Here is a 57,671-nt window from a genome sequence, read left to right on the forward strand (position 1 = left end):
CGGGATTGTTAAGGGGCGGGCGTCCGCCCCTTGACGCGTCCGCCCGCACGGGCAACCTGAAACTCCCGCTCGCCTGGCGGGCGAAACCTGCTCAGCGTAAACCACTGCCCCTTTCGCGCAGCGAATTCCCCTCACCCGGCGGGCAAAACCCACTCAGGTCAGCCCACCACCATCATATTGGCCACCAGATATTTGCGTCCCTGTTCATCCTCTTCGGTATAAACCCCCTGCAGCTCCGGTGAGAAGCCAGGCAGCAGATTCAGCCCCTCTTCCAGCGCCAGGAAATAGCGCTGCACCGCGCCGCCCCAGCTCTCTCCCGGCACCACGCAGAGCACGCCCGGAGGATAAGGCAGCGCCCCTTCCGCTGCAATCCGCCCTTCCGCCTCAGCTATCGGTACCAGCTCTACGTCGCCGCGAATATACGCCTGATGCGCATCCTGCGGGTTCACCCTGACCGCCGGGAACTCCGCGGCACGGAACATCAGGCGCTGCAGATCCTTCACGTTGTGGCTGACGTAGAGATCGTGCATCTCCTGACAGAGACGCCGCAGGGTGTAACCTGCGTAGCGTCCGGCATTTTTGCGGTAGAGGGTCGGCAGCACTTCGGCCAGTGGTGCATCCTCTTTAACGTGCTGCTCAAACTGCGCCAGCATCGCCACCAGATTGGCCATCTTCTCCGGACTCTCTGCAGGCGTCAGCAGGAACAGGATGGAATTAAGATCGCACTTCTCCGGCACGATGCCGTTCTCACGCAGGTAGTTCGCCAGGATCGTTGCCGGAATACCAAAATCGCGATACTCACCGCTGGCCGCGTCGATGCCCGGCGTGGTCAGCAGCAGCTTACAGGGATCGACGCGATACTGATCGCGTGCATAACCGGCAAAACCGTGCCACTTTTCCTGCGGTTCGAAGCTGAAGTAGCGCAGATCGCGGGCGATTGTCTCCGTCGGCGCGTCCTGCCAGCGCTGTCCCGCCACCGTCTCCGGCACAAACGGCAGGATCATGTCGCAGCGTTCCAGGATCGCTTTGCGTGCCTCAATTCCCAGCCTGACGCACTCATCCCACATCCGGCGCCCCGCTTCGCCCTGATGCATTCTGGCGTTGATATCCAGCGCGGCAAACAGCGGATAAAAGGGGCTGGTGGACGCATGCAGCATAAAAGCGTTGTTCAGGCGTTTGTGCGGGCAGAAGCGCCGCTGGCCGCGAATGTGATTATCCTTCTTATGAATTTGCGAAGTCTGCGAAAAACCGGCCAGCTGCTTGTGCACGGACTGTGTCACAAAGATGCCGGGATCATTTTCATTCAGCTCCAGCGTTAGCGGTGAACAGCCTTCCATAAGTGGAATGAACTGCTCATAGCCGAGCCATGCGGAGTCAAACAGAATGTAGTCGCACAGGTGGCCGATGCGATCCACCACCTGACGCGCGTTGTAGACCGTGCCGTCATAGGTGCCCAGCTGAATAATCGCCAGACGGAAAGGCCGCGCTTCCCCGGCACGCGCGGGCGCTACCGCCGCAATCTGCTCACGCAGATAGGCTTCATCAAAACAGTGCGCGTCGATACCGCCAATGAAGCCAAAGGGATTGCGCGCCGCCTCCAGATAAACCGGCGTCGCGCCTGCCTGAATCAGGGCACCATGATGGTTCGACTTGTGATTGTTGCGGTCGAACAGCACCAGATCGCCCCGGGTCAGCAGCGCATTGGTGACGACCTTATTGGCGCTGGAGGTGCCGTTGAGCACGAAGTAGGTTTTGTCGGCGTTAAATACCTTTGCGGCATACTTCTGCGCATCTTTGGCGGAGCCTTCATGGATCAGCAGGTCGCCCAGCTTGACGTCAGCATTGCACATGTCCGAACGGAAAACGTTCTCTCCATAAAAGTCGAAGAACTGTTTGCCTGCCGGGTGCTTTTTAAAGAACGCACCGCCCTGATGGCCGGGACAGGCAAAGGTGCTGTTCTGCATATCGACATAGCGGCTCAGTGTCTCAAAGAACGGCGGCAGCAGCGCCGCTTCATAGGCCTGCGCAGCCGCCTCCAGTGCCTGCCACGCTTCTGGCTCACCGTTCAGCTCACCGCTGACGCCGGGCAGGTGCATCACCTTCTCTTCGAAAGCATTTGCGACAAAGACCGGCAGATTGAAGCCGGTGTGGCGCAGCAGCGCCAGCACACCGCTGCGGGTATCCGCCAGCGAGACGACAACCGCCGCCACATCGGTAAAGTCGGTGTTATCCAGCGTCACCACATCACGCGCGGTATTCAGGGTCAGACTGGGCGCCACGGCGGCGCTGGCAGCAATTTTCAGTGGAGTCATAGCGAATCCCCAACGTCAGGGAGAAGTGCCTGCGGCACAATTATGGGGACGGTGCCCCGGCGAATAATGGACGATCAGCAGGCATTACGCAGCAGGTGAAAAAGGGCTTCACCGCCACCGCCTGACGGACTTACCGCATGAGCAGTAATGAAGATATCGGGAAAAATGAATGCCCGCTGCGCGCCGGAAAACGCGAACGGTAAGACGGGCGGATGCGCGGTAAACCGGACATGGCGACGTCCTCAGAAATGAAGAAGCAGGGCTAAAAAAGTGGCGCTCATCATGTCATCTTTTTCAGGCACCGACAAGCCGAAACAGGTAATGACGCGTTCATCACGGAAAATCATAACCTTATGATTTATAATAAATAACCTGTTTACCAGCCCTTCGGAATTAGATTAATTATATGAAAAACATGCAGATTTATGCACTTTCTGTTGGGCTACTCTTAACGCCTATTACGCATGCTGACGCAGACGCGCGCCCCGCCCTACCGTAAACCGGTTGCCTGACGTAGACTTAGCCTCTCTTTTCCACTCTGCCGGAGGCTGCATGTTCAAGGCGCTGGTTATTGAAAATGACGAACAGGGTTACCGTTCTCTGCTCAAAGATCTTCACGAATCTCAACTGCCCGACCACGATGTCACGCTCGACGTCAGCTACTCATCACTGAACTACAAAGATGCCCTGGCGATCTGTAACAAAGGCCCGATCGTGCGCCAGTTTCCGATGGTGCCGGGTATCGATTTTGTGGGCCGGGTGACGGCCAGCCGCCACCCGGACTGGAAAGAGGATGATGTGGCGCTGCTGACAGGCTGGGGCGTCGGTGAAAAACAGTGGGGCGGCCTGGCGCAGAAAGCCAGCGTCAGTGGTGACTGGCTGGTGAAGGTGCCTGCCACGCTGAGTCCGTTGCAGACAATGGCTATCGGCACGGCGGGCCTGACCGCAATGCTTTGCGTGATGGCGCTGGAAAAACAGGGCGTCACGCCGGAACACGGGCCGGTGCTGGTGACCGGAGCCAGCGGCGGCGTCGGCAGCTATAGCGTCAGCCTGCTCACGCGTCTGGGTTATGAGGTCACGGCGTCAAGCGGACGCGCCAGTGACCACGCCTGGTTAATCGACACCCTGGGCGCAACATCCGTGATTGACCGTGAAGAACTTTCACAGCCCGGCAAGCCGCTGGCTAAAGAGGGCTGGGCTGCCGCCATCGACAGCGTCGGCAGTCATACGCTGGCAAACGTGCTGGCCGCCACCCGGCGGGACGGCGTAGTCGCCGCCTGTGGCATGGCGCAGGGACTCGATCTGCCAGCCAGCGTCGCGCCCTTTATCCTGCGTGGCGTGACGCTGGCCGGTGTCGACAGCGTGATGTGCCCGAAGCCGCTGCGCCAGCAGGCGTGGCAACGGCTCGGTGAACTGCTGGATAGCGAACGACTCAGCAGGCTGAGCCGGGTGATCCCGCTGACTGAAGCGCGTGCGTGCGCGCAGGATCTGCTGGAGGGCCGCGTGCAGGGTCGGCTGATTGTCGACTGTCGCTGAGCGCGGCGACAGCGCGGCTCCTGCCCTTAGCGGGCGATCTGCCGTAACCGTTTGATCAGCCCCTGCAGCGCAAAGTGCGTGCCCTGCTCCATCACGGATTTTGGATCGCCGCTGAACTGATGGCATTCCGCCTCATCCCTGCCATCCGGCAACATCCAGCCGAACCAGATGGTGCCCGCCGGGGTACCATCTTCACCGCCATCCGGACCGGCATAGCCGGTAATCGATAACCCCACCGGTTCACCCGAACGGGCGCAGGCCCCCTGCACCATCTCTCTGGCCGTCTGTTCGCTTACCGCTGTGTGCTGCTTCAGCGTGTCGGGATGGACCCCCAGCAGACGGATTTTGGCGTTTTCGCTGTAGGTCACAAAGCCGCTGGTGTAGAAATCGCCGCTGCTCTCTACTGCCGCCAGCGTCATACTGATCAGCCCGGCGGTGCAGGACTCGGCGGTGGTCAGATGCCATCCGGAAGCGAGTAAAATTTTACCCAGTTGTTCAGCGGTCTGATCAAGTGATGTTGCCATAGTGCTCTCCTCATTCTGTCAGGCACTCCAGGTATAGCGCAAAATCGGTGATTAAACGCTCGCAAGGCAATGTTTTTAAAAGCGAAACGGCCAGGATCAGGGTTGAATATCCGGCGGGTTACGCTTAGCATGCCCTTGAGGATCAGGCTGAACGGCCGTGGCAGAGGCTATCTGGCACAGCATACGTGCAGCCTCGCCGTCAGCAGGCTGCCTGCTGCATTAATCGCTGAAGAACGGGTCGCCGGGGCGCGCAGCTACGGATTAATGGTTACTATTCGCCTCCCTGCCCGCTGGCAGCATAAAAAAGCACGCGATAAGCGCGGCACCCGGCATGAACACCATGCCGACGATTCAGGCTTTACCCGCTTCATGCCATCAGGCAGGTTTAACGGGACAACTCACCACAGCGCACAGATTTTTAACCCGAATGCATCAGCATTTATCAATACGTAAAGGACGAGAGTTATGGCGCAAAAACCGGTGGTTGTGATTCATTACTGTATGCAGTGTAACTGGCTGATGCGGTCAGCCTGGATGGCACAGGAACTTCTGCATACCTTCGCGGAGGATCTGGCCGAGGTGACGCTGAAGCCGGGTACAGGTGGTGTTTTTGAGATTATGCTGGATGAGCATCTGCTGTGGGAACGTAAGCGCGATGGCGGCTTCCCGGACGCGACCACGCTGAAGCAGCGCGTGCGCGACATCTGCTTCCCGGACCGCACGCTGGGCCATATCGACAAGCAGAAAACGGAAATCAGCTAAGGCTATTCGCTGCGGGTGATTTTCTCAGCCGCGTCATGCAGCGCCTGAATCAGCGTCTGCAGCGCGGCGTCTGAGATATCTTCCTGCGCCAGCCGCCGGTTTAGCGCGACCTTCAGCCCATGAATCGCCTGCTCAACCGCAGGAATGCGGCGGTTGTTGACCAGCACCGCCAGCGAAGAGAGCCGCACGATCAGGCCGGAGACCGTTTCACGCTGATCGGCCAGCTGCGCCTTGCCTGCGGGCGTCAGCCGATAGGCTTTGCGTGTGGCCTGCGCGTCCACCACCTGAATCGCCTCCATCTCCTCCAGCAGCGTCAGATTCGGGTAGATAATACCGGGACTCGGCGAATACTCCCCCTTCGACAGCTCCTCAACCGACTTAATCAGCTCATAGCCGTGCGCCGCACGCAGTTCAAGGAAGTGAAGCATCAGCAGGCGGATCTCACTCGCTTCCAGCATTTTTTCACGTCGTTTGCGACGCCCGCCGCAGCCAGACTGTGCGTCAGAGGGAGTGGAGGTCGGATACGGTTTCATGGCCTGCCCTGCGGAGAAAAGGAGGTTGATGGTAGTTCGCTGCCTGACAAAACTCAATTGCCGTCACCGCTTACTTCGCGTGCCAGTAGGCCACCGCCCGCACGAAGCGGCTGTCGAGGCCGCGCTGCACCGTGAAGTAGTCAGAGAGGGCTTTCACCGCCTCACCTTCTCCGGTCAGCCAGATAAAGTAATCTTCTGCCGGCAGCACAATCTGATCCAGCCGGGCCATCAGTTCGCCGATCTGCGCCTTCTGCATCTGACCGCTGCCGAGCCAGTGTGCTGTCAGGTTAGCCGTCTCTGATACATAGTCGCGGCCCGTCGCTTCATCGGTAAAGGCAAACAGATGCAGCGCCTGTGCCTGCACGTCACGCTGACGGCGCGCAAAGGCGGGCAGACCGGTTTCATCGCAGACGCAGAGCTGGAAAGCATAATCGGTCGGCACCACCAGCGAACCGCGCGGCCCGCCGATAACCAGCCGATCGCCAGGCTGCGCCCGCGTTGCCCAGTCACTGGCGACCCCCTGCTGGTGAATATAGAAGTCGAGGGTCAGTGAAGACTCACCATCAAATTCCAGCGGCGTGTAGTCCCGCGCCTGCGGCCGCAGGCCGTCGGGCCAGACGATGCCCTCTTCCGTGATCTGCGGCAGAGCGAGCGCCGCACCGTCAGCAGGGAAAAAGAGCTTGATGTGATCGTCAAAACCTGGCGAGCTAAAGCCCGCCAGATCGCTGCCGCTGAAGCGGATACGCCAGAAGTGTCCGGCGATCTGCGTTTTACTGACAACCTCAATATGACGAAAACGTAATTCATTGCGGACGCGCTGCGGCGTACGTGGATTCGCTGATAAAGGCAATTTGTCTCTCCCGGAAGCCGGTATGCCCGCAGATCAGGGCATGCCGAAATTTTTAAATAAAAATCATTCGCATCTGAAGCCTGAAGATTAGCTATGATATATCTTCAGCACAAGAACGAAAAATGCGATCGACAGCGATAAGATATATTTTATACCACCGACGAAACGCATCATCCGGCACAGGAACGGTGGAGATAAAGTCAGAAGCCGGAATGGCAGGCAGCGGCAAAACAGCCGCGCAACAGCCAGATTAAAACAGGGACGAACCGGGGAAAGAGTCAGCAGGTTAGAGAGCAGAGCAGGGAGTGGAAGACAGGCGCGAACCCGGCTCCTGATGAGCCAGGTTCGCTTGCGCGCGGCGGCTACCGGCAGCGCCACCCGGACTTACAGCGTATCGTTAAATCCGGAAAGAGATGTGTCTGAACTGGTGTGCTCCGGCAGCTTCCCATCCCCCAGAATTTCATGCTGAGAGTGTTGAGAATGCGGATGCAGTCCGGCAGGAGGTGAGAAAGGCTCAGCCTGCTGCGCCATTGCCATAACAGGCAATGCCAGAATGAGTGAAATCAATAAGCGTTGCATAGTGGTCTTCGGTTGTCGTTCTGGCCAGAAGCGGCCTGAAATGCAGATGAATATTCCAGCCCTATCAAAAATTCACGTTGATTAACGTAAGATAGGGTTTCGGAGGAGGATTTTACGCCAGTCAGGCGCGTTATTTTATAAAATCGTGCGGTTTGTCACGGTTTACCGCACGAAAGATGAATAAGTCACGCCCCTGCTCTGTTGCTTAAGCCTGCGTCACCGGAATGGAAAACACGCCGCTGATCCAGTCGGACCTGCAGTGGGCAAAATCGAGTCGCAGCAGATCTTTGCCCGGGCGACGCGATACGCCCAGCACGGGCAGATGCTGATAGTAGATGTCCTCGATAAAGCGCGTCAGCTGCTCCGGTTTGCCGCTCCAGCGGATCGACGCATAGAGGCCGCACTCCTCGTGCCAGCGGGTGATGTTATCCCCCAGTAGCCCGGCATGCTGCGGCTCCAGCGCCTGAAACAGGCTGATGTTCTGCTGGTCGGCAGAGCTGTCGCCGGGTCCATACTGAAAGCCCAGCCAGCCCTGCGCCACCTGACTGCCTGCCAGCGCCACCAGCTGCCGTGCCTGATCGGCTACCCGGTGATCGCGGTCGGCAATGTAATCTCCGAACTTACACTCCCACTCCAGCGTCTCACCATACAGGTGGAGCGCTTCTTCGCGCTCCACCAGCGTCGCGCGCTCAGCCAGGGTGCGCGGCAGAATGCGGCCATGAAAGTTTTTCACTGGCAGATGAGGAATGCGGCGAAACGCGCCAGGCGTCAGCGAAAAGTGACCTTTAAAAACGCGGGTAAAGTTTTGCTGATTGTCAAAGCCAAAGCGAACAGCGATATCGATCAGCGTCATGCGCGTCAGGCGCAACGCCATCGCTGCCATTGTCAGACGCCGTTTGCGGGTATAAGCCGCCAGCGTCTGCCCCGTCATCTCTTTGAACATGCGCTGCATGTGCCACTTGGAATACCCTGACTTGAGCGTGATTTGGTCGATGTTCAGGTCGTCGGTGAGATTGGCTTCTATCCACTCAACCAGATCGTTGATGTGCTGTTTTTTAATGGCCTGACTGAGCATGATGGCAAGTTACGACGCAGATTAGGACTGGAATTTTCGGCACATGAGAATAGCAAAAATCGTCCATAGCCATAAGAAAAGGGACGCGATAAACCGCGATTTTAGCAGCACACCGCATTAATTGCTTAGGTTACTAACTAAAAAAGGCTGACACGCGTCAGCCTTTTAGATAATACACCCCGACGTGATGAGCGCCTGCGCCTGGCGTTATGCCGGGCAGTTCACGAACAAACCTGGCTGAACAACGCAAAGCGCTGACCGGGTGACGATGCACCGTACAGAGACGGTGCATCGTCGTCCGCGTCGGGCAGACGTTAAGCCCTTGCTGCCTGCGGCTAGTGGCTGCGCATGCCTGCTGCTGTCATCATCATGCGGAAGAGCGAGGCAACCACGCCCAGCGCCAGAACGCTGGCGGCATAGATAACGACCAGCCACATCACACGTTTCCACCAGGGCGCTTTCGTTTCATCCTTGTGGTCTTTCATGCTGCTGAGGCTTTTCATATCAATGGTATCCTGCGTCTGCTTTGATTTTTCCACGGAACACGTAATAGCTCCAGAAGGTGTAGCCCAGAATCATCGGGATAATCAGCAGGCTGCCAACCAGCATAAAGGCCTGGCTCTGCGGTGGTGAGGCAGCATCCCAGATCGTGATCGATGGCGGAATGATGTTTGGCCAGACGCTGATACCCAGTCCTGAGAAGCCAAGGAAGATTAACGCCAGCGTCAGCAGGAATGGCGAGTAGTGCGCCTCGCGCTTGATGGCGCGCACAATTCCCCACGAGCAAAGCAGCACCAGCACCGGAACCGGCAGGAACAGGAACAGGTTTGGCCTGCTGAACCAGCGATGCGCGATGTCCGCGTGTGAGAACGGTGTCCACAGGCTGACGATACCGATAATCACTAACAGCGCGATGACCAGCGGCGTCGCCAGCGCAGACATTTTACGGTGCAGCTCATTTTCGGTCTTCATAATCAGCCAGGTGCAGCCCAGCAGCGCGTAGGCCACGACCAGACCCAGGCCGCAGAACAGCGGGAACGGTGCCAGCCAGTCCATTGCTGAACCGGCGAAGCGACGCCCCTCAACCGGGATGCCATCCAGGAAAGCGCCAACCGCCACCCCCTGACTGAACGTCGCGATGACCGAACCGGCGATAAAGGATTTGTCCCAGAATGCCCGGTGACCTTCAACCGCCTTGAAGCGGAACTCAAAGGCAACACCGCGGAAAATCAGGCCAATCAGCATGGCGGTCAGCGGAATCGACAGCGCGTCGGTGATCACCGCATAGGCCAGCGGAAACGCACCAAACAGGCCCGCGCCGCCCAGCACCAGCCAGGTTTCGTTGCCATCCCAGACCGGCGCGACGGTGTTCACCATCATGTCGCGCTCACCGACATCTTTATTGAATGGGAACAGCAGACCAATCCCCAGGTCGAAGCCGTCCATCACGATATACATCAGGGTGGCAAAGACGATAATCACAAACCAGATTACAGAAAAATCGATCATCTTAGTGCTCTCCATCCTTAAAGGTGGCAGCGGAAAGCGGACGCGCCGGGGTTTTCTTCTGACCGGGTCCACCCTCTTCGGTAACGTGACCTTCGCCGACAACCGGTCCCTGCTTGATCAGGCGCATCATGTAGTGATACCCCACGCCAAACACCGAGCTGTAAACCAGAATAAAGGCCAGCAGGCTGATGCTCATGTGCATGTCGCCATGCGCGGAAACCGCATCAATCGTTCTCTGTACGCCATAGACGACCCACGGCTGACGGCCAATCTCGGTCGTGAACCAGCCCGCCAGAATCGCAATCAGACCGGATGGCCCCATCAGCAGCGCAAACCACAGGAAAGGACGCGACTCATAGAGGCGGCCTTTCAAGCGCAGCCACAGGCTGACCACACCCAGCGTAATCATCAGCAGGCCCAGCGCCACCATCACGCGGAAGGACCAGAAGATGACCGTTGAGTTAGGCCGATCCTCTTTGGGGAAAGATTTCAGCGCCGGCACCTGTTTGTCCAGACTGTGCGTCAGGATCAGGCTGCCGAGATAAGGCACTTCCAGCGCATATTTGGTCCGCTCCTGCTCCATATCAGGGATGCCGAACAGGATCAGCGGCGTCGCTTCGCCCGGCGGGTTTTCCCAGTGGCCTTCAATGGCCGCAATTTTGGCCGGCTGATGCTCCAGGGTATTCAGACCGTGCGCATCACCAATCATCGCCTGAATCGGCGCGACAATCAGGGCCATCCACAGCGCCATTGAGAACATTTTGCGGATAGCCGGATTGTTATTGCCCTTCAGCAGATGCCAGGCCGCGGACGATCCCACAAAGAAGGCGCTTGCCAGGAAAGCCGCCACAGACATGTGGAACAGGCGGTAAGGGAATGAAGGGTTAAAGACAATTTTCAGCCAGTCCTGTGGAACCACCACTCCGTTCTCGATCAGGTAACCCTGCGGCGTGTGCATCCAGCTGTTAGACGCCAGGATCCAGAAGGTAGAGATTAGGGTTCCCAGGGCGACCATGCAGGTGGCAAAGAAGTGCAGACCCGGACCGACGCGATTCCAGCCGAACAGCATAACACCCAGGAAGCCCGCCTCCAGGAAGAACGCCGTCAGTACCTCATAGGTCAGCAGCGGACCGGTGATGCTGCCCGCAAATTCCGAGAAGCCGCTCCAGTTGGTGCCGAACTGATAAGCCATGACCAGCCCGGAAACCACGCCCATGCCGAAGTTAACGGCAAAGATTTTCGACCAGAAGTGGTAGAGATCGCGATAGGTTTGATCGCGGGTTTTGAGCCACATACCTTCGAGGACGGCCAGGAAGCTGGCGAGACCGATGGTGATGGCGGGAAAGATAATATGGAAGGAAACAGTAAATGCGAACTGTATCCTGGCCAGATGAAAGGCATCTAATCCGAACATTGCTTACCTCTTTGCCACATAGATTTGCCACATAGAACACCATGTATTTACTTATAATTAACAACTTAAGCCTGATACGCGACTTCTCTGCGCTTATTGAAATTCCCGCCGCAAATTTAGAACTATTCGCCGCGAGGAAACAGAAACAGTGGGATTAATGAAAACTATAACAGTCTTTGTTGATTTTGATCATTGTTTTTAGCAGGAATTATTTATTTAAAAATAAGGCTTAAAGGTTAACTGAAGGGTGTTTTTGTGTCATTAATGTTACGGTACTTACCGCATCAAAAAAGCGGCCCGGCGAACGAAAACTCCGCCTGAAAATCTCCTCAACGGTCTGTTTTCAGACACTATTTTACTGAGAATACGGGCAGAGCACGGCGAAAAGTGAAGCAGAACAAATTAAATAATCTTATTTCTTAACAGGTTAAACCTGAAAACCGCAGGCTCTGCCGCTTTGTTTTATTTTTTCTTTTACTCCGGCCAATCCTGTCAGCGATTCTGACAAAATAAACGGCAGGAGGGAGGGATCAACAGGCGGCAGGAATGTTAATAAAATGAGTCAGAACTTACGCATATTAACAATGAAAACCAGACCGCAGATTATTGCCGGCCTGGGCCGGATAAATCGATTTAATCAGAGGCAATAGGGTGAATAACCGCCTGGGTTATTTATGCTCCCCTGCCGGTGGCGCCGTTACAGCGGAAAAATGCGTGGTGCCGAAAAGCATAAATGCGCATAGAAGAATGCCGATGTCGTCACATTATGAGGGTCGTGATGAAAATTTACGCTGTCGGAGCGTTACCGCGCTGAGCCAGAATCCTGCCCAGATTCGCTTCCAGCCAGTCCGCCAGCCCCACGACCTGTTCGCCGACCTCGCGACCCAGCGGCGTCAGGCGGTACTCTACGTGGGGCGGCACCACATCGAAAGCGATGCGCTGCACAAAACCATCCTCCTCCAGATAACGCAGATTCTGCGCCAGCATCCGTTCACTGACGCCGCCGACGGCACAGCGCAGCGCGCTGAAGCGCAGCGTCTGGTTTTGCAGCGCCAGCAGAATCAGCACGCTCCAGCGGCTGGTCACCCGCTTCAGGATGTCACGCGAGGGACAGTTAACGTTAAGCAGTTCGCCCCGGATAAATTTTTCACTCAGTTTTTCAGCCATTTAATCTGCGCTTCCCACACTAACAATTCTGTAAGTACTTACTAAAAGTTAGTTTATCCCCTAGTCTGAGTTTCACCAACAGCCACAGGAGAAAGATCATGATTGCAGTGACAGGCGCAACCGGCCAGCTCGGCCGTAAAGTGATCGCGGCACTACTGAAGAAAGTCCCGGCACAGACTATCGTCGCCGCGGTGCGTACGCCCGCCAGAGCCGCCGATCTGGCGGCACAGGGCGTCATCGTTCGCCAGGCCGACTATGGTCAGCCAGAGACGCTGGAAGCCGCTTTTGCCGGTGTGGAAAAGCTGCTGCTGATCTCCGGCAGTGAAGTCGGCCAGCGTGAAGCGCAGCACAGGGCCGTAATCAGGGCCGCCCGCGCCGCTGGTGTGCGCTTTATCGCCTACACCAGCCTGCTGCATGCGGATACTTCGCCGCTGGGGCTGGCGCTGGAGCACCGTGCCACAGAAGCACTGCTGAAAGCGTCAGGCATCCCGTTTGCTCTGCTGCGCAATGGCTGGTACACCGAAAACTATGCCGCCAGCATTTCTCCGGCACTGGCACACCATGCGTTTATCGGTGCAGCAGGCGCAGGCCGCATCGCTTCAGCTGCGCGTCAGGATTACGCGGATGCCGCGGCAGAAGTGATGACCCGGGCGGATCAGGCCGGAAAAGTCTATGAGCTGGCCGGGGATGACAGCTACACGCTGGCGGAATTTGCGGCCGAAATTGCCGCGCAGAGCGGTGAAAAGGTCGATTACGTGAATCTTTCTCAGGCTGAGTTTGCGGCCGCGCTGAAAAGCGCCGGGTTGCCGGAAGGCCTGGCAGAGATGCTGGCGGACTCTGATGCGGGTGCGGAGCAAGGCGCTTTATTCAGTGATTCCCGCCAGCTCAGCAGCCTGATCGCCCGTCCGACGACGCCCTGGCAGGCGGTGATCCGCGCCGCGCTGACACAGGCGTAGCACGGCAATAGCTGAGCGGCAGCCTCTTCCGCTCAGCTTCCCCGCCTGCTCCGTTTTCCCGTTGCGTATGCCATTTCTTGCCCCTTTCAAAGCAAAAATCCTGTGTCAAAATGTTAACAGACGTCATTTTTCTTCAGGTTAAATTTTTTAATTCAGGCGGCTAAGAGATTCATCCGAAATATCTTTTTTGTGAACGGCGCTATATTTGGTTGAATAACCTAAGATTTATCAAAAAACCTCGATTAATAGACAATTTTTATTACGTTCATAGATAATCTGCATTGTTGTTCCGCAGGTCGGGGGGGCTATAATTTGTCCTTTGTGCAACCACGACCGCTCAGGAGGCCGCTATTAATACTTATCGCCAGCAACAGAATGCACTTGAAGAAGTTCGTGCCGGGGCGGAAGTTGAGTATCAATACGATCCCCATGAACTGAAACTGGAGCGCATGCAGGATTCTGAACCGGAGCCGGAGCTGATTGAAGGCCTGCCTGCCCCGGATGCGCTTACGCCTGCCGATCGTTATCTGGAACTGTTTGAACATGTCCAGATGTCGCGGATCTTCGAGGATAGCAAAACATTCCCCGACTGTTCGCCAAAATACGATCCGCTGGATGTGCTGATGCGCTATCGCCGTCAGAAACGCAGCAGTGACTTCGACCTGTCGCGTTTTGTCGCCGATCACTTTTATCTGCCTGGCGTAAATGAAAGCTTTTATGTCTCCAATCCGGATAAAACGCTCAACGAGCATATTGATGATTTGTGGCCAGTCCTGACCAAAATGCCGCAGCAGCACATGCCGCACTCATCGTTGCTGCCGCTGCCAAAACCTTATGTGGTGCCGGGCGGACGCTTTGGCGAAACCTACTACTGGGACTCCTATTTCACCATGCTTGGCCTGGCGGAGTCGGGCCGTGACGACCTGCTGCGTCACATGGCCGACAATTTTGCCTGGCTGATCGACAACTACGGTCATGTGCCAAACGGCAACCGGACTTACTACCTCAGCCGCTCGCAGCCACCGGTCTTTGCACTGATGGTCGAGCTGTTCGAAGAGGATGGCGTGCGCGGGGCAAAACGCTATCAGGAACAGCTGATGAAGGAGTATCAGTTCTGGATGGATGGCGCGGGTTCATTGATGCCTAATCAGGCCTATCGCCATGTCGTGCGGATGCCGAACGGTTCACTGCTGAACCGCTACTGGGACGACCGTGATACGCCGCGCGATGAGTCGTGGATGGAAGATGTGGAAACCGCCCGCGAGTCTAAGCGTCCGGCCAGCGAGGTCTATCGCGACCTGCGTGCAGGGGCCGAGTCGGGCTGGGATTACTCTTCGCGCTGGCTGCGTAACCCGAAGCGGCTGTCGAGCATTCGTACCACACAATTTATCCCTATTGATCTGAACGCGTTCCTGTATAAACTGGAGCTGATGATCGCGACACTGTCGCACGCCAAGGGCGAAGAGCTGACGGCGCTGGCGTGGCAGAAAAAAGCCGAAGCGCGTAAGCGTGCGATTACCCGCTATCTGTGGGACAGCACCGCTGGCGTCTTCCGTGACTACGACTGGCGTCGTGAGCGTTTCGGTGCCTTTACTGTGGCATCGGTGGTGCCGCTGTTTGTCGGACTGGCAACACCGCATCAGGCGCACCTGCAGGCCATCTCCCTGCGTCACCTGTTGCTGAGCAATGGCGGGTTGTTGACCTCGATGGTGGAGAGTGGTGAACAGTGGGATCGGCCTAACGGCTGGGCACCTATGCAGTGGATGGCGATTGTCGGCCTGAATAACTACGGCGAAGAGACACTGGCGACGGAAGTCGCGGTGAACTGGCTCAATACCGTAAAAAACTTCTATCAGCTACACCACAAGCTGGTCGAAAAGTATGACATCAGCGGTGAGCGTGCCCGTCCGGGCGGCGGCGGTGAATATCCGTTGCAGGATGGTTTTGGCTGGACTAACGGCGTGACGCGTAAGCTGATGACCATGTATGGCCATCTGATGGTGGACTGAGTGCCCGTTACGCTAACGCCAATCACGCCAATGTAAAAAAGCCGGGCTCGCCCGGCTTTTTCATGCAGGTCACGCTGCAATACTACTTTTTGGCTTCAGTTCCCGGCTGCGAGGCGCGCTGCAGGAACTGCTGGGTGACTTCAGGGATATGCTGCAGCAGCCACTCCGCCATGGCCACTTCCTGATCGCGGATTTCACTCAGTATGCGAACGCCCTGCGCGTCACCAACCTGCTCAGCCGAGGCGATCAGACTGGTGTAGCTGGCAATTTCGGCATTCTCAAAGACATAGCCGCTGATGGCGCCCTTGACCACTTCATCTGAGTTGAACATTCCGCCTACGGCCTGACCGGTGGCCGCCATTTTACCCATCGCATCTTTCATCACGGAGTGATCGATACCGTGGCTGTCGAGCAGCTGTTCCAGCAGCGTCAGCTGATGTTTCGTCTCATCGAGGTGCTGAGCCAGCCGCTGTTCCAGTGCCGGATAGTGTTCGAGGCGGCCCGACATCTTGCTGAGCATGCTTTCCGCCTGTTTTTCCATAGCATGCGCGTCGCGCAGCCAGTCGTGATAATGTTCAATCGCCGTCATGCCGTTCTCCTTAGGATACAGTTATTGCTTCGGCTACCGAGGTGAGCTTCTCATCCGTTTGTTTCTCTTCATTCAGGGTCGTCTCCAGCAGCTCAGCCGCTTTGGTGTAACCCAGTTTCAGCGCCAGCGCATGCAGCGTACCGTAGGTGGCAATTTCATAGTGCTCCACCTTCTGCGCCGCACCGATCAGGCCCTGATCGCGGATTTCGCCTTTCTCGACGGATTCAATAATCTCCTGCGCCTCTTCGACCAGACCTTCGAGCGCATGACACTTCATTCGTTTAATTCTGACCTCAGGCGTTACCTCCACCAGTTCATCCAGTCGCTCAATCTGCGCACGGGTCTCTTCCAGATGCTGATTAAAGGCAGCGATAAGATTTTCATCACTGGCAGCACGCGCCATTTTAGGCAATGCACGGGTTATCTGTTTCTCAGCGCTGTAGACATCGGATAAGTCATGGATGAACAGGTCATTTAACGTTTTCACTGTCATAAGATAGCCTCATTGTTAAAAAAGCTGCGTCGTTAATAACGCAACGCCAGTCATGTCGTTGACACACGGAAAGTCTAGTGGAGATTCTTAATATCGCCTACCGCATCGGTATGAATTTAATACAAAAGTAGCATGTAAAATGCACTTTCCCTTTTATAGCAATACGTTAGCTTATAAATGTTTTTCCGGCTACGGCTTCGCTAGCTACAACCGAATTTGTACAAGCTTATAAAACGCTGTATACATTTCTCTTCCAGGCGCGTAAAAAATGCACCAGCCAGACGTTACCTGTACAAGGTTTTATTAAAGGGTATAGATTTAATCGATCAAAAATAAAAAAAACCGGAAAGGAAACCCTTCCGGTTTAATTAACGGCGTCTTTACATGCTGATGCTTCAGCAGCGACACAATTCCGAATGCAATTATCTTGCAGGAAAATAAAAGCGTTTCTTTATAGTCCGGTATATGGCATCGACTGCCCTCAGAGCAGCGTCAGATGCAATCAGCTCCGGCGACTTACCTTCCCTCCCTTACGCCCCGCCTCAATCGCACGTTCGGGATCGTTCTTGAAATTCCCGCCGCTTTTCTGGCCGCCTTTGCGTCCCGCTTCCGCAGCACGCTCTTTGTCAGCCGCAAAGTTTCCGGCCCCACCACGATATTGAGTCATTCTGTGTTCCTCTTTGAAATTAAAAAGCAGAATTTGCACAGTTAACGCTTCATCAGGCCGATTCAGCAATCTAAATGTAGACAGAAAACCGAACTGATCAAGCAGTAAAATAAAACTCCATTACATTCCGGATTAATGGAGACAGGCGCCTCCTGCGGATTGATAACCTATTTAAACTATCGCTCATTTCCACTCGGAAAAAGCCCAGCGAGGCGGTAAAAACTTTATCTAAAAATCGCCGCGCCCTATTTATCGATCATTTTCCAAAAATGTCCAATTGAAAAAAAAGTAACCGAAGCGGCAGAAAGACAACCTTAGCAATATCAGTTAGTGAGGATGATCAACAAACGATCAATTTCCCTAAGCGAAGCGGCAAATATAATCTGCCTATTTTTTTGTCACTCACGAATTAAGCGAGACGCAAAGGGTTAACCGCGCCAGTTAAAAATAACTGTTTTTGATCAATAAACGATCGATTATGCAGATTTGGTAAAAATAAAATTTGAATACTCCCTCGTTATTGATTCGAATATTAAGGAATAAGCGAAGCGATAAAGTATGCAGGCGAAGCACCTGGAAGTGATTTTAGGATTAATACTAAAATTTCTGTTGTGTCGTGTTACGCACTGTTCGCCAGAGACGGCAGTGAAAATGGGGGGGAAATCTGGTGTTATCAGGAGGAGAGGCTGCGCCAGCGATTAGGTCACTGATCGGATGTCACTGGGGAAGCGTTATCAATCGCGACACCGCGTTTGCCGTTTTTCTTAATGCGATACATCGCTTCATCCGCCCGCGCCAGGGCAGTATCGAAGTCATCGTTTTCCAGCACCTGCGACACCCCAACAGAAGCGCCAATCTGAGCGTGCCCGTTTGACATCTCAAAGGGCGTGAGCACTGCGTCAAGGCAGGCGTCTGCCAGCGCTTTCACGCGGGGATGATGCAGCGGATAGGGTAATAACAGAACAAACTCATCACCGCCAAGTCGGCCAATAATCCCTTCTGGCGACACGCACTCCGTTAAACGCTGGCTGAGCTGGATCAGTACTTCGTCACCGCTGCGATGTCCCAGAGTGTCGTTAACGTGTTTGAAATTGTCCAGGTCAATAAAGGCGACACAGAGCGCTCCCTGCGACCTCATTTCGCTGAAATAGTTTTGCAGTGCGTGGCGATTGTTGAGCAGCGTCAGGGGATCATGCAGCGCCAGCAGCGCGAGCTGCGCTTCGTACTGCTTCTCTTTTGTCATATCGATATGGGTACCAATCACTTTTACCGGCTCGCCCTGGGCGTTCCACTCGCTGACCCGGCCGCGATCCAGTACCCAGGTAATGCTGCCGTTTTTCGCGATCATGCGGTGCAGTGCTTCGTAGTAAGGCGCTTTGCCAGCAATATGATCATAAAACGCCCGCAGGACCTCAGCGGCGTCATCAGGATGCAGGCTCTCTTTCCAGGATTCAAAATTGGCGTCGGTTTCTTTTGGCTGGAAACCCAGCATCGCCCCCCAGCGCCGGTTAAAAATAACCAGCTTGCCGGTAGGGATATCGAGTTGCCACAGAAACAGCCCGGTGCCATCCAGCGCCGCATTGAGTTTGGTTCGGGCGTCATGCGCTATACGCTTCAGACGCGCATTGTGCTTTTTCAGGTTCTGTATCTGCAGTCGCAGTGCTTCTTCTGACATGACCGTGAGAGCGCTGGAAAAAAGGGGTATTTTGCCTGTCCGGTGGGTTCTGTAAAGAGTGGCTTTTAAAACACGATTAGTCGCGGCCAATTGCAGGATGGGCAGCATATCAGGCGGTGACAGTCTGGCAACGCAGCACAGAGCCGGGACGACAAATTGGTTTCGCCGTGAAATCTGTTTGTGCGGGTACGGCATCAGGAGCCGGAACAGACGGCTTTAGCGGAAATTCAGATTATAGGACGGTCAGCGGCATCGCTCCTGCCCCCCGGCAAAGGAGCGGAGCCAGAATGCAAAAACCCCCGCCGAAGCGAGGGTTTCAAATTCTGGTGCCCGAATCCGAAAATGCCGGGAGCATTTTTGCATCGCGCCCCAGCGCGACCCACAGGGAGTGGCGAGTGAATCGAACCTTCGATAACGGGTTCGCCTCAGAACGCAAAAACCCGCCAGAGGCGGGTTCTTTAAATTTGGTGCCCGAACCCGGAATCGAACCAGGGACACGGGGATTTTCAATCCCCTGCTCTACCGACTGAGCTATTCGGGCAACGGGGCGCATTAAACCAAAGCGGTCCGGCAGCGTCAAACGCTTTTCACTAAAATCACGCCAACTGACCGCTTTTCCATCAACCTGGCGACGGCGTCTCTCGCACAGCAAATAAGTAACAGCCTATCGAATAAATTACAGACAGCAATGGGCCTCCCTCTCTATTGCGCCGCCATTTTGCCGATATAGCTTGCAAGACCCACACGAATAATAAGGCTCATCATGTTTTCTACTATTACATCAGGTATTGCTTCCCGTCACAGCTGGCAGAAGCGCTCACACTCAACGGCCACGCTGAGCTCTCTCAACGGCTCCATCGCCATGATTGAGTTCTCACCCGACGGCACCATTCTCAGCGCCAACGCGCTGTTTCTGGCGAGCATGGGCTACACGCTGGCAGAGATTGAAGGCCAGCACCACAGCCTGTTCTGCACGCCGGAACAGTTGCAGTCACAGGCTTATCGCGATTTCTGGCAGCGGCTTAACCGGGGCGAAAGCTTCAGCAATAAGTTTCTGCGCATGGCAAAGAACAGCCGCCCAATCTGGCTGGAAGCCAACTATGTCCCGGTGCAGAACCGCCACGGTCGGGTGATCAAAATCGTTAAACTGGCCACCGACATTACCCGCCATATCAACGATGCGCAGGAGCAGCGCGCCATCACTGCTGCCATAGAACGATCAATGGCGGTGATCGCCTTTAACCTGAAAGGGGAAGTCCTGAAAGCTAACGATAACTTCCTGAAAACCATGGGCTACCGTCGCGAAGAGGTGGAAGGCGTTCATCACAGCCGCTTCTGTTCACCCGCCGTGCGTGACAGCCGGGAATACAGTGAGTTCTGGCAGCAGCTGAGCCGGGGAGAATTTATCTCCGGTCAGTTTCCCCGCGTCAATAAGCAGGGCGAGACAGTCTGGCTGCGCGCCACCTACAATCCGGTGTTTGATGAACAGGGCAGGCTCTACAAAATCGTCAAGTTCGCGACCGATGTAACCGCGCAGGTAGAAAAGAATCAGCAGGAGCATGATGCGGCGCAGCGGGCCTATCATACCGCGCTGCAGACCGATAAAAGCACAAAACTGGGTGCAGATGTGATTGCCAGCAGCGTCGAAACCATGAATGCGCTGGCGGGCGAACTTCAGGGGATCTCCGGGGATATTAACGGACTGAGTGAATCTTCAGATCGCATCAGGGCAATTGTGGAAGGGATTCGCCGGATCGCCGATCAGACCAACCTGCTGGCGCTCAATGCCGCCATCGAAGCAGCACGCGCCGGCAGTCATGGCCGCAGCTTTGCGGTGGTGGCGAACGAAGTTCGCACACTGGCGGCGAACATCAACCGGGCGACTACCGACATTGAAAACCGGATACAGCAGAATCACCTGCTGGCGAGCCGGGCTCTGAAAGGCATTGAGTCGAACCTGAAGCGTGCCGATCAGGGCGTACAGCTGGCGCAGGAAGCGGGTGGTGTCATTGCTGAGATTCGCGAGGGCGCAACGGATGTGGTGAACGCTATCGGTCAGGTGACGAAAACGCTCAGCGTCTGACGGGCGGCGGGAGACGCCAGCCCCCCTTTTTTTATGGCGTGGCCGGGGCCGGCGTGTCCGTCGTCGGCGGAAGGAAGATGTGATCAAGAATGTCCCGCATTACCGGCGCCGCTGTCACTCCTTCCCCGCCCCCATTCTCCAGGATCAGCGCCACCGCCACTTTGGGATCATTAAAAGGCGCAAAGGCGGTGTAGAAGATATGGTCGCGCAGCCGGACCGGGATCATCTTCGCGTTGTAGGTCTGATTCTGACGCAGGCTGAATACCTGAGAGGTCCCACTTTTCGCAGCAATGCCATAAGGTGCGGTGTGGAAATATTTATACCCGGTGCCGTTGGGTGCGTTCGCCATACCAAACATCGCGTGGCGCACCAGCGACCAGTAAGGTGAATGGGGATCGCCAATCTGTGTCTCGCGCAGCCTCGGATGGTAGTTCTCCACCAGCGTGCCACGCTGAGTTTTCTCCAGCAGATGAGGCGCGATGACCCGACCGTTGTTGATCAGCGCCACCATCGCTTTTACCATCTGAATCGGCGTCGCAATCCAGTAGCCCTGGCCGATACCCACGGAAACGGTGTCCCCCTGATACCAGGGTTTTTTATGCACTTTCTGCTTCCATTCACGGCTCGGCAGTAAGCCGTTGTACTCCTCATTCAGGTCGATCCCGGAGGGTTTGCCATAACCGAACTGGCTGAGCATGGTGTGTATCCGGTCGATGCCCATCATAAACGCCACCTGATAGAAAAAGGTATCGGCAGACTCTTCGATAGCGCGCGTCACATCCAGCATGCCGTGACCGGTTTTTTTCCAGTCGCGATAGCGCCGATCGGTGCCGGGCAGCGTCCAGGTCGGCGCACCAAAGAACTGCGTCTGCGGCGTGATCACATGGGTCAGCAGCGCCGACATCGCCATATAAGGCTTCACCGTCGAGGCGGGCGGATAGAGTCCCTGCGTCACGCGGTTGATTAGTGGCAGATCCTTATCCTGTAGCAGTTTTTTATAGGCCTGATAGCTGATGCCTTTGACGAATGGGTTGGGGTCGTAGCTCGGGCTGGAAACCATGGCGAGCACCGAACCGTCATGCGGATCCTCAATCAGCAGCGCCGCACGCTGCCCCGCCAGACGGCTCTCCACATACTGCTGCAGATGCAGATCCAGCGTCAGCGTCAGGTTTTTACCGGCGACCGGCGGCACCTCTTTCAGCACCCGCACAATCCGGCCGTGGTTATCAACCTCCACTTCCTGATAGCCTGGCTTGCCGTGCAGCAGCGTTTCGTAATAGCCCTCAATCCCCTGCTTACCGATGTTATGGTCAGCCGCGTAGTTTTCCGCGATGCCTTCGGCATTCAGCCGCTTATAGTCGTTATCGTTGATTTTCGACACATAACCGACCACATGCGCCAGATCCGCGCCATAGGGATATTCACGATCCTGATAGGTTTCAATCGTCGCCCCGGTAAAGTGAAACTGATTCACCGCGAAGCGGGCGACCTGCTCCTCGGTCAGCTCCTCTTTCAGCACCACCGGCTTGTAACGGCTGGTCTGCTTCAGCGCATGGCGGAACGTCTCGATCTCCTCGGGCGTCAGATCAACGATAGGCGTCAGCGCCCGCAGCGTGGCGTCCATGTCGCTGACTTTATAAGGCGTCAGCGTAATGGCGTACCAGCTGACATTGCGCACCAGCGGGATACCGTTGCGGTCATAGATCAGCCCACGTACGGGCGCGATGGGGATCATCTTGATGTCATTCTGGTTAGAGCGCGTCTGGTAATAGCTATGATCGCGCACCTGCAGGCGGTAGAGGTTCAGGCCAAGAATCGTGAAGCAGAGACAGACCAGCGCAAAGGCTATCGCGGCACGGCGAGCAAATAGTTTCTCTTCAGCGTCGAAGTTACGAAAGTTCATCAGGAGGCAATATCGGACAATTCATTATTATCTGTTGTTGCGCACTATGATAAGACGCGATCGCCGGGGTGCCAGCACGAAGATGCACAAGCCTCAGTAAAAGTGTGTCATTTGATGTGAATGTTACGGAAAGGCGGCGGGAAAATGCAGATCCTCCCGGGAGGGAGGATCTGTTCAGGGAGACGGACAGCTGGCGGGCCTGCCCCTCTACGACGCGGATTAGTCACCCAGCAGGACAGACTCCAGCGCAATTTTGATCATGTCGTTGAAGGTGGTCTGACGCTCAGCAGCGGTGGTCTGCTCGTGCGTACGAATATGGTCAGAAACGGTACAGATGGTCAGTGCTTTGGCACCGAACTCAGCGGCCACACCGTAGATGCCTGCGGCTTCCATCTCTACGCCCAGGATGCCATATTTTTCCATCACGTCGAACATCTGCGGATCCGGGGTATAGAAGAGGTCAGCAGAAAAGAGGTTGCCGACGCGCGCCTCAACGCCCAGGTTTTTCGCCGCATCGACCGCGTTACGCACCATGTCGAAGTCCGCAATCGCCGCGAAATCATGATCTTTGAAGCGCATACGGTTTACTTTGGAATCGGTGCAGGCACCCAGACCAATCACGATGTCACGCAGTTTGACATCCGCACGTACCGCACCACAGGAGCCCACACGGATGATCTTTTTCACACCAAAATCGGTGATCAGCTCTTTGGTGTAGATAGAGCAGGAAGGGATCCCCATGCCATGGCCCATGACAGAGACTTTACGGCCTTTGTAGGTGCCGGTGTAGCCCAGCATACCGCGCACGTTGTTCACTTCTACCGCGTTTTCCAGGAAGGTTTCTGCGATATGTTTCGCACGCAGCGGGTCGCCGGGCATCAGCACGACGTCTGCGAAATCACCCATTTCAGCATTAATATGAGGGGTTGCCATTGTTTAATCCTTTTTAAATTGCTGATTTACAGCATGTTCTTGCCATAGTCCATCTCGGACAGGCCAAAATAGTGTGCAATTGTCTGACCAATATCGGCGAAGGTTTCGCGATAACCGAGTGAGCCGGGCTCCACGTTCGGTCCGTAGATCAAAATCGGAATGTGCTCACGCGTGTGCTCAGTACCCTGCCAGGTCGGATCGCAGCCATGATCAGCGGTCAGGATCAGAATGTCATCTTCTCCGACTAATTCCATCAGTTCCGGCAGACGGCGGTCAAACAGTTCCAGCCCGCCTGCATAACCGGCGACGTCACGGCGATGGCCCCAGGTCGAGTCAAAATCAACGAAGTTGGTGAAAACAATCGCCTGATCCGGCGCCGTTTTCATTTCCTGAATCGTGGCGTCAAACAGGGCATCCAGTCCGGTCGCTTTAACCTTTTTGGTAATACCCTGCTCCGCGTAGATATCCGCGATTTTACCCACGGAGATCACATGACCGCCCTTCTCATCCACCAGCTTTTTCAGCATGGTGGCGGAAGGCGGCTCGACCGCCAGATCATGACGGTTACCGGTACGCTCGAACTGACCTGCCTTGTCGCCCACAAACGGACGTGCGATGACACGGCCAATGTTATAGCCCCCTTCGGTCAGCTCTTCGCGGGCAATTTCGCACAGCGCATAGAGGCGCTCAAGGCCAAAAGTCTCTTCGTGGCAGGCGATCTGGAACACCGAGTCCGCCGAGGTATAGAAAATCGGCTTGCCGGTTTTGATATGCTCTTCGCCCAGCTGGTCGAGAATGACTGTGCCGGAAGAGTGGCAGTTACCGAGGTAGCCTGGCAGCTCCGCACGCTCAACCAGCTTATCCAGCAGTTCCTGCGGGAAGCTGTTCTCTTTGTCGCTGAAGTAGCCCCAGTCAAACAGCACCGGCACGCCGGCGATCTCCCAGTGGCCAGACGGCGTATCTTTACCTGACGAGAGTTCACTGGCATAAGCATAAGCGCCCGTGATTTTCGCTTCAGGATCCAGACCCGCCGGGAAGCGACCGGTGGAAAGCTCAGCCGCTTTCCCCAGGCCCAGCGCGGTAAGATTCGGCAGATGCAGCGGGCCTTTGCGGCCCTTATCTGCTTCACCCTTCAGACAGGCTTCGGCGATGTGACCTAAGGTGTCCGAACCTGCGTCGCCGAATTTATCGGCATCTTTACTGGAGCCAATTCCAAAGGAATCAAGAACCATAATAAAAGCACGTTTCATGCAAGTCTCCTGCGCATCCGCGCGTGACAAGTCAAAAAAAAGCGATCAGATCAGTATACCCGAATCAATCGCCGCTGGCACCGGTTACGGTCCAGTTAGCTGATATTGGTCACACGGCGGTAGACAACCGGCGTCTCTGCCGGGGCGCTGTCGCCGATGACCAGCGCGGCTTTCACCGCCGCGGCGGCCTGCTGCCAGTCATCTTCGCTACTGGCATGGATGACGGCCAGCGGACGCTGCGCATCGGCGCGTTCGCCCAGGGTAATCATCTCGCTTAACCCGACGCTGTAATCAATGGTGTCGCTGGCGCGCTGACGTCCACCGCCCATCGCCACCACTGCCAGACCCAGCGCACGGGTATCCATGCTGCTGACGATCCCCGGCTGGTCGGCATAGACCGGTTTGCTCAGCGTGGCGTGCGGCAGATAGGTCTCATAACGTTCTACAAAATCGGCAGGCCCCTTCTGCGCGGCCACCATGCGGCCGAAACATTCCGCGGCCTGGCCATTATCCAGCACCGTCATCAGCTTCCTGCGCGCTTCGCTGTCGCTGGCCGCCAGTCTGCCGGAGATCAGCATTTCGCTGCAGAGCGCCAGCGTGACCTCCAGCAGACGCGGATTACGCGCCTCGCCGGTCAGGAAGCGCACCGCTTCACGCACTTCCAGCGCATTACCCGCGGAAGAGGCCAGTACCTGATTCATGTCGGTCAGCAGCGCGGTGGTCTGACAGCCTGCACCGTTGGCGACGCCAACAATCGACTGCGCCAGGCTCTCTGAGGCCGCATAGGTTGGCATAAATGCACCGGAGCCTACTTTGACATCCATGACCAGCGCATCCAGCCCTTCAGCCAGTTTCTTCGCCAGAATGGAGGCGGTAATCAGCGGAATGGAGTCGACGGTGGCGGTGATGTCGCGGGTCGCGTAGAAGCGTTTATCCGCCGGTGCCAGCGAGCTGGTCTGGCCGATAATGGCGACACCGACCTGCTTAATGATCTCGCGGAAGCGCTCATCGCTCGGGAAGATATCAAAGCCCGGAATCGCCTCAAGCTTGTCCAGCGTGCCGCCGGTATGGCCCAGCCCGCGCCCGGAGATCATCGGCACAAAGCCGCCGCAGGCAGCGACCATCGGCCCTAACATCAGCGACGTGACGTCGCCGACGCCGCCGGTCGAGTGCTTATCTACCAGCGGACCGTTGAGGTTAAGCGACTTCCAGTTCAGCACCGTGCCGGAATCACGCATCGCCATCGTCAGCGCCACCCGCTCCGGCAGCGTCATATCATGAAAGTAAATGGTCATCGCCAGCGCGGCAATCTGCCCTTCCGACACGGTGTTATCACGCACACCGTTAATGAAGAAGCGGATCTCCTCTTCCGTCAGTGCAAGACCATCACGTTTTTTACGAATAATTTCTTGTGGCAGGAACACGGCAGCCCCCTGGTTCAGGGAAAATAAAGTGAAGAAGAGGCGGTCGGCGACCGCCAGAGGGATCAGTAACCCGCTTTGCTGGTGTCGCTCTCGTGACCCAGGGTGTTAAGCAGGCTGGCCAGCAGGCTTGATGCGCCAAAGCGGAAATGGCGCGCATCGGCCCACTCTGCGCCCAGCGTCGAATCGGCCATCTGCAGGTAGATCGCGGCATCTTCGGCGGTGCGTACGCCGCCCGCCGGTTTGAAACCGACCTGCTGGCTGACGCCTTTATCACGGATCACGTTCATCATGATCTGCGCCACTTCTGGCGTAGCATTCACCGGCACTTTACCGGTAGAGGTTTTGATGAAGTCTGCACCCGCATCAATAGCAATTTCAGACGCCTGACGAATCAGCGCCTCCTCTTTCAGCTCACCGGTTTCGATGATCACTTTCAGCAGCACATCCGCTTCTGCACAGGCCGCTTTACAGGCTTTCACCAGCTCGAAACCGACCTGGCTGTTACCGGCGATCAGCGCACGGTACGGGAAGACCACATCTACCTCGTCAGCGCCATAGGCAATGGCGGCGCGGGTTTCTGCCAGCGCAATGTCAATGTCGTCATTGCCGTGCGGGAAGTTGGTCACGGTGGCAATGCGGATCTCCGGGGTGCCCTGCTCGCGCAGCGTTTTACGCGCAACCGGAATGAAACGCGGATAAATACAGATCGCGGCAGTATTACCCGCTGCGGATTTGGCCTGATGACACAGGGCGATCACTTTTGCGTCAGTGTCTTCTTCATTCAGCGTGGTCAAATCCATCAGTTTCAGGGCGCGCAGGGCAAGGTGTTTGATATCGGTCATGTGGTTCTCCAGAAAATCGGGATGCAACCCACCGGCTCGTCGGCGGAATGTTATAATAGTAACACTCCGGAGCGGTCTGATATGTGCCAGGAGTCACATAGGAATAAGAAGATAATGCAAAATTGCCCCATAAACTGTGACTGTAATCTCAGATAACAGGACCTGGTCGCCATTATACGCCAGCCGGCGCAATGTTACTATTATCACATTTACACCGGCTGAGGGATGCGCCGCCGGAAAGGATTAGTTTTGCAATGCAGGAAATACCGGATCGAGCTGAAACAGCCGCTGACTGTTCTGCCACAGCGCGTCGGCGATCTCTTCAGGTGACTCTTCGCGCAGGCTGCAGAGCGTCTGCCACACCTGACGCGCCCGCTCCGGGCGGTTAGGCTGACCCTGAAAGCCGTGCAGCGGCATATCCGGGGCGTCGGTCTCCAGCAGCAGCGACGCCAGTGGCAGCTGCGCCACGGTCTGACGGGTTTTGCTGGCGCGTTCATAGGTAATGGTGCCGCCGATGCCAATCGCATAACCCAGCTTAATAAAGGCCTGCGCCTGCTGCAGGCTGCCTGCAAAGCCGTGTACCACGCCCCGACGCGGCAGATCGTGACGGCGCAGCATCTGCGCCAGCTTGTCGTGCGTCCGGCGCGAATGCAGGATCACCGGCAGCGCGTAGCGTTTCGCCAGCCTGAGCTGCGCGTCCAGAAAGCGTTGCTGCTTATCAAACTGCGGATCGTCGCGATAGAGATCCAGTCCGATCTCGCCGATCGCCACCAGCTTACGCGGCCGCTGTTGCAGTAAGGTTTCCAGCTGATCGAGATGATCTTTCCGATGATGTTCAATCACGATGGGATGCAGCCCCAGTGCGGCGTAGAGCGGGGAATGCGCCGCGGCCAGATCGCAGACCCGCCCGAAGCGGCTGGCATCAATAGCCGGAATGATAATTTTCTCTACACCCGCCTCTGCCGCGCGAGACAGACTGGCGACGGCATCCCCTTCAAAAGGGGGAAAATCAAAGTGACAGTGCGTGTCGATAAATTTCATGCCAGCGATCCTTTGTTGTAATCCGCATCATTGTCCGCCAGCGACGGCGTGATAATCCGGCGGGTATCTGGCGCGTTGGCAACCGGCGCAGGCGGCGTCACGATGCGCGGCGGACTCAGCGGTTCCGCATCGCTCAGCCACTGACCCAGCGTAGCAATAAAGTAGCGTCCGCAGCGCCGTCCCAGATGATAATCCTGATTCAGCGAGGCAATCCGGCTACCCAGCGCACTGCTGGCCAGCACATGCGGGGGAAAGATCTCAATAATGCGCAAATCGTCCGGCGGATTTTCAATAAACTGCTGAATCTCACGATAGCTTTGCTCATGTTTATTGAGCACATTGATCATCGGCTGCAGCGCGCCAGTGCTGAGCCAGCGCTCCATACGCTTAAACCATTTTGGCGTATAGAACATCTGCGACGGCACGGTGCGGATGACTACGATGGTATCGGCTCCGCGACGCGCGGCTTCCCGCACCGGGATCGCATCGCTGATGCCGCCGTCAAGGTAGCTAATCCCCTCAAGGTCGACGCCCAAGCGATAAAAGCCCGGAATGGCGCTGGAGGCTTTGATCAGGTTCAGCCAGTTTTCGGCGGTGGGCGTGAAATAGCCCGGCGTGTAGTCGTCGCTGCGACAGGCACACATGTAGAATTCACGCCCGCTGGCAAAAGCCTGCTCAGCATGGTGCATCGCCAGCGGAAATTCACTGCGGGTGATGTCAATCAGCCAGTCGAGGTCGATCAGGTTGCCGCCCCGCACAAAGCGCAGCGGATCGAAAAAGAGTTTGCTGGTGGTATAGCGGGTGATGACACGTCGGGCATAGCCGGGCTGACCGCAGACATAGGCAGAGAGGTTTTGTGCACCCGCAGAAGTACCCAACAGCAGCTGAAAGGGGTTAAATCGGGCGCGCTGAAATTCATCAAGAACGCCAGCAGTGAAAATACCGCGCTGGCCACCGCCTTCACAGACGAGAGCGAGTTTTCGGGATTTAAAAGGCGTCAGCGCCAGAGGTTCAAGGGCGCCAGGCGTAACAGGAATGCGAATACCCACTGTGCAAACCTCTTAAAGGTTCCGGGTATGCTGAGGGATCATGCCGTCTGTAGCGGCAGCATTCCGGAGAACCAGTCATCTAATCCTTTAACCGGCAGGCCAGCAGGCTGGCTTGCCATTGCAGCGAGATGAAGGAATCCCTCTCTTCAGGTCACGCGCTGCAGATGACGGGTCTCCGCGCTATGCAACAGACTGCATTATACTGCAGGACTCATCGGCTAAAGCTTTTTACGGCCGGTAAACAGGCTGATGAGGAACAGAATAATACCGACAACGAAGACAACTTTAGCTGCCCATGCTGCTGTACCCGCTAAACCGCCGAAACCTAACGCTGCAGCAATCAGTGCGATGACCAGAAAAATAATGCCCCAACGAAACATAAGCCTCTCCTTACCCTATTTAAATTCGACCTGCTTATTTCATCCCCGGATGGGTCTCTTTTATTCGTGCAGCTGCCGAAACAGCCGCACGCCAGCCATTAAGATTTAACCGTCAGGTCATTCTTAACGCTTTTCACGCCTTCGATAGCCTTAGCGATGCTTTCTGCACGGTCTGACTGTGCCTGATTAGCAACATGCCCTGAAAGCTGAACCACACCGTCGGTAGTCTCAACTTTGACATTGCGCGACGGAACAATATCGTCTGCTAATAGCTTAGCCTTAATTTCGCTGGTCGTTGCGGCATCGCCCGCATAACCTTTCATTGAAGATGATTTGCTGTCTCTGACGTGTAGTTTGTCGCTGACGGATTTAACACCTTCGATTTTCTGCACCACAGCTACCGCTTTTTCAGCCTGTTCCTGTGAGGTGACGAAACCGCTTAAGGTCACGACGCCCTGATGCGTTTTTACCGAGATATCCGTGCTTTTAATTGCGTCGTCATCCACCAGTGCCGCTTTGGCTTTGGCGGTGATGCCGCTGTCGTCCATAAAACCATCGACTTTTTTCATAGAACTATCGATTTTCGAACCCGCGCTATCGGCTGTCTGTGACGCTTTCTGCGACATGGATTCATCAGCCAGTGCGCTGCCGCTGATCAGAGCTGAACCAATCATGGCGGCCATCAGGGTTTTAGCAATCTTAGTCTTGTTCATCGATATCTTCCTTCTATCAGTTAACTCACCCAAAAACTGTGGGCGAAACAGAGGCAATTAAGGCCGCTGCGTTACAGGACGTAAGGACAAGAGAAGTCTCTTCCGCCGTCCGATAAAATAATCATAGACGGCATTTTGCAACTTGCCTGGCTAACTGGTTGATCACACGTCAAAACAGAAGAAAAATCGTGTTTTTAGGAGGAGTCTGGGGCAGGAAAAACAGGGCCACTCCCGGCTGGAATGGCCCGTAAACAGCGCGATCAGTGCTCGCGCGTTTTGCGGAAACGGACGTCGGGATAACGTTCCTGCGTAATATTCAGATTCACCATGGTTGGCGCGATATAAGTCAAATTATCACCGCCATCAAGCGCCAGGTTAACTTCATTTTTACGCTGGAAGTCATCAAACTTTTTCGCATCGTCACACTCTACCCAGCGCGCCGTTGAGACGTTAATCGCTTCATAAATTGCTTCGACGTTATATTCGCTTTTCAGACGTGCCACGACCACGTCGAACTGCAGCACCCCGACGGCGCCTACGATCAGATCGTTGTTGTGCACCGGACGGAACACCTGCACGGCGCCCTCTTCCGACAGCTGAACCAGCCCTTTGAGCAGCTGTTTCTGCTTCAGCGGATCGCGCAGACGGATACGGCGGAACAGCTCTGGCGCGAAGTTCGGAATGCCAGTGAACTTCATGTTCTCACCCTGGGTAAAGGTGTCGCCAATCTGAATGGTGCCGTGGTTGTGCAGGCCGATGATGTCGCCAGGATAAGCTTCTTCAACGTGCGCACGGTCACCCGCCATAAAGGTCAGCGCGTCGGAAATCATCACATCTTTACCGGTGCGAACCTGACGCAGCTTCATCCCTTTTTCATATTTACCGGACACCACACGCATAAAGGCGACACGGTCACGGTGTTTCGGGTCCATATTCGCCTGGATCTTAAACACGAAGCCGGTGAACTTCTCTTCTTTCGCTTCCACCCGGCGGGTGTCGGTGTCGCGCGGCATCGGACGCGGCGCCCAGGAGACGAGGCCATCCAGCATGTGATCGACGCCAAAGTTACCCAGCGCGGTGCCGAAGAAGACCGGCGAGAGTTCACCACTCAGGAAGGCGTCCTGTTCGAACTCGTGCGAAGCGCCCTGAACCAGCTCCAGCTCTTCACGCAGCTGCGACGCCAGATCGTCGCCTACGGCGGCGTCGAGATCCGGGTTGTTCAGCCCCTTCACGATGCGCACATCCTGAATGGTATGGCCTTTACCACTCTGATAAAGATAGGTTTCATCTTTATAGAGGTGATAAACGCCCTTGAACAGCTTGCCACAGCCAATCGGCCAGGTAATGGGTGCACAGGCGATTTTCAGCTCGCTCTCGACCTCATCCAGCAGCTCCATCGGATCGCGGATATCACGGTCAAGTTTGTTCATGAAGGTCAGGATCGGCGTATCGCGCAGACGGGTAACTTCCATCAGCTTGCGGGTACGATCCTCAACCCCTTTCGCGGCATCGATCACCATCAGACAGCAGTCGACTGCCGTCAGGGTGCGGTAGGTATCTTCCGAGAAATCTTCGTGGCCCGGGGTGTCCAGCAGGTTCACCAGGCTGTCGCGATAGGGAAACTGCATGACCGAGGTGGTAATGGAGATACCACGCTGTTTCTCCATCTCCATCCAGTCTGACTTGGCGTGCTGGTTAGAGCCACGGCCTTTCACCGTACCGGCGGTCTGGATAGCCTGTCCGAACAGCAGCACTTTTTCGGTAATGGTGGTTTTACCGGCATCCGGGTGAGAAATGATCGCGAAGGTGCGGCGGCGAGCCACCTCTTCTAAAAAGGGATTAGACATGGAATTCTTCTCAATAGGCAGCGCACCTGCTGGCGCTGCTGATAAATCACGGTGGCCGGCAGAACCTTACCGGCGGGTAATCGGTGCCAGAGATCTTTCATCGTTGGCGGGTCAGCGCGACATTACATTGGCGTGAAGTCCGGTTACCTGGTCAGCTTTAAGGCGGCATAGCATACAATATTTTGCGCGCGCGGCCTACAGGGAGAGAAACGCGATTTCATCAGAGGCGGATCGGAAAACGGCGAGACGGCCGCAGCGCCGGACGGACCTGCGTCCGCCCGGCCATGGTTATCCCAGCACCTTTCTGACACAGGCTTTGAAGATCTGCACCCCGATCTCCAGCGAACTGAGGTCGAAACGCATTTCAGGATGATGCAGGCCCGGTGTCAGGTTGGTGCCCAGCCCCCAGAACCCCGCTTTGACGCCCGGTCGCGTTACCGGATAGTAAAAGAAGTCCTCACTGCCTGGCGTAGTCCGGGTCGGCAGCGCCCCCTCTTCACCCAGCACCTCGACAATGGCGGCGCGGATCACGGCAGTCGCCTCATCATCAATCTCAGCGGCGGGCATCTCTTTCAGCACGCGGACTTCCGCGCTGGCGCCCAGCGCCGCCACGCTGTGGGTGATGGCGCGCGTGACCTGCTCTTTCAGCAGCGTCATTGGTCCGTTCTCCTGCGAGCGCAGATCCCACACCACGCGGGCCTCATCCGGCACCGAGTTGGTGACGCCTGCATCGCAGAGGAAGCGGGTCGCTTTGACGCTCCAGGTCAGGCCAGGTGGCAGATGGATAGCATTAACGGCCTGCACCGCCTGCACGGCGGCATCCAGCGCATTGACGCCCAGATGTGGACGGGCCGCGTGCGCGGGCTGGCCCTTGATGGTGGCTTCCAGCGTGCTGCAGGCGGAGTAGAGCACGGCGGGCACCGCCTGGCCGACCACGCACTCTTCCAGCGGACGCAGATGAAACCCCAGAATCATCTCCACATCATCCAGTGCGCCGCCCTCGATCATTGACAGCGCCCCCGCGCCCAGCTCTTCAGCGGGCTGGAACAGAATCTTCAGCCGGCCACGTTTTACCGTGCCCTCGCGCAGCAGTGCCGCCGCCGCCGTCAGTACTACCGAAGCGTGCCCGTCGTGGCCGCAGGTATGACGCGCACAGGGCACACCGTCAATGATATGCCCCAGGGCATCCATATCCGCGCGCAGCGCCAGCACCGGCCCCGGCACACCGCTGTCGATCTCGGCCACAATGCCGGTGGTGTTGTTGATGTTGCGCGTCACTTTCAGACCCGCCTTCTCCAGCTGGTCTGCGATATAGGCCGAGGTTTTCACCTCCTGAAAACCCAGTTCCGGAATCTCGTGCAAATAGTGGTAATGCTCTAAAACCTCAGACACAGCGTTACTCCTGTATAAACAGACGCATAACAGACATTGCGATCAGCGCGTTGATGATGCTGACCAGCATCAGCAGCGGCCAGTATTTTTTGGGCACATCGGCCACGCCCAGCAGCCGCCCCATATATTGCAGCTGCGACCCCATGAGGAAGATTGCCGGAGCCAGAATGGTGACGTCGGCTCCCGTCAGCAGCCCTTTCGTCAGCAGGCTGACCGCGACGCCCGTGCCTGCCGATGACGACAGCCACGCTGTGAGCAGCACCGTGATCGCCTCACCCGGCAGGCCAAACAGCCCCATCACCGGCGCAAATACATGTCCGAGAAACTGCATAATCCCGAGCAGGTTCAGGACTTCGGCCAGCACATAAGCCATCACCACATTTGGCATCAGGTTATGGATGGCGATGTGAAATCCTTTGCGCGCGCCGGTAACAAACACATCGAACGGATTAGCGGCGGTCGTAGCGGGATTATTTTTCATCGGCGAAGTCCTTTTTATAGACACTGTTTAACACGGCGCGTGTTATTGCCGCACCGACAAATTTCAGTACGAACATGAGTAACAGCGGAATGATGATCGGCAGCGTCATTGAGGCAAACAGCGCGGAGCCGATGGCGAAATAGTTATTGATCAAGCCGGCACCGGAATATTGCCAGGCGCTCATCACCACCAGCTCTTTTTTACCGATCTGTTTCTGGTCGGCCATCTCTTTGGTTAAGGCCGCCCCCGCATCGGTACTTTGCAAATCGGTGATGAGTGCCAGACCGCATCGGCCCGGCAGCCCCATCAGCGGCTTCAGCAGCGGCGTCAGTAACCGGTGTGCTGCACGGATCGCACCATAGTGGGTGAAGATCTCCAGCACGCCCAGCGCCAGCATCACCGTGGGCGTCAGCGACAGGGCGAACAGGAAGCCCGCTTTGGCGCTGAGTCCGCCCGCGCCCAGAAAGGTATTGCTGGCGGGATCTTTCATAGTGCCAAAGCTGCCTCCCAGGGTGGTGAAGTCAAAGGCACCGAGCCAGGCAAGTCCCTCCACCTTATAAAACAGCCCTGAGAAAAACAGAATGGCAAAGATTAATGCGACATAACTGCCTTTAGTGGCTGCTATTTTCACCGGCGTTGCCACCAAATGTTCATCTGACATGATCTTCTCCTGTAAACCGGGTTAACTGCCTGTTTCCATTGCAGGCGGGTGTCTCTGAGGGAATACGTTTTCAAGCAGGATCTATGCCAGAGCCGCAGGATTAACCGTCGTGCTGGGGTACGGACGCGCTATTGCGCTTATCGCGTGGCGCGAGGATGTGCTGAGATCCCGTGGTTATCGAGCCAGGCCATCAGCCGACAGGGGATTTCACCGCCTGCTGCGCCCCCGTCATCGGCAGATGTCCGCCTGTCCGCACCATCATGGTGCTGATTTTTCTGGCTTTATGGCCTGGCAGCCCGCGAGGAAAAATGAGAATTGGTCGCATTCAATTTCCGAAATAATTCTATTTAAATCAAACAGATAAATTTTATCATTTTACGAAAAAGGCTTCACATCACTCACTTCTCTGATGCATAATTCACCGCTTCAACGCTGTATTTAACCTCTTCTTAAAAGGACCCGGCCATGCTGACTGCTGAAATGACTGGACGTTTAAACGACCAGCTAAACCTGGAATTTTTCTCTGCGAATCTTTATCTGCAAATGAGCGCCTGGTGCAGCGACAAAGGCTTCGAGGGCGCCGCTTCCTTCCTGAAAATGCATTCACGCGAAGAGATGCAGCACATGCAGCGTCTGTTCGACTACCTGAGCGACACAGGTGCAATGCCGGTGCTGGGCACCATTGCCGCACCACCGGTTGCGTTCACTTCGCTGAACGAAGTCCTGAAGCAGGCGCTGGAGCATGAACAGCTGATTACCCGTAAAATCAACGAGCTGGCCCATGCCGCCATGACCTCACAGGATTACTCCACCTTTAACTTCCTGCAGTGGTATGTTGCCGAGCAGCATGAAGAAGAGAAGCTGTTTAAAACCGTGCTGGATAAACTGGCGCTGGTCAGCAACAGCGGTAACGGCCTGTTCCTGGTCGATAAAGATCTGGGCCGCATGAGCACCGAGAACCACGCAGAGTAATGGTTATCGGGGCCGATTCAGACCGCTGACAATTCTCCAGGCAGGCCGCTGTTATCACGCAAAGTCGGCCGGAAACAGGCTCCGGCAGCCAGGCGAATCCGCTTTTACCGGCTGCCCCGTTCGGCCCCTTTCCGGGGCCGAACGCATTTTCATCCTGCAGTCATCCCGTTACCGCCTTTACAGCCGGTAACGCGCTGCTTTCTCGCCATTTACCCACAGCTCACGGTTTTCGCCCGCCGGAAGTAACAGCGCGATCTCACGCCAGGCCGGCTGGTAATCTCCGCGTTTCTCCACCGTCAGATCGATGCGGGTGGCGCTGCAGCTGAGCGTCCAGGTCAGCCACAGGGCATTCCCCTGCTGCCAGCCGTGGCTCTCGCCATCGTCATCAAAGGTTTCCCCGGTGGTAGTCACGCCTTCCGGGGCAGGCCAGATCTGCCACTGCCGCACCGTATCGCGACGCGCATCGGTGGTGGTTTCACACTCGCCCAGCGGGATCACCGCGCCCGCCCGCACCAGCAGCGGCAGTCGATCCAGCGGCGCATCCAGGGTGACCGTTTCGCCGCCCGCAAACGCCCTGCCACTGTGCCAGTCGTACCAGCCACCGTGATGACGAGGCAGATAAACCTCACGGCTGCGCGCGCCCTGCTCCACCACACTGGCCACCAGCAGGTCACGCCCCAGCATAAAGTCATCGCACTCCAGCCAGGTCTGCGGGTCCTGCTCATGATCGAGGAAGGTCGGCCGCAGCATCGGCTCATCTTCGGCGCTGGCCTGCCACGCCAGGGTGTAGAGATAAGGCATCAGGCGATAGCGCAGCCGGATCGCCTCGCGGATCATCGGCGTCACCTCCGGATACATCCAGGGCTCATTGACCGTGTGATCGTCATTCCAGGAGTGGATGGTAAAGCGCGGATGCATGACGCCGTTCTGGACCCAGCGCACAAACAGCTCGGCATCCGGCTTGTCGCCTGAAAAGCCGCCGACATCATGGCCAACGTTAAACAGCCCGGACAGGCTCATCCCCAGCCCCATACGGATGTTGTAGCGCAGCGTCTGCCAGCTGGTGCGATTGTCGCCGCTCCAGGTCTGCACATAGCGCTGCATCCCGGCACAGCCGGAGCGGGAGATCAGATAGGGTCGTTTGTGAGGCGCGAACTGCTGCTGCGCTTCCATCGAGGCACGCATCATCAGCAGCGGCATCACCGGCCGGATATGCTTGATGGCGATCGGCTGTCCAAACCCGTGACAGCGGGCTTCGCCATCCCAGACCTCATATTCGTTATTGTCATTCCAGGTGGAATCGATGCCCTTTTCCAGCAGCTGCTGAGTGATATTTTCCTGCCACCAGCGCACCGCCTGCGGATGGGTAAAATCGAGATGTGAACCTTCATCGTCCCAGAACACCGAACGTTCCGGGCGATCCTGCTCCGAGTCACGAATAAACAGCCCCTGTGCCGCCACCTCCTGATAGCGCGGATGATCCTGCAGCAGGCAGGGCTTAATGTTGGCCGCCAGCTTCATACCCGCGTCATGAAACGCGTCGCTCAGCGCATTGGGATTCGGGACTTTGTCGTAGTTCCAGTTGAAAACGTAACGCTTGTTGTTAATCGAGGTATAACCCGACGAGAGCTGGAACGAGTCGCAGGGGATTTCATGCTCGCGGCACAGCCGGATAAAAGATTGCAGCTGCTGCTGTGCGTCAGGCGCATCGGTGTAATGCATGGTAGAGCCGCTATAGCCCAGGCTCCATTTCGGCTGAAACAGGGTGCGTCCGGTCAGGCGCACAAAGGCTTTAGTGACATCGAGCAGGGTCGGGCCGAGCATCATGTAGTAGTCGAGATCGCCCGCCTCAGCGCGGTAGCGGCGATAAGGCAGATGATAGTTATCCAGCTCATTGCCCAGATCGAGCCAGCTGCTGCTGAGGTTGTCATAGAACAGGCCAAAGCTGACCCCATCGCGCTGTGTCAGGGTAAACGGAATATGTTTATAAAGCGGATCGGTCGTGGCAGCGTTGTAGCCCATGGCGTCGAGATTACGCATTTCAAAGCGCCGGTTAGCCCGGTTCAGGTCGCCACTCTTTTCGCCCAGACCGTAAACCCGATCCTGCGGCTGACGCCGCTGATAGTGCTCAACCCCGTCGCCATGCGCATTGAGCAGATAGGCGCCGGTATGGCGATCCGCCGTCAGCGGCTGCCACTCCTCGCCGTCGAACTGCTCCCAGCTCAGGCAGAGTGGCTGATGCACCGTCACCCGCAGCTGTTGCGTGCTGATACGCAGCTGCTGCGCATCGTGCTCCAGCTGAAAGGCGGGCAGCGTGAAGCCATCCAGCGCCTCGCGATCGCGTCCCTCCCAGGGCACATCCCCCACCGGCGCGATACTCCAGGTACGGTTCAGCGCCAGCTCGCCGTCGCGCTTCAGCAGCACACGCATCAGCTTATCTTCCAGCACATACAGCCGCAGGAAGTGACGATCTTCCACCTTAAGCTCAACAAAGTGATCGGCGTGCTGGTGCAGCGTCCAGATCTTCAGCGTTTTCATCGCGGTATCCTTACAGGTTAGCAGGGCGCTGGCGGCGTTCGGCGATCAGCATCACCAGGAAAACAGCACCAATCAGGTCAAAGAAACCCATCGCCACAAACAGGGGGTTAAAACCGATGGTATCGGCGGTAACACCGATAATCAGCGAGAAGATAAAGCTGGCGATCCAGGCGCAGGAGCCGCGCATCCCATTGACCGTGGCCATCTGGCGGCGATCAAACCGCTCTACCACCAGCGCACTCAGCATGCAGGAGATCACCTGATGCCCGAAACCACCGACAGAGATCAGGGCGATCGCCAGCCAGGGATCTTTTACCAGCGTCATCAGCGCCAGTGAAACCATCAGCAGCGCGCCGGTCACGGAGCTGGCGACGATAGAGTTCACGCGGGTCATGCCGAAGCAGCGCACATAGAGTCGGGTCAGATAGCCGCTGGCGACGCTGCCGAGATCGGCGGCCAGAAACGGCAGCCAGGCGAACATCACGATCTGTTTGAGATCCATGCCGCGCTCATTGGCAAGATAGAGCGGCACCCAGAAGCTCAGCACCGCCCAGGCCGGTTCGGCGAGAAAGGCCGGGATCGCGATGCCATAGAATTTCTTCTCTTTACCAATCACTTTCAGCGCGGTGAAGAACGGCAGCTTTTCGCCAACCGCCTCATTGTCCTGATTAATAAAATCGCGCTCTTCGGCGGAAAGACGCGGATGATTCTGTGGCGCGTGATACCCCCACCACCAGAGTCCGACCCACAGCAGCCCCAGCCCGCCGGTCAGCAGGAAGGCACCCTGCCAGCCAAAGGTAATGTGCGCGACATAGATAATCGGTGGCGCCAGCATCGCCCCAATCGAAAAGCCGACACCCGCCCAGCCTGCCGCCACCGGCCGCTCCTTTTTAGGAAACCAGTCGCCGATGGCTTTGGCGTTAGCCGGGGTTGCCGCTGCTTCCGACGCACCCATCACAAAACGCAGCAGGGCCAGATGCAGCCAGCTTCCTGCCCCCGCGTGCAGCAGACAGGTCACCGACCAGACCAGTGCACAGATCAGAAAACCCATCTTCAGACCGATCACGTCGATCAGCCAGCCGCACACCGGCTGAAAAAGGGTGTAGGCCAGCTGGAATGCCGCGACCACCCAGGAGTATTGCTCGGTGGTCATGTTCAGGCTGGTTTTCAGCTCCGGTGCCAGAATACCGAGTGAGTTGCGGGTGATGTAGTTAACGGTTACCCCCAGCAGAAACATCCCCAGCATCCACCAGCGTAAATTTTTGATCACGCGCACCGTGCGCGAAGCACTAATGGGTTTGGTTGTTGATTCGAGGCTCATCGTGCCACTCCTTATTGCCATTAATTACGCACACCGCCTGCTGGCGTACCGCGTGTCCTTTTTTTGAACTTAAAAAAGTGTGAAACGCGGGTACAGCCTCTTTTTTGCAACGCTTTTCATGGCAGGCTGAATGGGGGCGAAAAATGGCCTCCCGGCCCTAATCTGAAGCGATTTAGCAGCTCATGAAAAATTTTTCACTGACAGATTTGAAGGCGATCACAGAATGAAACAAAGGCTGAAAATCAGCGAAATTGCGGCTCTGAGCGGGGTCTCTATCAGTACGGTATCGCGCGTGCTGGCGGGCAAAGCCAATACCCGACCCGCCACGCGCGACAAGGTGCTGGCCGTGGCGCAGCAGCAGGGCGTACTGAATAATCTGCACAGCGGTCGCCTGCTGCTGAATGACCTGATGGTGTTTGCGCCACCTCGCGCGTTTGACGTGCGCAGCGACATCTTTTACTACAAGGTGATTCAGGGGATCAGTCAGGCCGTAGAGCCGCATGAGGTGCGGCTGCGCTTCTGTCCACTGGAGGAGGTCGAAAGTGATGCCACGCTGTTTATTGATAAAATGCAGCAGACCGAAGCGGCCATTCTGATCGGCATTGACGATGAGCATATCCATCAGCTGGCGGCGGAGATGCACAAACCCTGCGTGCTGATTAATGCCCGCGACCGCCGTATGCGTCTGCCGTCAGTCTCCCCTCATCATCAGCTGATTGGCGAGTTTTCCGCGCGCTACCTGTTTGAGCAGGGCCACCGGCAGATTCTGTCGCTGCACTGCCTGCGCCGCTATACTATGGAGCAGCGACTGCAGGGGGTACGTGACGCCTGGCACGCGATGAATCTGCGCTTTGACAGTCGCCAGCATCTGCTGACCCTGAACAGCTTCAGCAGCCATGAGGCGGCAGAACGCCTCGGTGACTATCTGCGCCACTGCCCGGACACGCTGCGCCCCACCGCGATCCTCGCCAGCGGTGACTACATTGCTGCCGGGGCGGTGAGTGCGCTGCAGCAGGCCGGGCTGCGGGTACCGCAGGCTATTTCAGTGATGAGCATGGATGGTTTTAACCTTGCGACCATCCACGATATTCCGCTGACCTCGGTGCAGGTGCCACGGGATGAGCTGGGAGCGGCCGCCGTGAAGCTGCTGCAGGAGATGCGGCTGAATCCCGGCACGCCCACGGGCAGCCTGCTGCTGAATGGCAGGCTGGTGGTGCGCGACTCGGTGCGCCGCATCCGGGACAATCTCAGCCATGCGCCGGTGCAACAGCATGGCCTTTACGATTAATCCAGCGTTTTAAGCCGCAGTTCCGACGGCTGAGGGCGGCCGAACAGGAAGCCCTGAAACAGGGTGCATCCCTCGTCACGCAGCCGTGCGAACTGCTCATCGCTCTCCACCCCTTCAGCGGTGATCTGGATATCCAGACTGCGGCTCATGCCGGTAATGGCGCGTATAATCGCCAGCGCCTCGCGGCTGTCGCCCATGTCATTAATAAATGACTTGTCGATTTTGATTTTGTCGAACGGAAAGGAACGCAGGTAGCTCAGCGATGAATAGCCGGTGCCGAAGTCATCCAGCGCGATCTGCACGCCCAGCGCCTTGAGATTCTGCAGGGTGCGGATATTGCCCAGCGAATCATCCAGCAGCACCGATTCGGTGATCTCCACTTCCAGCCGCGCCGGATCCAGCCCCGACTCTTTTAGCGCGCCTTCGACCACCGATACCAGCGAGCTGTTTTTAAACTGCAGCGGTGAGAGGTTGACCGAGACCGACTGTTCCCCTTCCCAGCTCGCCGCTTCCCGGCAGGCTTCGTAAAGTGCGAAGGCGCCCAGCATGTGAATCAGGCCGGTCTCTTCGGCAATGGGGATAAAGTCGTTGGGCATGATCAGACCCCGAATCGGATGGTGCCAGCGCATCAGCGCCTCATAGCCCATAATGGTGTGATGATCGCCATTGGTGATCGGCTGATAGTAGAGCCGCAGATGACCACCGCTGATGGCATCACGCAGATCATTCTCAATCAGCCGGCGGCTGCGCGCCATGTCATCCATCTCCAGCGTAAAGTGCTCATAGCGGTTGCGGCCCCTGCGTTTGGCTTCATACAGCGCCATGTCCGCACAGCGCAGCAGCTGCTCCGGTGTATTGGTCAGGGTGGTGCTGAGCGCAATGCCGACGCTCAACCCGACCGACAGATTATGACCTTCAATATTAACCGGTGGCCGAATCGCCTCGATCAGGCGCTGCGCGACGATGCTCGCCTCGTCACTGCTGGCGATTGACGGCAGCACAATAGCGAACTCATCGCCACCGATACGCGCCAGCGTATCCTGGTCGCGCAGGGTGCTGCGCAGCCGTTTTGCCACGCTGCGCAACAGCTCGTCGCCGATCTGGTGACCCAGCGCATCGTTAACATTTTTAAAGTGGTCGAGGTCAAGGCAGAGCGCCGCACTCTGCTGCTTTGTCTGACCGGCAGTGCGCAGGGCTTCGCTCAACCGCTGACGGAACAGAATGCGGTTAGGCAGGCTGGTCAGATTGTCGTGATGGGCCATGTGATGAATACGGGCATCGGCGGCCCGCTGATCGGTGACGTCCTCCACCAGCAGCATCAGGTAGTTACGACGCGCATCCTGCCCGGCAATCGCCTTCGCGCGGGTGTGCAGGATACGTTCGCCGCTGGCGGTCATCAGCAGCTGCTCGCGTTCATGAACGCCCTCACTGCGCAGCGCAACGTCGGCCAGATTGTTAAAATAGTCACTGAGTTCAGGCGACATGCATTCGTGCGGGCGCTTGTTGACGATTAGCGCTTTCGACAGGCCGAACAGCTGCTGCGTGCGATTATTCACCAGCAGGATCTCGCGGGTGATCGCATCCTCCACAATGACGCAGGAGGGAATGTTGGCGATGATGTTATCCAGAAAACGGGAGAGCGCCGTTTTCTGTGTGCTCTGCGCTTCCGCCAGATCGCGGGCGCGCAGGATCTGCTGCTCCTGCTCACGGCGTTCCGTACGATCGCGGGTAATCTTAGCAAAACCGATCAGTTTGCCTTCATCGTCGTGGATGGCATCGATCACTACATGTGCCCAGAAGGCACTGCCATCTTTGCAGTAACGCCAGCCCTCATCTTCAAAACGTCCGGTTTTGAGCGCGATGCCGAGGTTCGCTTCCGGTGTTCTGTTGAGCCGCTCCTGCGCACTGTAAAACAGCGAAAAGTGTTGCCCCACCACCTCGTCCGCGCTGTACCCTTTGGCACGCTGCGCACCGGCATTCCAGTTCACCACTATCCCGTCGATATCCAGCATGTAGATGGCGTAGTCGGTGACACCCTCTACCAGCAGACGGAAACGCTGCTCCTGCTGCCGCTGCTCATTGCGGACGCGCTGCTGCTCTGTGCAGTCACGGGTGATTTTGGCGTAGCCCAGCAGTTTGCCCTGATCGTCACGGATCGCATCGATCACGACGTGCGCCCAGAAGGCGCTGCCATCTTTACGGTAGCGCCAGCCTTCATCTTCGAAACGGCCGGTGCGGAATGCGGTCTGCAGGTTCTGGTCGGGAATATGATTCAGGCGATCCTGTGCGCTGTAGAATCGGGAAAAGTGCTGGCCGACGATCTCTTCCGCCACATAGCCTTTGGCGCGCTGCGCGCCGGCATTCCAGTTCACTACGTTGCCGTCATGATCGAGCATGTAGATGGCGTAATCAGTGACGCCCTCGACCAGCAGCCGGAAGCGCATCTCCTGCTCACGCTCCTTGCGCTGCTGCTCCTGCTGCCGGGTGCAGTCCCGACAGACCAGAGAAAAGCCCAGCAGATGCCCCGCCTCGTCGCGGATCGGATAGATCATCACCTCGGCCCAGAAGGCGCTGCCATCTTTACGGCAGCGCCAGCCTGCGCTTTCAGCACGTCCGGTGCTGACCGCCATGCCGAGATCCCGCTGCGGATGACCGCGACGACGATCCTCTTCGCTGTAGAACAGGGCGACGGGCTGACCGATGATTTCGTCAGGCTGGTAACCCAGAACCTGCTGACCGCCATCGTTCCAGCTGGCGACCGTTCCGTCCGGTTTAAGCATGGTGATCGCGTAGTCGATCACACTGTGTACCAGCATGCGATACATGACATCTGAGTGATTATCCATTATTAATTGCCTGCTACTCGGAAGCCGGATGAGGGCCTGAAATTCTGTTAATACGTTCGCCGGGACTAAAACGAAAAAGGTCTGCAAAGACAAGCGTATTAAGAAAAATAGTGAGTCTTAACAGAGGGGTTATCGGCAGCGGCGAGCAAATATTCAATGGTGCCATAGCGGGAAGGCGAGCAGACAATGCATTGCAGTGCCAGGTTCCGGCCGCCAGAAAAAAGCGCGAGACAGGCTCGCGCTCTTTGATTTCTGCGGAATAGCGGACGTCTAGAAATCGGTCTGCTGCTGCAAATGCATCGCCGCAATCGGCTGCCAGATCTCCGTCAATGCGCCCGATTTGCCGGTAAAGGGGTCCTGGGTGGGCAGAGGCACGTTTTTCACCTGCTCCTGCGATCGCTGCAACAGCGCGGGCTCATCACGAAGTGTCTCGGGTGACATACCACGGGGATAGGCCCCCACCACCATAAAATCTTCACTGGCGCTGACCTGCCGGTGGCCGACACCCGCCGGGATCACTACCGCATCCCCGGCGCGCAGCGTCACCATCCGGCCCGCTTCCCCGCCGAACAGCACTTCCGCCCAGCCTTCCGCCACGCCCAGCAGCTCATGGGTATTGGGATGGTAGTGGGTATAGGGATAGATGGGATAGCGCCAGGCCGGCGGCCAGCCGTTCTCTTCAAAGGTTTTCTCAAACCAGACAGCAATCTCTTCATCTTCCGGCACCACGCGCGGCCAGATGATCAGCGGTAACGGATTGTTGGGCACGCCGCCTGACGGGCTGGCAAGCATCAGGTGCTGCGGATTATCAGAGGCCCCGGCCGAGAAGGTTCCTGCGGCAAAAGACATCATTAATAACAGACTGGAGGATGGGGCTCGCATACAGGTTCTCCGGTTTTTTTCTCAGTGTGGCAAACCCTGGCCACAAAGCAATGTGCGCCAGCCTGCAGAATGACGATAATTAACTGATACGGCTAACTAAAGCCAAATGCGTCGCAATCTGTAGGGCCAGCCCCTGCCTGGATGGCGGCGGAGAGCGGTTTTTACTGCGCTAAAGTGTTGCAAATTGTCAGTTCGCCGGGGAAGCTGGTTCTGTCCGCGCGTGGACAGTCAGTTACCCCTTTAACTGTTATATAAAAAATGCACCGATCTGTTTCTGATGTGCTTGACTGTTATCTGTTGTAATAGCTAACAGATGACAGTGAGGTAACTAATGGACGCTATTAAACAAATCCTGATCGACGAGATCGCCACACTTAACCGTGAAGAACGTCGCGACAACCTGCCGCGCTTCAGCCTCTCGTTTCTGAAAAATCATCCCGGTCTCTGGGCCGTCATGTACCTCTGCTACGGCCTGTGCGTGGCGCTGATTTTCACCACCGAAATGCTGGGCTGGCCTGCCTTCTGGTTTGCTACCGTGTTTGTGCTGGTGATGAGCCTGCTGATGCTGCTGGATATCAACCCGAAATATCGCTTTGAAGATATCGATGCGCTCGACCTGCGCGTCTGCTACAACGGCGAATGGTATTACGTGCAGCCGGTGCGTGAGCAGGCCATCACGCGCATCCTTGCCCTGCCCGATACGCCGGAGCGGGTGAAAAGCGGCATCCAGCGTCTGCTGACGCAAAAAGGGGAAGTGGATTTCTACGATGTCTACTACCTGACCTGGGGCCACCAGCAGGCGGCGACCGTTTAATCCGCCAGCCCTTCCGCCATCAGCTGCCCCAGCGTTTCGATTGCCGCCTCGGCCCGACTATCCCACGGCCAGGCGGTGTTCAGCCTGAAGCAGTGACCGAACTGCTCGCCTGCCGAAAATAACTGCCCCGGTGCGATACTGATCCCCTGCGCCAGCGCCTGCTGGTAGAGCCGGGTGGTATCAATAGGTTCCGGCAGGGTAACCCAGAGAAAATAGCCGCCGCGGGCTTCACTCACCGTGGCCTGCAGCGGCAGCACCTTCAGTAACGCCTGACGCACCATCTGCTGTCGCTTCGACAGAATCTGCCGCAACCGCTTCAGGTGGGTGTCATAACGCCGGGTGGCGAGAAAATCAGCCAGCGCCAGCTGCATTGGCGCACTGGTTGAGAGCGTACTCATCAGTTGCAGCCGCTGGATCCGCTGCGCATGCTGGCCTGCAGCGACCCAGCCCACGCGGAACCCCGCTACCAGCGATTTCGAGAATGACCCGCAGTGCAGCACGTTTCCCTGACGATCCCAGGCTTTGGCGGGCAGCGGCGGAACGTCTCCGGCCCAGAGTTCGGCATACACATCGTCTTCGATCATTGGCACCTGATACCGTGCCAGCAGCGCCACCAGCTGCTGCTTGCGCTCCGGCGTCAGGGTGACGCTGAGCGGGTTCTGCAGCGTCGTCATCAGCCAGCAGGCTTTTACCGGCCAGCGCTGCAGGGCCTCCTCCAGCTGCACCAGATCGATACCCTGCTTAGCATCCACCGGGATCGCCAGCGCCTTGAGCCTGAGCCGCTCAATTGCCTGCAGCGCCCCATAAAAGCCCGGCTGTTCGATCACCACATAGTCGCCCGGCTCCGTCAGGGATTGCAGGCTGAGGTTCAGCGCCTCCAGCGCCCCACTGGTGATCACAATTTCATCCGGCGACAGAGTGATGCCCTGCCGCGCGTAGCGCTGTGCCAGCAGCTGACGCAGCGTGGCGTTGCCAGGCGGCAGATTGTGCAGCGCATCGGTGGGGGTCAGATGATGTGAAACGTTCGCCAGTGAACGCATCAGCTGGCGCTGTGGAAAGAGCGCGGGATCGGGAAAGGCGGAGCCAAACGGCACGATAGCGGGATCGCGCGTTGCCTGGAGCACATCAAATACGAAGTCGTTGATGTCGACCTGTTCGCTGATCGCAACGCTCAGCGGGGCGGGTGCCAGCGCGCGCGGAGCCACGTAATAGCCCGACTGAGGACGGGAGACAATCCAGCCCTGACTCTCCAGCAACTCATAGGCATGCAGCACCGTCATCAGGCTGACGCCCTGCTGCGCCACCTGCTGACGCAGCGACGGCAGCCGGGTGCCCGGCAACCAGATACCCGCCTCTATCTGTTGCTGAATCTCATCCATCAATCGCTGGTATTTTGCCACGGGTGACCTCTCCTTGTTTAACCGCCAGACTTTACCACGCACAGCGATCAATGGCAGGCGCTGCGCGTCGCTGATCGGCCAGACACAGAGGATACCAGCCTGTTCAGAGGCGCGTCAGAGGGCGGCAACCTCCGCGGTCAGCGGCCGACAGGTGTCTGAACAGCTGCTTTCGGTGGCAGCCGCCTCTTCGATCGCTCCCGCTACAAAGTTTGCCATTTCCGACACCCGCTCCGGTGGCATCGGCCTGCCCAGCAGATAGCCCTGCAACATATTGCAGCCCAGACTGGTCAGAAAAGCCTGCTGCTCTGCGGTTTCCACGCCCTCGGCCACCACCTTCAGCTGCAGTGACTGCGCCAGTGCCACAATTGCCGCGACGATCGTAGCATCTTCTTTCTGATGCTGCAGTTCGCTGACAAACGCCCGGTCGATTTTGAGTTCGCTGGCCGGCAGCCGCTTCAGATAGAGCAGGCTGGAGTAGCCGGTGCCGAAGTCATCGATCGAGGCTTTGACGCCCAGCTGGGTCAGTTCGGTGAGAATTCGCACGCTCTCATCCGGATCGCGCATGGCGATGGTTTCCGTGACCTCCAGCGTCAGTTGTTCGGCCGGGATCTGATGCTTTGTCAGCGCCTCTATCACGGTTTCCACCAGATTCGCCTGCTCAAACTGCAGCGCCGACAGGTTTACCGCGACCGTCCAGTCCGGATGGTCCTGGAGATGCCACTGCCGTAGCTGGCGACAGGCTTCGTGAATCACCCAGTTACCGATGCTGATAATCATGCCGGTCTTTTCCGCCATCGGCAGGAACTTATCGGGCGACAGCAGGCCGTGATGCGGATGCTGCCAGCGCAGCAGCGCCTCAAAACCAAGAATCGGGCCGCGCGGGGCGCAGTATTTAGGCTGATAGAAGAGCCGCAGCTCGTCGTTTTCCAGTGCCTGCCGGAGATCGTTGTTGAGCTGAAGCTGGCTCTGCGCCTGGAGGTTCATTGAGGGCTGGAAGAAGGTATAGCCATTGCGGCCACTGTTTTTAGTGTGATACATCGCCGCATCGGCGTTAAACATCAGCTCACGCTCATCCACCCCATCACCGGGATAGACCGCGATGCCAATACTCAGTGATACCACCAGCTCATAGCGTGAGATATCGAACGGGCAGTCTACCGCTTTGACCAGTTTGTCGGCGATGGCCGCCGCATCGTTGGGCTCCCCAATCTCCGCCAGCAGCACAAACTCATCGCCGCCCAGCCGCGCCAGTGTGTAGTAGCCGGTCATCTGCTGACTCATCCGCTCGGTCACACCCACCAGCAGGTTGTCGCCAATATGGTGGCCGAAGGCATCGTTTACCGCCTTAAACCCGTCGAGATCCATAAACATCAGCGCAAACTGCGTCTTTTCGCGGTTCGCTTTGTTGATCGCCTGCTCCAGCCGATCTTCCAGCAGGATGCGGTTAGGCAGCCGGGTCAGGTTATCGTGCAGCGCCAGTTGTGCCAGCTCGCGGTTGGCTTCCGCCAGCGAACTGGCGAGCAGCGAGGTGCGTGTCTGAAGTCGCGCATCCAGCATTGACACCAGCAGCGTGATGCCCAGGATAGAAAGCGTCACGACCGTGACCAGAATGGCCAGCCAGTCGCTGTTGACCCCCTGCCCGACCGCATGACTGTGAACAGGAAACTCTGCCGCCACCATGCCGGTATAGTGCATCCCCGCAATCGCGCATCCCATGACGATTGATGCGCCGATACGCAGCACGGTGGTCCGGCTGGTTCCGCCCTCCCGCAGGTTAAATGCCAGCCACAGCGCCGCGCCGGAGGCGACCAGGGCGATGACCACTGACAACGCCACCCAGCCCCATTTCCAGACGATACCCGGAGTAAACATCAGGGCTGCCATGCCCGTGTAGTGCATCGCCACCACGCCGCTGCCGAGGATAAATGCTCCGCCCATCAGCCGCTGCAGAGGTAAATCGCCACTGCAGACCAGCCATAGCGCAAAGATCGATGCGCACACCGCGATAGCCGCCGATAACGCCGTGAGTGCAGCGTTATAGCTCATGACCATCTCCATGTTCATCGATAGCATGCCGATAAAATGCATTGCCCAGATGCCAATCCCCATGGAAAAACCGCCGCCAAACAGCCAGACCAGGGCAACGTTGCCGGTTGAATGCACCACGCGGCCTGCCATGTCTAAGGCAGTAAACGAAGCCAGCATCGCGACAAGAACCGAGACGATGACAATAAACGAGTCGTAGGAGGTTTCTAACATTGTGCATTCCCGGGTAAAGCCGTGTCTGGCGTTGAACAGAGATTTTATGACTATTTTGAATTTATCGGCGCGGTCCGGCGGCTGATGAGCCGTTAACGCTGCCGGATCGCCACACATTGTGAGAGCTGAAACCTATCATCCTTTCAGCCTGAAGCCGCTGGCATCGGGTGTTGCCGGGCCGCCAGGCTGAAAACTTCAACCCGGTCCGCTGGCGTCGGCTTGCCCAGCAGATAGCCCTGTAATGCATCAAAGCCCAGGCTGGTAAGTAAATGCTGCTGCTCTTCTGTCTCAACGCCTTCTGCCACCATCCGCAGGTTGAGGCTCTGCGCCAAAGTCAGCATGGCACTGACCACCGTTGCATCTTCACTGCCGGGCCGCAGGCTGTTGATAAAGCTGCGATCGATCTTGAGTTCGCTGGCATCCAGATCTTTCAGATGCAGCAGATTGGCATAGCCGATGCCGAAATTATCGATCGCGATGCTGACGCCCGCCTGCTGCAGTTCCCGGATACGCTGCTGGCTGAAAACTGGGTCACGCATCGCAATGGCTTCCGTGATCTCCAGCATCAGTGCGCAGCCCGGCAACTGATAACGGGTCAGCGTCCGCGTCAGGGTGGCCAGCAGATCGCGCTGATGAAACTGCAAAGCCGAGAGATTAACCGAGACGGTCCATTCAGTATGCCCCTGGTTGTGCCAGATCCTGAGCTGACGGCAGGCTTCCTCAATCACCCAGTTACCGAGCGCCACAATCTGCCCGGTTTTTTCAGCTCGCGGCAGAAAAAGTTCAGGCGTGAGCAAGCCTCGCTGTGGGTGCTGCCAGCGCAGAAGCGCTTCAAATCCCATTAAGCGTGTGCCGCCAGAACGGAATTTTGGCTGATAAAACAGTCTCATCTGCTGGCGCTCCAGCGCCTCCCAAAGATCGTTGGTCAGTTCCAGCTGATGCTGCGTCGCGGCACTCATGGCCCGTTCAAACAGGCACCAGCCGTTTCGCCCGCTGTTTTTGGTGTGGTACATCGCGGCGTCGGCGTTAAACAGCAGCTCCTGCCGGTTGCGGCCGTGCAGAGGAAAGATCGCAATGCCCGCGCTGAGCGAAACGTGCAGGACATAGCGGTCAAATTCAAACGGCTTACCGATTACTTTTACCAGTCTCTGTGCCAGCTGACGGGCCGGACTGATATCGCATCTTTTCACCATCAGCACAAATTCATCGCCGCCCAGACGCGCCAGCAGCATCGTCTCGCTGAGCTGGCTGCGCAATCGTTCTGCGACTGCCAGCAGCAGCCGATCACCGACATGGTGGCCCCAGGTATCATTCACGGCTTTGAAGCCGTCGAGATCCATATAAATCACGGCAAAGCGAAAATCATTGAGCATCGCTTTTTTGATCACCCGATCGAGCTGCTGCTCCAGCATGACCCGATTAGGCAACGCGGTCAGGTTGTCATGCAGTGCCAGTTGCAACAGCTCCTTGTTTGCGAATCTGAGCCGTGCCGCCAGCCGCGTGGCGCGCATCTGTGCATCCAGCATTGAGCAGAGCAGCGTGATCCCCAGGATCGTCAGTGTAATCAGCGTCACCCATACCGCCAGTCCCGGATTACTGAGGCCCTGTGACTGCATCATACTGTGATGACTGAACGTCGCCGCCGCCATGCCTACATAGTGCATGCCGGCTATGGCGATCCCCATAACCAGCGATGCCAGCCCCCGCATCAGCAGGAGATGATGCTCACCTTTGCGCAGATGAAATGCCAGCCAGAGCGCCACGCCTGAGGCGACAAATGCAATCAGCACTGAAAGCACCACCAGCACGCTATTCCATTCAGGTCGTGGTTCAATCAGCAGTGCATACATGCCGAGATAGTGCATCGCCGCTACGCCCGCTCCCAGGATCAGGCTGCCGCGCAGCAGCCGGTGCCGGGTAAGATGCAGCCCGCCAACCGTCTGGCCAAAGGCCAGACAGGAGGCCAGAATCGCCACCAGCAACGACAGGGACGTGAGCCGGATGTCGTAGCGCATCGTCACAGGCATCATCATCGCCAGCATACCGATAAAGTGCATCGCCCAGATGCCGATGCCCATAGCAGAGCCCCCTGCCAGCAGCCAGAACCGGGCGCTCCAGCCACGGGAAACCGCCACGCGTCCGGCCGTATCCAGCGCAGTAAAAGAGGCAATAAAGGCCACGATCAGCGAAATGCTGACCAGAACGCCATCCCAGGTGACAGGCAACATAGGTAACTCCTCACCACCCGCAGAAAGCTGGTGCTGTGTGCAGTCTGATAAATCATTTAAAAAAACACCCAACGGGTGAAAGTGGTTAATTCCGGTATTTATCCCTTTTTTAGATCCGGCCAAACGTGCCCGCAGACGCAGGCGTTTAATAATCTGCATCTTATTACCCGCCAGCCATGCCGGCCGGTAAATCGTTATTTTGTCTGATTGGTTCAGGAACATATCACCGGAGCAGAAAGCATTCCAGAGGTCGAAAAAATCGGGTCATTCCGCTTTGCCGCTCCGCTTTGCGCCTTGCTGTTACTGGGTTATCGGCCAGGATGCGCATTAGATTAGAGAAAAATAAACGGCGGTGCTTCGCGTAACGCTTTAACTGATCTATAGTAAGTAAAACTGATATAAATCATCATCCTTAAGTCTAGGAATTTTCTTATAACAACAGCAGTAAGCACGCTGCTCTTTTTATTTCCTGTTTTTGCGCTGGAATTATTAATTTGCACCGGGTGAAAAAGCACTGAATCTCGATAATCCGTAAGGAAATATTATGAAACTCAAGCTTTTTCTTTTTGCTGCTGCTGGATTAACTGTCGCCTTTCCTGCCTTAACCCAGGCAGCGACGACCTCGGGAACGATCAATGCCACCCTGACGCTGACGACCGGTTGCCTGGTTAATGGCCAGTCCGCTACGGCGGGTGTTAACTTCGGTACACTGAACTTTGGCAGCAGCGCAGCCACCTTTGATACGCTGAACGCCACCCTTGTCGGGGCCGCCGGTAACGGTATTTTTGTGCGCTGCACGACGGGTCAGGACTACAATGTGGTGGTGACCAGCAGCAATGCGGCACCCGCCACCATCTATGGTACCGCCTCTGCCTCGCCACGCTATCTGTTGCTGGGATCGAACAATGCCCAGGGCATTGCCTATACCCTCTATAGTGACGCCTCCTTTACGACCGCGATCGCGAACAATACGCCAATCGCGGCCAGCGGCACCTCCGATCCGACGCTGGGCACAAACTATGCCATCTACGGCCGGGTCGTGGGCGGCGGTTTTAATCCGCTGATCCCTGCCGGTACCTACACCGATACAATCAACGTCGCCGTGAACTATTAACTGCCGCCGCAGGATACTCAGGGTGGTTCTCTGGCGAGCCTGCCTGATGATCGTATGCGGCGTGGCGCTGCTGACCGGTAGTCCCCGCGCATGGAGTCTGCCGACCAGCACTTTCCAGGTCTCCGCATCGATTGTGGCAGGTTGCGTAATCTCCGGAACCAACACCGGTGTTTTCGGTGCACTGAACTTCGGTTCGCAATCTGGCGTGTCAGCCACGACCGTCAACGCCAGTTTTGTGCAGAGCACCTCCATTAATCTGGCCTGTACGCCGGGCACGACGCTGAGCATGAGCATCAATCAGGGCAGTAACTTCACCACCACCCGTAATCTGAAGCTGCCCGGGTACAGCAGTACCGTTCCCTATACGCTCTTCAGAGACGCCAGCCGCACCACTGTGATCCCGGTTAATCAGTCGGTGCCACTGAGCTACAGCAATGCCAGCAACATTACCTTGCCCATTTACGGGCAGCTGAAACTGCCTGGCACTGCACGCGCGGGCGTCTATACCGACACGCTGACCGTCACCCTGAGCTGGTGAGGTAATATAAAACAAGGATATGCACATGAAGCCACTACGCGCTCTGCTGTTACTGTTAAGCTCCGGCCTGCTCTCTCCGGCCTTTGCCGCTAACTCGGTAATGATCTGGCCCATTGACCCCGCCATTAATCCTGAAGAGAAAGCCAGCGAACTCTGGCTGGAGAATCGGGGAAACAGCACCACCATGATGCAGGTCCGGGTCTTCAGCTGGCAGCAGATTAACGGCCAGGAGCAGTATCAGACCCAGCAGGAGGTCGTCGCCAGTCCGCCGATGGTACGGATGGATCCGGGTCAGAAACAGCTGGTGAGGCTGATCAAACAGATGCCGCCTGCCGCCGGTAAAGAGCGGGCGTATCGGGTGGTGCTGGATGAAATCCCGACACCGCGCAATCCCGGTGAAAACCAGGCCGGGCTGACCTTCCAGATGCGCTATTCGGTGCCGCTGTTTGTGTATGGACAGGGCGTGACCGCTGACAGCGTGCGTCCGGAGCTGCGCTGGCACCAGGTCAGCGAGGGCGGCAAACGCTGGCTGCAGCTGACCAACAGCGGCAACGGCCATGCCCGGCTGAGCAATGTGTCAATTGGCGGTCGCCGGCTGGGGGAAGGTCTCTATGGCTACGTGCTGGCAGAGAGCGATTACCGCTGGCCCCTCACTTCACCGGTCAGTGGTGAACTCAGCGCAGAAGTGAACAAAAAGCAGTGGCGCAGCGCGGCTCAGAAGTAAGCGCTGAATGCGAGCTTTTTCCCCACATCCCTGCGCGCTGGCGGTCGCCAGTCTCCTCTGCGCTGCAGTACCCGATGCAGTATGGGCGGAGACATACTCCTCCCTGCCCCCGCCGCCCAGCCTGCAGAGCCACAACGACGTGCAGCAATATATGCTGGAGCTGGTCATTAACCAGCAGGCCAACGGCAACATTGTGCCGGTCAGTCAGCGCAACGGACATTTTCTGTTGCGCAGTGGCGATCTGCAGCGTGCCGGTCTGCCAGCGGAAAAGCTGGGCGTTGAGTCGCTGGTGGATGTCAGCGCCCTGCAGGCGGCAGACGTGGAGTATGACGCGGCGCGGCAGCGGCTGCTGCTGACCGTGCCGCCCGCGTGGCTGCCGGGTCAGGTGATCGGCGAGGCGAAAAACGGGCCACGCTATCCGGGTCGTACCAGCCGTGGCGCGCTGATTAATTATGACCTCTACGCCAGCCGCACGGATAACAGCGGCACCCGTCTCTCGGTGTGGAATGAGCTGCGTCTGTTCGGGGAGGCCGGACACCTCTCCAGCAACGGTGTCTGGCTGCAGCAGCTTGGAGGCCAGGCCACCTCCCAGGACGATGGCTATATCCGTTATGACAGCTGGTGGAGTCACGACGATGAGAACAAGGCGATGCGCTGGCGGGTCGGCGATCTGGTCACCGACTCGCTGGCGTGGAGCAGCAGCGTGCGGCTCGGTGGCCTGAAGGTGGGCCGCGACTTCAGCGTACGCCCCGATCTGGTGACCTATCCGCTGCCCGCCTTCTCTGGCCAGGCCGCTGTCCCCTCAACCGTCGATCTCTTTATCAACGGCTATCGCTCCGGCCAGGCAAATGTGCAACCCGGCCCCTGGTCGATGACTAACGTGCCCTTTGTCAACGGCGCGGGTGACGCCGTGATCACCACCACCGACGCGGTGGGCCGCCGCGTCACTACCACCATGCCGTTTTATGTCTCCAGTAACCTGCTGAAACCGGGCCTGTCGGATTACGCGCTCTCTGTGGGCGCGATCCGCGAAAACTACGGTATCCGCAACTTCGATTATGGCGCCGCAGCCGCCAGCGGCTCCTGGCGATACGGCATGACAGACTGGCTGACGCTGGAAAGCCACGCCGAAGGCAGTAAAAACCTGGCGATGGGCGGCGCTGGCGGGCAGCTGCGCATCGGCAGCTGGGGCGTGGTCAACGGCGCGGTCGCGCAGAGCCAGCTTGAGGGCGACACCGGCAGACAATATAGCTGGGGATACCAGTACAATAATCGCTGGTTCAATCTGGGTACGCAGCAGATCCAGCGCAGCAGTACGTTCGGCAACCTGGCGCTGGTCGGCAGTCGCGCCGGGGGGATGCCGGACAGCCGCCGCTATGCCCTGTCGCGCCGCAGCGCGCAATATAGCGCCAGCGTCTCCCTGAACCGCTTTGGCAGCGTGGGGGCCGCCTTTATCGATATCACGGACGGCCAGGGCGATCGCACCCGACTGTGGAACCTCTCCTGGAGCAAAAACCTGTGGGGTAACAGCAGCCTTTACGTCTCCGCCAGTCGCGATCAGCAGGAGAAGAGCTGGACCGGCGCCATTTCGCTGGTGATCCCGCTTGGCGAACAGGGCAGCGCGGCAATCAGCACCGAGCGCGACCAGCGCGGCCGGAACAGTCAGCGCCTCTATGCTTCGCGCGCCATGCCCAGCGACGGCGGTATTGCCTGGGATGCGGGCTGGGCGAATCAGAGCGGTAACAGCGGCGACTATCGTCAGGGCAGCCTGCGCTATCGCAATAACCAGATTGACACCTCAGCGGGTTTCTATGGCGACGATGATAACCTCACACAGTGGGCCGATCTCTCCGGCTCGCTGGTGGTCATGGACAATCATCTCTTTGCCGCTAACGCGATCAATGATGCCTTTGTACTGGTAAAAACCCGCTATCCCGGTGTGACCGTCCGCTACGAAAATCAGCCGATGGGCCGCACCAGCCAGCAGGGCTATCTGCTGGTGCCCGCCATCAGCAGTTACTACCCGGCCCGCTATGACATCGACACGCTTGACCTGCCCGCCGACATGACGACGCCCAGGGTCGAGCAGCGCTTCGCGGTGAGACGTCAGAGCGGCTACCTGCTCGATTTCCCGGTGGAGAAGCTGCGTTCGGCCAGCGTCATTCTGCTCGACGCTCAGGGGCAGCCGCTGCCGGTTTCCAGTCAGGTGCTGCGTCCCGACCATCCCACCGAATATGTTGGCTGGGATGGCCTCGTCTGGATGGAGAATCTCGCCTCCCTTAACCCGATTAGGGTGCTCACGCCCGACGGGCGCCGCTGCGAAACCACACTGAAGATCGCCAGCGGTCAGCCACAGGCGCTGAAAACCTATGGTCCCCTGACCTGTGCGCTGGCGTCCCCGACGACGGACAACGCCATCACTTCCGCTGATTCTTTCCCCTCCGGAGCGCAACCATGATGAGATTTCTGCTACTGGCTGGCCTGCTGCTGCTGTCCCCGCTGGGTTACGCCGCCTGTAATCTGCCCGCCTCCAGCGCCAGCTTCGGGTCGGTTTCCACCTTTGTGGCGAACACCACGATCAGTTCTGCAAGTACCAACGCCAACGTCAACTGCGGGGCGGGTTCAACCCTGTCACTGCTGGGCAATAACCAGATTACCTTTCAGCTGACCGGCGCGACCAGCAACAACGGCACACGCGGCATATTAAAGCGCAGCGGTGACACCGGCAGCGACAACGTGCCGGTCCGGCTCTGTACCGACTCGGCCTGTGCCAGCGAACTGACGATTGGCGGCGCGCCTTACATCTATGGATCGCAGACTCTGATCAATCTGGCGGGCCTGCTGGGCAGTCTTAATTTCGCCATTCCGGTCTATCTGCGGACCGTGCCTGGCCAGGTCGTGGCCGCCGGGACGTATCAGGTAACGCTGAATATGGCGGTGACGTATCGCGTCTGCACCAGCATCAGTTTAGGCGGCCTCTGCCTGAGCGAACAGAACGGCAGCGGCATCATTCCCATCACTATTACCGCCATCCTTACCAACGACTGCACAACGATTACCTCGCCCAATATCAGCTTTGGCAGTGCGCCGCTGGTCGGCAGCTTCTCCGCCGTCACACAGACCATTAACGTGCTGTGCAGCAAAGGCAGTACCTATACGGTGGGGCTGAGTAATGGCAGCTATCCGGTCGGCAGCGTACGGAATATGGCCAGCGGCACCAATCGGCTGAGCTATGAGATCTATAAGGAGTCCGGCAGCAATCGCTGGGGGTCGGCAGGAACGGAACGCTGGAGCAGTACGATCTCTTCGGCGGTGTCAGCGGATGGACTGACGCGCGGCTATAACTACACCGCGCGCATCCTGACTTCACAGAGCACGCCACCCGCCGGAAACTACAGCGACAGCGTGGTGGTTGATTTGTCGTTTTAGAGCGAGGCGCTGGCGGGCGCGGTGCTGTGACGCAGCTGATACTGCTTCACCATCCGGCCAATCAGCAGCGTGCCGATCAGCCCGCAGAGGGCCGCAAAGGTCAGCCAGACGCCTGGCATCGCCTTATCACCGGTGGCGTGGATCAGGTAGCTGGAGATGGCCGGGGTGAAACCGCCAAACAGCGCCGTTGCCAGGCTGTAAGCCATTGAGAAACCGGCAGCGCGTACCTCAGCAGGCATTATCTCCGCCAGATAAACGACCATCGCCCCGTTATAGCTGGCATAGAGGAACGACAGCCAGAGCTCCGCTTCCAGCAGGTGAGCGAAGCTGGCCGATCCCACCAGCCAGTGCAGCACCGGCCAGGTGGTGACAATCATCAGCAGTGTAAAGACAATCAGCAGCGGACGACGTCCGACGCGATCTGACAGCGCCCCCATCAGCGGCAGCCAGAAAAGGTTTGAAACACCGACGCAGAGCGTCACAAGAAACGCCTGCTTGTCGCTCATCATCAGCACGGTTTTGCCGAAAGTAGGGGTGAACGCGGTGATCATATAGAACATCACCGTCGTGGTAACGACCATCAGCATCCCCGCCAGCACCAGCGCCCAGTTACTGGCTACCGACCGCATGATTTCTGCCATGCCCGGACGATGTTTACGCTTGCTGAAC

The 57,671-nt window shown here is 57.2% G+C and carries 48 protein-coding genes and 1 tRNA gene (1 of these 49 running past the window's edge); 13 read left to right on the top strand and 36 right to left on the bottom strand.

Annotation, left to right across the window (positions count from 1 at the left end; translation table 11 throughout):
* Positions 1-158: 158 nt before the first annotated feature.
* The gene (locus tag RT657_RS13800; protein ID WP_313655134.1) at positions 159-2,312 is read right to left on the bottom strand and encodes an ornithine decarboxylase; all 2,154 of its coding nucleotides are present in this window, start codon (positions 2,310-2,312) and stop codon (positions 159-161) included.
* 552 nt (positions 2,313-2,864) lie between these two features.
* Between RT657_RS13800 and RT657_RS13805 the strand changes: the two genes are divergently transcribed.
* Positions 2,865-3,848 carry an MDR family oxidoreductase gene (locus tag RT657_RS13805; RefSeq protein WP_313655136.1) on the top strand — a complete coding sequence of 328 codons (984 nt, stop codon included), beginning with the start codon at positions 2,865-2,867 and terminating at the stop codon, positions 3,846-3,848.
* 26 nt (positions 3,849-3,874) lie between these two features.
* Here the strand turns inward: RT657_RS13805 and RT657_RS13810 are convergent, their stop codons facing one another.
* On the bottom strand, positions 3,875-4,372 hold the full coding sequence (locus tag RT657_RS13810; RefSeq protein ID WP_313655137.1) for a CinA family protein: 498 nt from the start codon (positions 4,370-4,372) through the stop codon (positions 3,875-3,877).
* 465 nt (positions 4,373-4,837) lie between these two features.
* On the opposite strand from RT657_RS13810, the gene RT657_RS13815 reads away from it, so the two are divergent.
* Positions 4,838-5,134 carry a SelT/SelW/SelH family protein gene (locus tag RT657_RS13815; protein ID WP_313655139.1) on the top strand — a complete coding sequence of 99 codons (297 nt, stop codon included), beginning with the start codon at positions 4,838-4,840 and terminating at the stop codon, positions 5,132-5,134.
* Between the two features lie 2 nt (positions 5,135-5,136).
* Here RT657_RS13815 and RT657_RS13820 read toward each other — a convergent pair whose 3' ends face one another.
* The 7 genes from RT657_RS13820 to RT657_RS13850 all read right to left on the bottom strand — a co-directional run bounded on the left by RT657_RS13820 (position 5,137) and on the right by RT657_RS13850 (position 12,261).
* On the bottom strand, positions 5,137-5,667 hold the full coding sequence (locus tag RT657_RS13820; protein WP_313655141.1) for a PadR family transcriptional regulator: 531 nt from the start codon (positions 5,665-5,667) through the stop codon (positions 5,137-5,139).
* A 70-nt stretch (positions 5,668-5,737) separates the two neighbouring features.
* Positions 5,738-6,517, bottom strand: coding sequence for a siderophore-interacting protein (locus RT657_RS13825; protein ID WP_313655142.1), 780 nt, complete (start codon positions 6,515-6,517; stop codon positions 5,738-5,740).
* Between the two features lie 784 nt (positions 6,518-7,301).
* On the bottom strand, positions 7,302-8,171 hold the full coding sequence (locus RT657_RS13830; protein WP_313655143.1) for a helix-turn-helix domain-containing protein: 870 nt from the start codon (positions 8,169-8,171) through the stop codon (positions 7,302-7,304).
* A gap of 335 nt (positions 8,172-8,506) precedes the next feature.
* Positions 8,507-8,674, bottom strand: a complete 168-nt coding sequence (locus RT657_RS13835) for a DUF2474 domain-containing protein (RefSeq protein WP_111140746.1) — start codon at positions 8,672-8,674, stop codon at positions 8,507-8,509.
* Position 8,675: 1 nt separating this feature from the next.
* Positions 8,676-9,680 carry a cytochrome d ubiquinol oxidase subunit II gene (gene cydB, locus RT657_RS13840; protein WP_313655144.1) on the bottom strand — a complete coding sequence of 335 codons (1,005 nt, stop codon included), beginning with the start codon at positions 9,678-9,680 and terminating at the stop codon, positions 8,676-8,678.
* A 1-nt stretch (position 9,681) separates the two neighbouring features.
* Positions 9,682-11,094 (bottom strand): cytochrome ubiquinol oxidase subunit I, encoded by a 1,413-nt coding sequence (locus RT657_RS13845; RefSeq protein WP_313655145.1) that lies wholly within the window; start codon positions 11,092-11,094, stop codon positions 9,682-9,684.
* A gap of 786 nt (positions 11,095-11,880) precedes the next feature.
* The gene (locus RT657_RS13850; RefSeq protein WP_313655146.1) at positions 11,881-12,261 is read right to left on the bottom strand and encodes a helix-turn-helix domain-containing protein; all 381 of its coding nucleotides are present in this window, start codon (positions 12,259-12,261) and stop codon (positions 11,881-11,883) included.
* 98 nt (positions 12,262-12,359) lie between these two features.
* Here RT657_RS13850 and RT657_RS13855 point away from each other — a divergent pair, with 98 nt between their 5' ends.
* Together RT657_RS13855 and treF are read left to right on the top strand one after the other, a co-directional pair.
* Entirely contained in the window at positions 12,360-13,217 is an 858-nt protein-coding gene (locus RT657_RS13855; protein ID WP_313655148.1) for an SDR family oxidoreductase, read from the top strand.
* 350 nt (positions 13,218-13,567) lie between these two features.
* Positions 13,568-15,226, top strand: coding sequence for an alpha,alpha-trehalase TreF (gene treF, locus RT657_RS13860; RefSeq protein ID WP_313655340.1), 1,659 nt, complete (start codon positions 13,568-13,570; stop codon positions 15,224-15,226).
* 82 nt (positions 15,227-15,308) lie between these two features.
* On the opposite strand, the gene RT657_RS13865 is transcribed toward treF, so the two are convergent.
* The 5 genes from RT657_RS13865 to RT657_RS13885 all read right to left on the bottom strand — a co-directional run bounded on the left by RT657_RS13865 (position 15,309) and on the right by RT657_RS13885 (position 19,191).
* Positions 15,309-15,815 (bottom strand): ferritin-like domain-containing protein, encoded by a 507-nt coding sequence (locus tag RT657_RS13865; protein WP_313655149.1) that lies wholly within the window; start codon positions 15,813-15,815, stop codon positions 15,309-15,311.
* A gap of 10 nt (positions 15,816-15,825) precedes the next feature.
* Positions 15,826-16,308: a ferritin-like domain-containing protein gene (locus RT657_RS13870; RefSeq protein WP_111140753.1), complete on the bottom strand. Its 483-nt coding sequence runs from the start codon at positions 16,306-16,308 to the stop codon at positions 15,826-15,828.
* Between the two features lie 502 nt (positions 16,309-16,810).
* A complete protein-coding gene (locus RT657_RS13875) occupies positions 16,811-16,975 on the bottom strand; it encodes a general stress protein (RefSeq protein ID WP_004571242.1) in 165 nt (54 codons plus the stop codon).
* A gap of 703 nt (positions 16,976-17,678) precedes the next feature.
* On the bottom strand, positions 17,679-18,650 hold the full coding sequence (locus RT657_RS13880; protein WP_313655150.1) for a sensor domain-containing diguanylate cyclase: 972 nt from the start codon (positions 18,648-18,650) through the stop codon (positions 17,679-17,681).
* Positions 18,651-19,115: 465 nt separating this feature from the next.
* Positions 19,116-19,191 (bottom strand) — tRNA-Phe (locus RT657_RS13885).
* A 222-nt stretch (positions 19,192-19,413) separates the two neighbouring features.
* On the opposite strand from RT657_RS13885, the gene RT657_RS13890 reads away from it, so the two are divergent.
* The gene (locus tag RT657_RS13890; RefSeq protein ID WP_313655151.1) at positions 19,414-20,733 is read left to right on the top strand and encodes a PAS domain-containing methyl-accepting chemotaxis protein; all 1,320 of its coding nucleotides are present in this window, start codon (positions 19,414-19,416) and stop codon (positions 20,731-20,733) included.
* 31 nt (positions 20,734-20,764) lie between these two features.
* Here the strand turns inward: RT657_RS13890 and mrdA are convergent, their stop codons facing one another.
* The 14 genes from mrdA to RT657_RS13960 all read right to left on the bottom strand — a co-directional run bounded on the left by mrdA (position 20,765) and on the right by RT657_RS13960 (position 34,974).
* Complete coding sequence (mrdA, locus tag RT657_RS13895) at positions 20,765-22,636, bottom strand: penicillin-binding protein 2 (RefSeq protein ID WP_313655152.1); 1,872 nt, start codon at positions 22,634-22,636, stop codon at positions 20,765-20,767.
* Between the two features lie 219 nt (positions 22,637-22,855).
* A complete protein-coding gene (deoD, locus tag RT657_RS13900) occupies positions 22,856-23,569 on the bottom strand; it encodes a purine-nucleoside phosphorylase (RefSeq protein ID WP_313655154.1) in 714 nt (237 codons plus the stop codon).
* Positions 23,570-23,595: 26 nt separating this feature from the next.
* Entirely contained in the window at positions 23,596-24,819 is a 1,224-nt protein-coding gene (gene deoB, locus RT657_RS13905; RefSeq protein ID WP_313655155.1) for a phosphopentomutase, read from the bottom strand.
* Positions 24,820-24,914: 95 nt separating this feature from the next.
* Positions 24,915-26,243, bottom strand: a complete 1,329-nt coding sequence (gene deoA / locus RT657_RS13910) for a thymidine phosphorylase (RefSeq protein WP_313655157.1) — start codon at positions 26,241-26,243, stop codon at positions 24,915-24,917.
* Positions 26,244-26,305: 62 nt separating this feature from the next.
* A complete protein-coding gene (gene deoC, locus RT657_RS13915; protein WP_313655158.1) occupies positions 26,306-27,085 on the bottom strand; it encodes a deoxyribose-phosphate aldolase in 780 nt (259 codons plus the stop codon).
* A 243-nt stretch (positions 27,086-27,328) separates the two neighbouring features.
* Complete coding sequence (locus RT657_RS13920; protein ID WP_313655160.1) at positions 27,329-28,126, bottom strand: TatD family hydrolase; 798 nt, start codon at positions 28,124-28,126, stop codon at positions 27,329-27,331.
* Positions 28,123-29,175: a patatin family protein gene (locus RT657_RS13925; RefSeq protein ID WP_313655161.1), complete on the bottom strand. Its 1,053-nt coding sequence runs from the start codon at positions 29,173-29,175 to the stop codon at positions 28,123-28,125. The genes RT657_RS13920 and RT657_RS13925 overlap by 4 nt, the downstream gene beginning before the upstream one ends.
* A gap of 218 nt (positions 29,176-29,393) precedes the next feature.
* Complete coding sequence (locus tag RT657_RS13930) at positions 29,394-29,555, bottom strand: DUF1328 domain-containing protein (protein ID WP_003848537.1); 162 nt, start codon at positions 29,553-29,555, stop codon at positions 29,394-29,396.
* A 98-nt stretch (positions 29,556-29,653) separates the two neighbouring features.
* Positions 29,654-30,268, bottom strand: a complete 615-nt coding sequence (gene osmY, locus RT657_RS13935) for a molecular chaperone OsmY (protein ID WP_313655162.1) — start codon at positions 30,266-30,268, stop codon at positions 29,654-29,656.
* Positions 30,269-30,528: 260 nt separating this feature from the next.
* Entirely contained in the window at positions 30,529-32,115 is a 1,587-nt protein-coding gene (gene prfC, locus RT657_RS13940) for a peptide chain release factor 3 (RefSeq protein WP_313655163.1), read from the bottom strand.
* A gap of 288 nt (positions 32,116-32,403) precedes the next feature.
* Positions 32,404-33,507, bottom strand: coding sequence for a M20 peptidase aminoacylase family protein (locus tag RT657_RS13945; RefSeq protein WP_313655165.1), 1,104 nt, complete (start codon positions 33,505-33,507; stop codon positions 32,404-32,406).
* 4 nt (positions 33,508-33,511) lie between these two features.
* The gene (locus RT657_RS13950) at positions 33,512-33,988 is read right to left on the bottom strand and encodes a YjiG family protein (RefSeq protein ID WP_313655166.1); all 477 of its coding nucleotides are present in this window, start codon (positions 33,986-33,988) and stop codon (positions 33,512-33,514) included.
* On the bottom strand, positions 33,978-34,649 hold the full coding sequence (locus RT657_RS13955; protein ID WP_313655167.1) for a nucleoside recognition domain-containing protein: 672 nt from the start codon (positions 34,647-34,649) through the stop codon (positions 33,978-33,980). Before RT657_RS13955 ends, RT657_RS13950 begins: the two co-directional genes overlap by 11 nt.
* A 190-nt stretch (positions 34,650-34,839) precedes the next feature.
* Positions 34,840-34,974, bottom strand: a complete 135-nt coding sequence (locus RT657_RS13960) for a hypothetical protein (protein ID WP_313655168.1) — start codon at positions 34,972-34,974, stop codon at positions 34,840-34,842.
* A 140-nt stretch (positions 34,975-35,114) separates the two neighbouring features.
* On the opposite strand from RT657_RS13960, the gene ftnA reads away from it, so the two are divergent.
* The gene (gene ftnA, locus RT657_RS13965; RefSeq protein WP_313655169.1) at positions 35,115-35,621 is read left to right on the top strand and encodes a non-heme ferritin; all 507 of its coding nucleotides are present in this window, start codon (positions 35,115-35,117) and stop codon (positions 35,619-35,621) included.
* Positions 35,622-35,798: 177 nt separating this feature from the next.
* Here the strand turns inward: ftnA and RT657_RS13970 are convergent, their stop codons facing one another.
* Positions 35,799-38,159, bottom strand: coding sequence for a glycoside hydrolase family 31 protein (locus tag RT657_RS13970; protein WP_313655170.1), 2,361 nt, complete (start codon positions 38,157-38,159; stop codon positions 35,799-35,801).
* 10 nt (positions 38,160-38,169) lie between these two features.
* Positions 38,170-39,480 carry an MFS transporter gene (locus tag RT657_RS13975; protein ID WP_313655171.1) on the bottom strand — a complete coding sequence of 437 codons (1,311 nt, stop codon included), beginning with the start codon at positions 39,478-39,480 and terminating at the stop codon, positions 38,170-38,172.
* A 223-nt stretch (positions 39,481-39,703) separates the two neighbouring features.
* On the opposite strand from RT657_RS13975, the gene RT657_RS13980 reads away from it, so the two are divergent.
* On the top strand, positions 39,704-40,768 hold the full coding sequence (locus RT657_RS13980) for a LacI family DNA-binding transcriptional regulator (protein WP_313655172.1): 1,065 nt from the start codon (positions 39,704-39,706) through the stop codon (positions 40,766-40,768).
* Here RT657_RS13980 and RT657_RS13985 read toward each other — a convergent pair.
* Positions 40,765-43,614 (bottom strand): bifunctional diguanylate cyclase/phosphodiesterase, encoded by a 2,850-nt coding sequence (locus tag RT657_RS13985; RefSeq protein ID WP_313655173.1) that lies wholly within the window; start codon positions 43,612-43,614, stop codon positions 40,765-40,767. The two genes, RT657_RS13980 and RT657_RS13985, sit on opposite strands and share 4 nt — an antisense overlap.
* Positions 43,615-43,884: 270 nt before the next feature.
* Complete coding sequence (locus RT657_RS13990; protein WP_313655174.1) at positions 43,885-44,496, bottom strand: cupin domain-containing protein; 612 nt, start codon at positions 44,494-44,496, stop codon at positions 43,885-43,887.
* A 331-nt stretch (positions 44,497-44,827) separates the two neighbouring features.
* Here RT657_RS13990 and RT657_RS13995 point away from each other — a divergent pair, with 331 nt between their 5' ends.
* A complete protein-coding gene (locus RT657_RS13995; RefSeq protein ID WP_313655175.1) occupies positions 44,828-45,310 on the top strand; it encodes a YlaC family protein in 483 nt (160 codons plus the stop codon).
* Here the strand turns inward: RT657_RS13995 and RT657_RS14000 are convergent.
* The 3 genes from RT657_RS14000 to RT657_RS14010 form a co-directional block, all read right to left on the bottom strand.
* Positions 45,307-46,710, bottom strand: a complete 1,404-nt coding sequence (locus RT657_RS14000; RefSeq protein WP_313655177.1) for a PLP-dependent aminotransferase family protein — start codon at positions 46,708-46,710, stop codon at positions 45,307-45,309. The genes RT657_RS13995 and RT657_RS14000 overlap by 4 nt on opposite strands.
* A gap of 114 nt (positions 46,711-46,824) precedes the next feature.
* Entirely contained in the window at positions 46,825-48,969 is a 2,145-nt protein-coding gene (locus RT657_RS14005; RefSeq protein WP_313655178.1) for an EAL domain-containing protein, read from the bottom strand.
* A gap of 143 nt (positions 48,970-49,112) precedes the next feature.
* Positions 49,113-51,197 carry a bifunctional diguanylate cyclase/phosphodiesterase gene (locus RT657_RS14010; RefSeq protein ID WP_313655179.1) on the bottom strand — a complete coding sequence of 695 codons (2,085 nt, stop codon included), beginning with the start codon at positions 51,195-51,197 and terminating at the stop codon, positions 49,113-49,115.
* A 544-nt stretch (positions 51,198-51,741) separates the two neighbouring features.
* Between RT657_RS14010 and RT657_RS14015 the strand changes: the two genes are divergently transcribed.
* Genes RT657_RS14015 through RT657_RS14035 form a run of 5 tightly spaced genes read left to right on the top strand, consistent with a single transcriptional unit; the run spans position 51,742 to position 57,002 of the window.
* Positions 51,742-52,311, top strand: coding sequence for a spore coat protein U domain-containing protein (locus RT657_RS14015; RefSeq protein ID WP_313655180.1), 570 nt, complete (start codon positions 51,742-51,744; stop codon positions 52,309-52,311).
* Between the two features lie 46 nt (positions 52,312-52,357).
* Positions 52,358-52,849: a spore coat U domain-containing protein gene (locus tag RT657_RS14020; protein WP_313655341.1), complete on the top strand. Its 492-nt coding sequence runs from the start codon at positions 52,358-52,360 to the stop codon at positions 52,847-52,849.
* 25 nt (positions 52,850-52,874) lie between these two features.
* Complete coding sequence (locus RT657_RS14025; protein WP_313655182.1) at positions 52,875-53,573, top strand: molecular chaperone; 699 nt, start codon at positions 52,875-52,877, stop codon at positions 53,571-53,573.
* Positions 53,574-53,580: 7 nt separating this feature from the next.
* A complete protein-coding gene (locus tag RT657_RS14030) occupies positions 53,581-56,031 on the top strand; it encodes a fimbria/pilus outer membrane usher protein (RefSeq protein ID WP_313655183.1) in 2,451 nt (816 codons plus the stop codon).
* Positions 56,028-57,002: a spore coat U domain-containing protein gene (locus RT657_RS14035; protein WP_313655185.1), complete on the top strand. Its 975-nt coding sequence runs from the start codon at positions 56,028-56,030 to the stop codon at positions 57,000-57,002. The genes RT657_RS14030 and RT657_RS14035 overlap by 4 nt, the downstream gene beginning before the upstream one ends.
* Here the strand turns inward: RT657_RS14035 and RT657_RS14040 are convergent.
* On the bottom strand, positions 56,999-57,671 hold the 3' portion of the coding sequence (locus RT657_RS14040; RefSeq protein ID WP_313655187.1) for an MFS transporter. It continues 650 nt past the right edge of the window; only the last 673 of its 1,323 coding nucleotides appear in the window; the start codon falls outside the window, past its right edge — the gene reads right to left on this strand; its stop codon occupies positions 56,999-57,001. The two genes, RT657_RS14035 and RT657_RS14040, sit on opposite strands and share 4 nt — an antisense overlap.

Source organism: Pantoea sp., from assembly GCF_032114055.1.
Lineage (GTDB): Bacteria > Pseudomonadota > Gammaproteobacteria > Enterobacterales > Enterobacteriaceae > Pantoea.

Bases quoted from the DNA above. Each gene is read 5' to 3' on its own strand.
- RT657_RS13800 (WP_313655134.1), bottom strand. From the start codon at position 2,312: ATGACTCCACTGAAAATTGCTGCCAGCGCCGCCGTGGCGCCCAGTCTG.
- RT657_RS13805 (WP_313655136.1), top strand. From the start codon at position 2,865: ATGTTCAAGGCGCTGGTTATTGAAAATGACGAACAGGGTTACCGTTCT.
- RT657_RS13810 (WP_313655137.1), bottom strand. From the start codon at position 4,372: ATGGCAACATCACTTGATCAGACCGCTGAACAACTGGGTAAAATTTTA.
- RT657_RS13815 (WP_313655139.1), top strand. From the start codon at position 4,838: ATGGCGCAAAAACCGGTGGTTGTGATTCATTACTGTATGCAGTGTAAC.
- RT657_RS13820 (WP_313655141.1), bottom strand. From the start codon at position 5,667: ATGAAACCGTATCCGACCTCCACTCCCTCTGACGCACAGTCTGGCTGC.
- RT657_RS13830 (WP_313655143.1), bottom strand. From the start codon at position 8,171: ATGCTCAGTCAGGCCATTAAAAAACAGCACATCAACGATCTGGTTGAG.
- RT657_RS13835 (WP_111140746.1), bottom strand. From the start codon at position 8,674: ATGAAAAGCCTCAGCAGCATGAAAGACCACAAGGATGAAACGAAAGCG.
- cydB (WP_313655144.1), bottom strand. From the start codon at position 9,680: ATGATCGATTTTTCTGTAATCTGGTTTGTGATTATCGTCTTTGCCACC.
- RT657_RS13845 (WP_313655145.1), bottom strand. From the start codon at position 11,094: ATGTTCGGATTAGATGCCTTTCATCTGGCCAGGATACAGTTCGCATTT.
- RT657_RS13850 (WP_313655146.1), bottom strand. From the start codon at position 12,261: ATGGCTGAAAAACTGAGTGAAAAATTTATCCGGGGCGAACTGCTTAAC.
- RT657_RS13855 (WP_313655148.1), top strand. From the start codon at position 12,360: ATGATTGCAGTGACAGGCGCAACCGGCCAGCTCGGCCGTAAAGTGATC.
- RT657_RS13865 (WP_313655149.1), bottom strand. From the start codon at position 15,815: ATGACGGCGATTGAACATTATCACGACTGGCTGCGCGACGCGCATGCT.
- RT657_RS13870 (WP_111140753.1), bottom strand. From the start codon at position 16,308: ATGACAGTGAAAACGTTAAATGACCTGTTCATCCATGACTTATCCGAT.
- RT657_RS13875 (WP_004571242.1), bottom strand. From the start codon at position 16,975: ATGACTCAATATCGTGGTGGGGCCGGAAACTTTGCGGCTGACAAAGAG.
- RT657_RS13880 (WP_313655150.1), bottom strand. From the start codon at position 18,650: ATGTCAGAAGAAGCACTGCGACTGCAGATACAGAACCTGAAAAAGCAC.
- RT657_RS13890 (WP_313655151.1), top strand. From the start codon at position 19,414: ATGTTTTCTACTATTACATCAGGTATTGCTTCCCGTCACAGCTGGCAG.
- mrdA (WP_313655152.1), bottom strand. From the start codon at position 22,636: ATGAACTTTCGTAACTTCGACGCTGAAGAGAAACTATTTGCTCGCCGT.
- deoD (WP_313655154.1), bottom strand. From the start codon at position 23,569: ATGGCAACCCCTCATATTAATGCTGAAATGGGTGATTTCGCAGACGTC.
- deoB (WP_313655155.1), bottom strand. From the start codon at position 24,819: ATGAAACGTGCTTTTATTATGGTTCTTGATTCCTTTGGAATTGGCTCC.
- deoC (WP_313655158.1), bottom strand. From the start codon at position 27,085: ATGACCGATATCAAACACCTTGCCCTGCGCGCCCTGAAACTGATGGAT.
- RT657_RS13920 (WP_313655160.1), bottom strand. From the start codon at position 28,126: ATGAAATTTATCGACACGCACTGTCACTTTGATTTTCCCCCTTTTGAA.
- RT657_RS13930 (WP_003848537.1), bottom strand. From the start codon at position 29,555: ATGTTTCGTTGGGGCATTATTTTTCTGGTCATCGCACTGATTGCTGCA.
- osmY (WP_313655162.1), bottom strand. From the start codon at position 30,268: ATGAACAAGACTAAGATTGCTAAAACCCTGATGGCCGCCATGATTGGT.
- prfC (WP_313655163.1), bottom strand. From the start codon at position 32,115: ATGTCTAATCCCTTTTTAGAAGAGGTGGCTCGCCGCCGCACCTTCGCG.
- RT657_RS13950 (WP_313655166.1), bottom strand. From the start codon at position 33,988: ATGAAAAATAATCCCGCTACGACCGCCGCTAATCCGTTCGATGTGTTT.
- RT657_RS13955 (WP_313655167.1), bottom strand. From the start codon at position 34,649: ATGTCAGATGAACATTTGGTGGCAACGCCGGTGAAAATAGCAGCCACT.
- RT657_RS13960 (WP_313655168.1), bottom strand. From the start codon at position 34,974: ATGCGACCAATTCTCATTTTTCCTCGCGGGCTGCCAGGCCATAAAGCC.
- ftnA (WP_313655169.1), top strand. From the start codon at position 35,115: ATGCTGACTGCTGAAATGACTGGACGTTTAAACGACCAGCTAAACCTG.
- RT657_RS13970 (WP_313655170.1), bottom strand. From the start codon at position 38,159: ATGAAAACGCTGAAGATCTGGACGCTGCACCAGCACGCCGATCACTTT.
- RT657_RS13975 (WP_313655171.1), bottom strand. From the start codon at position 39,480: ATGAGCCTCGAATCAACAACCAAACCCATTAGTGCTTCGCGCACGGTG.
- RT657_RS13980 (WP_313655172.1), top strand. From the start codon at position 39,704: ATGAAACAAAGGCTGAAAATCAGCGAAATTGCGGCTCTGAGCGGGGTC.
- RT657_RS13985 (WP_313655173.1), bottom strand. From the start codon at position 43,614: ATGGATAATCACTCAGATGTCATGTATCGCATGCTGGTACACAGTGTG.
- RT657_RS13990 (WP_313655174.1), bottom strand. From the start codon at position 44,496: ATGCGAGCCCCATCCTCCAGTCTGTTATTAATGATGTCTTTTGCCGCA.
- RT657_RS13995 (WP_313655175.1), top strand. From the start codon at position 44,828: ATGGACGCTATTAAACAAATCCTGATCGACGAGATCGCCACACTTAAC.
- RT657_RS14005 (WP_313655178.1), bottom strand. From the start codon at position 48,969: ATGTTAGAAACCTCCTACGACTCGTTTATTGTCATCGTCTCGGTTCTT.
- RT657_RS14010 (WP_313655179.1), bottom strand. From the start codon at position 51,197: ATGTTGCCTGTCACCTGGGATGGCGTTCTGGTCAGCATTTCGCTGATC.
- RT657_RS14015 (WP_313655180.1), top strand. From the start codon at position 51,742: ATGAAACTCAAGCTTTTTCTTTTTGCTGCTGCTGGATTAACTGTCGCC.
- RT657_RS14020 (WP_313655341.1), top strand. From the start codon at position 52,358: ATGATCGTATGCGGCGTGGCGCTGCTGACCGGTAGTCCCCGCGCATGG.
- RT657_RS14025 (WP_313655182.1), top strand. From the start codon at position 52,875: ATGAAGCCACTACGCGCTCTGCTGTTACTGTTAAGCTCCGGCCTGCTC.
- RT657_RS14030 (WP_313655183.1), top strand. From the start codon at position 53,581: ATGCGAGCTTTTTCCCCACATCCCTGCGCGCTGGCGGTCGCCAGTCTC.
- RT657_RS14035 (WP_313655185.1), top strand. From the start codon at position 56,028: ATGATGAGATTTCTGCTACTGGCTGGCCTGCTGCTGCTGTCCCCGCTG.